The organism is Gordonia sp. SID5947, from assembly GCF_009862785.1.
Classification (GTDB): Bacteria; Actinomycetota; Actinomycetes; order Mycobacteriales; family Mycobacteriaceae; genus Gordonia.
This window is the reverse complement of sequence record NZ_WWHU01000001.1, coordinates 2,300,355-2,356,968: the sequence shown is the minus strand read 5'-3', so window position 1 is coordinate 2,356,968 and position 56,614 is coordinate 2,300,355. Positions and strand designations below refer to the sequence as shown.

56 protein-coding genes and 5 pseudogenes (2 of these 61 only partly in view) are annotated in these 56,614 nt (G+C 65.4%); 32 read left to right on the top strand and 29 right to left on the bottom strand.

The features are described from left to right. Both GTV32_RS10950 and GTV32_RS10945 read left to right on the top strand, forming a co-directional pair. Positions 1-28, top strand: the 3' end of a protein-coding gene (locus tag GTV32_RS10950) for a TauD/TfdA family dioxygenase (protein ID WP_161060349.1). Its footprint begins 818 nt before the window's first position; only the last 28 of its 846 coding nucleotides appear in the window; its start codon lies off the left edge, out of view; its stop codon occupies positions 26-28. Between the two features lie 119 nt (positions 29-147). Continuing rightward, positions 148-669 carry a carboxymuconolactone decarboxylase family protein gene (locus GTV32_RS10945; protein ID WP_161060348.1) on the top strand — a complete coding sequence of 174 codons (522 nt, stop codon included), beginning with the start codon at positions 148-150 and terminating at the stop codon, positions 667-669. Positions 670-700: 31 nt separating this feature from the next. Here the strand turns inward: GTV32_RS10945 and GTV32_RS10940 are convergent, their stop codons facing one another. Beyond that, positions 701-1,015 (bottom strand): DUF4286 family protein, encoded by a 315-nt coding sequence (locus tag GTV32_RS10940; protein ID WP_161060347.1) that lies wholly within the window; start codon positions 1,013-1,015, stop codon positions 701-703. A 36-nt stretch (positions 1,016-1,051) separates the two neighbouring features. Next, positions 1,052-2,134: a ferredoxin--NADP reductase gene (locus GTV32_RS10935; RefSeq protein WP_161060346.1), complete on the bottom strand. Its 1,083-nt coding sequence runs from the start codon at positions 2,132-2,134 to the stop codon at positions 1,052-1,054. A gap of 129 nt (positions 2,135-2,263) precedes the next feature. Between GTV32_RS10935 and GTV32_RS10930 the strand changes: the two genes are divergently transcribed. From GTV32_RS10930 to GTV32_RS10915, 4 genes are read left to right on the top strand one after another with little or no spacing between them, the layout of a single operon-like run. Then, complete coding sequence (locus tag GTV32_RS10930) at positions 2,264-3,661, top strand: AMP-binding protein (protein WP_161060345.1); 1,398 nt, start codon at positions 2,264-2,266, stop codon at positions 3,659-3,661. A 9-nt stretch (positions 3,662-3,670) separates the two neighbouring features. Continuing rightward, the gene (locus tag GTV32_RS10925) at positions 3,671-4,579 is read left to right on the top strand and encodes an acyl-CoA dehydrogenase family protein (protein WP_161060344.1); all 909 of its coding nucleotides are present in this window, start codon (positions 3,671-3,673) and stop codon (positions 4,577-4,579) included. Continuing rightward, positions 4,566-5,651: an acyl-CoA dehydrogenase family protein gene (locus GTV32_RS10920; RefSeq protein WP_161060343.1), complete on the top strand. Its 1,086-nt coding sequence runs from the start codon at positions 4,566-4,568 to the stop codon at positions 5,649-5,651. The genes GTV32_RS10925 and GTV32_RS10920 overlap by 14 nt, the downstream gene beginning before the upstream one ends. 1 nt (position 5,652) lies before the next feature. After that, complete coding sequence (locus GTV32_RS10915; RefSeq protein ID WP_161060342.1) at positions 5,653-6,420, top strand: enoyl-CoA hydratase/isomerase family protein; 768 nt, start codon at positions 5,653-5,655, stop codon at positions 6,418-6,420. Between the two features lie 85 nt (positions 6,421-6,505). Here the strand turns inward: GTV32_RS10915 and GTV32_RS10910 are convergent, their stop codons facing one another. After that, entirely contained in the window at positions 6,506-7,258 is a 753-nt protein-coding gene (locus tag GTV32_RS10910; RefSeq protein ID WP_202422907.1) for an SDR family NAD(P)-dependent oxidoreductase, read from the bottom strand. Next, complete coding sequence (locus GTV32_RS10905) at positions 7,255-8,016, bottom strand: SDR family NAD(P)-dependent oxidoreductase (RefSeq protein WP_161060340.1); 762 nt, start codon at positions 8,014-8,016, stop codon at positions 7,255-7,257. Before GTV32_RS10905 ends, GTV32_RS10910 begins: the two co-directional genes overlap by 4 nt. Before the next feature lie 53 nt (positions 8,017-8,069). Here GTV32_RS10905 and GTV32_RS10900 point away from each other — a divergent pair, with 53 nt between their 5' ends. From GTV32_RS10900 to meaB, 3 genes are read left to right on the top strand one after another with little or no spacing between them, the layout of a single operon-like run. Further along, positions 8,070-9,542: a fatty acid--CoA ligase family protein gene (locus GTV32_RS10900; protein WP_161060339.1), complete on the top strand. Its 1,473-nt coding sequence runs from the start codon at positions 8,070-8,072 to the stop codon at positions 9,540-9,542. Next, positions 9,535-10,674 carry a thiolase family protein gene (locus GTV32_RS10895; protein ID WP_161060338.1) on the top strand — a complete coding sequence of 380 codons (1,140 nt, stop codon included), beginning with the start codon at positions 9,535-9,537 and terminating at the stop codon, positions 10,672-10,674. Before GTV32_RS10900 ends, GTV32_RS10895 begins: the two co-directional genes overlap by 8 nt. Continuing rightward, on the top strand, positions 10,667-11,560 hold the full coding sequence (gene meaB, locus GTV32_RS10890; RefSeq protein WP_161060337.1) for a methylmalonyl Co-A mutase-associated GTPase MeaB: 894 nt from the start codon (positions 10,667-10,669) through the stop codon (positions 11,558-11,560). The genes GTV32_RS10895 and meaB overlap by 8 nt, the downstream gene beginning before the upstream one ends. Positions 11,561-11,817: 257 nt before the next feature. On the opposite strand, the gene GTV32_RS10885 is transcribed toward meaB, so the two are convergent. From GTV32_RS10885 to GTV32_RS10875, 3 genes are read right to left on the bottom strand one after another with little or no spacing between them, the layout of a single operon-like run. Next, the gene (locus tag GTV32_RS10885) at positions 11,818-12,891 is read right to left on the bottom strand and encodes a dihydrodipicolinate reductase (protein WP_161060336.1); all 1,074 of its coding nucleotides are present in this window, start codon (positions 12,889-12,891) and stop codon (positions 11,818-11,820) included. Beyond that, entirely contained in the window at positions 12,888-13,748 is an 861-nt protein-coding gene (locus GTV32_RS10880) for an acyl-CoA thioesterase domain-containing protein (protein WP_161060335.1), read from the bottom strand. Before GTV32_RS10880 ends, GTV32_RS10885 begins: the two co-directional genes overlap by 4 nt. Before the next feature lie 51 nt (positions 13,749-13,799). Then, positions 13,800-14,456 carry a TetR/AcrR family transcriptional regulator gene (locus GTV32_RS10875; protein ID WP_161060334.1) on the bottom strand — a complete coding sequence of 219 codons (657 nt, stop codon included), beginning with the start codon at positions 14,454-14,456 and terminating at the stop codon, positions 13,800-13,802. A gap of 200 nt (positions 14,457-14,656) precedes the next feature. On the opposite strand from GTV32_RS10875, the gene GTV32_RS10870 reads away from it, so the two are divergent. The 4 genes from GTV32_RS10870 to GTV32_RS10855 all read left to right on the top strand — a co-directional run bounded on the left by GTV32_RS10870 (position 14,657) and on the right by GTV32_RS10855 (position 18,353). Further along, the gene (locus GTV32_RS10870) at positions 14,657-15,658 is read left to right on the top strand and encodes an acyl-CoA dehydrogenase (RefSeq protein ID WP_161060333.1); all 1,002 of its coding nucleotides are present in this window, start codon (positions 14,657-14,659) and stop codon (positions 15,656-15,658) included. Beyond that, the gene (locus GTV32_RS10865) at positions 15,642-16,817 is read left to right on the top strand and encodes an acyl-CoA dehydrogenase family protein (protein WP_161060332.1); all 1,176 of its coding nucleotides are present in this window, start codon (positions 15,642-15,644) and stop codon (positions 16,815-16,817) included. Before GTV32_RS10870 ends, GTV32_RS10865 begins: the two co-directional genes overlap by 17 nt. Before the next feature lie 23 nt (positions 16,818-16,840). Beyond that, positions 16,841-17,623 carry an enoyl-CoA hydratase gene (locus GTV32_RS10860; RefSeq protein WP_161060331.1) on the top strand — a complete coding sequence of 261 codons (783 nt, stop codon included), beginning with the start codon at positions 16,841-16,843 and terminating at the stop codon, positions 17,621-17,623. Between the two features lie 208 nt (positions 17,624-17,831). Continuing rightward, the gene (locus GTV32_RS10855) at positions 17,832-18,353 is read left to right on the top strand and encodes a hypothetical protein (RefSeq protein ID WP_161060330.1); all 522 of its coding nucleotides are present in this window, start codon (positions 17,832-17,834) and stop codon (positions 18,351-18,353) included. A 104-nt stretch (positions 18,354-18,457) separates the two neighbouring features. Here GTV32_RS10855 and GTV32_RS10850 read toward each other — a convergent pair whose 3' ends face one another. The 7 genes and pseudogenes from GTV32_RS10850 to GTV32_RS10820 all read right to left on the bottom strand — a co-directional run bounded on the left by GTV32_RS10850 (position 18,458) and on the right by GTV32_RS10820 (position 24,107). Beyond that, on the bottom strand, positions 18,458-19,195 hold the full coding sequence (locus tag GTV32_RS10850; protein WP_237421798.1) for an acyl-CoA dehydrogenase family protein: 738 nt from the start codon (positions 19,193-19,195) through the stop codon (positions 18,458-18,460). A gap of 40 nt (positions 19,196-19,235) precedes the next feature. Beyond that, entirely contained in the window at positions 19,236-20,339 is a 1,104-nt protein-coding gene (locus tag GTV32_RS10845) for an acyl-CoA dehydrogenase family protein (RefSeq protein ID WP_161060328.1), read from the bottom strand. Beyond that, positions 20,336-20,779: a nuclear transport factor 2 family protein gene (locus GTV32_RS10840; protein WP_161060327.1), complete on the bottom strand. Its 444-nt coding sequence runs from the start codon at positions 20,777-20,779 to the stop codon at positions 20,336-20,338. The genes GTV32_RS10845 and GTV32_RS10840 overlap by 4 nt, the downstream gene beginning before the upstream one ends. Next, entirely contained in the window at positions 20,766-21,977 is a 1,212-nt protein-coding gene (locus GTV32_RS10835) for an amidohydrolase family protein (RefSeq protein WP_161060326.1), read from the bottom strand. The genes GTV32_RS10840 and GTV32_RS10835 overlap by 14 nt, the downstream gene beginning before the upstream one ends. Continuing rightward, complete coding sequence (locus GTV32_RS10830; protein ID WP_161060325.1) at positions 21,977-22,303, bottom strand: hypothetical protein; 327 nt, start codon at positions 22,301-22,303, stop codon at positions 21,977-21,979. Before GTV32_RS10830 ends, GTV32_RS10835 begins: the two co-directional genes overlap by 1 nt. Further along, a pseudogene (locus tag GTV32_RS10825) lies at positions 22,284-23,554 on the bottom strand (aromatic ring-hydroxylating dioxygenase subunit alpha). Before GTV32_RS10825 ends, GTV32_RS10830 begins: the two are co-directional and overlap by 20 nt. A gap of 4 nt (positions 23,555-23,558) precedes the next feature. After that, positions 23,559-24,107: a carboxymuconolactone decarboxylase family protein gene (locus GTV32_RS10820; RefSeq protein WP_161060324.1), complete on the bottom strand. Its 549-nt coding sequence runs from the start codon at positions 24,105-24,107 to the stop codon at positions 23,559-23,561. Between the two features lie 378 nt (positions 24,108-24,485). Between GTV32_RS10820 and GTV32_RS10815 the strand changes: the two genes are divergently transcribed. From GTV32_RS10815 to GTV32_RS10760, 12 genes and pseudogenes are all read left to right on the top strand, one after another. Continuing rightward, positions 24,486-25,838 carry an ABC transporter substrate-binding protein gene (locus tag GTV32_RS10815; RefSeq protein ID WP_161062455.1) on the top strand — a complete coding sequence of 451 codons (1,353 nt, stop codon included), beginning with the start codon at positions 24,486-24,488 and terminating at the stop codon, positions 25,836-25,838. Further along, positions 25,838-27,985 carry an ABC transporter permease gene (locus GTV32_RS10810; RefSeq protein WP_161060323.1) on the top strand — a complete coding sequence of 716 codons (2,148 nt, stop codon included), beginning with the start codon at positions 25,838-25,840 and terminating at the stop codon, positions 27,983-27,985. The genes GTV32_RS10815 and GTV32_RS10810 overlap by 1 nt, the downstream gene beginning before the upstream one ends. After that, positions 27,963-28,676, top strand: a complete 714-nt coding sequence (locus GTV32_RS10805) for an ABC transporter ATP-binding protein (RefSeq protein WP_343287290.1) — start codon at positions 27,963-27,965, stop codon at positions 28,674-28,676. The genes GTV32_RS10810 and GTV32_RS10805 overlap by 23 nt, the downstream gene beginning before the upstream one ends. Then, positions 28,673-29,383, top strand: a complete 711-nt coding sequence (locus tag GTV32_RS10800) for an ABC transporter ATP-binding protein (protein WP_202421741.1) — start codon at positions 28,673-28,675, stop codon at positions 29,381-29,383. The genes GTV32_RS10805 and GTV32_RS10800 overlap by 4 nt, the downstream gene beginning before the upstream one ends. Continuing rightward, positions 29,380-29,802 carry a hypothetical protein gene (locus GTV32_RS10795; protein WP_237421515.1) on the top strand — a complete coding sequence of 141 codons (423 nt, stop codon included), beginning with the start codon at positions 29,380-29,382 and terminating at the stop codon, positions 29,800-29,802. The genes GTV32_RS10800 and GTV32_RS10795 overlap by 4 nt, the downstream gene beginning before the upstream one ends. Beyond that, positions 29,768-30,085, top strand: a complete 318-nt coding sequence (locus tag GTV32_RS10790) for a hypothetical protein (RefSeq protein ID WP_161060321.1) — start codon at positions 29,768-29,770, stop codon at positions 30,083-30,085. Before GTV32_RS10795 ends, GTV32_RS10790 begins: the two co-directional genes overlap by 35 nt. 83 nt (positions 30,086-30,168) lie before the next feature. Continuing rightward, positions 30,169-31,347 carry an acyl-CoA dehydrogenase family protein gene (locus GTV32_RS10785; RefSeq protein ID WP_202421739.1) on the top strand — a complete coding sequence of 393 codons (1,179 nt, stop codon included), beginning with the start codon at positions 30,169-30,171 and terminating at the stop codon, positions 31,345-31,347. After that, a complete protein-coding gene (locus GTV32_RS10780; RefSeq protein WP_161060320.1) occupies positions 31,347-32,111 on the top strand; it encodes an SDR family NAD(P)-dependent oxidoreductase in 765 nt (254 codons plus the stop codon). The genes GTV32_RS10785 and GTV32_RS10780 overlap by 1 nt, the downstream gene beginning before the upstream one ends. Then, a pseudogene (locus GTV32_RS10775) lies at positions 32,111-33,363 on the top strand (CaiB/BaiF CoA-transferase family protein). Before GTV32_RS10780 ends, GTV32_RS10775 begins: the two are co-directional and overlap by 1 nt. Further along, positions 33,360-34,196, top strand: a complete 837-nt coding sequence (locus GTV32_RS10770) for an enoyl-CoA hydratase-related protein (RefSeq protein ID WP_161060319.1) — start codon at positions 33,360-33,362, stop codon at positions 34,194-34,196. The pseudogene GTV32_RS10775 and the gene GTV32_RS10770 overlap by 4 nt, the downstream one beginning before the upstream one ends. 2 nt (positions 34,197-34,198) lie before the next feature. Further along, positions 34,199-35,344, top strand: a complete 1,146-nt coding sequence (locus tag GTV32_RS10765) for a thiolase family protein (protein ID WP_161060318.1) — start codon at positions 34,199-34,201, stop codon at positions 35,342-35,344. A gap of 12 nt (positions 35,345-35,356) precedes the next feature. Then, positions 35,357-36,504: pseudogene (locus tag GTV32_RS10760) on the top strand (acyl-CoA dehydrogenase family protein). A gap of 8 nt (positions 36,505-36,512) precedes the next feature. On the opposite strand, the gene GTV32_RS10755 reads toward GTV32_RS10760, so the two are convergent. Beyond that, positions 36,513-37,355 (bottom strand): SDR family oxidoreductase, encoded by an 843-nt coding sequence (locus GTV32_RS10755; RefSeq protein ID WP_161060317.1) that lies wholly within the window; start codon positions 37,353-37,355, stop codon positions 36,513-36,515. A 7-nt stretch (positions 37,356-37,362) separates the two neighbouring features. Next, positions 37,363-38,273: pseudogene (locus tag GTV32_RS10750) on the bottom strand (LLM class F420-dependent oxidoreductase). Between the two features lie 291 nt (positions 38,274-38,564). Between GTV32_RS10750 and GTV32_RS10745 the strand changes: the two are divergent. After that, positions 38,565-39,197, top strand: a complete 633-nt coding sequence (locus tag GTV32_RS10745) for a TetR/AcrR family transcriptional regulator (RefSeq protein WP_161060316.1) — start codon at positions 38,565-38,567, stop codon at positions 39,195-39,197. Then, a complete protein-coding gene (locus GTV32_RS10740) occupies positions 39,194-39,703 on the top strand; it encodes a hypothetical protein (RefSeq protein ID WP_343287289.1) in 510 nt (169 codons plus the stop codon). Before GTV32_RS10745 ends, GTV32_RS10740 begins: the two co-directional genes overlap by 4 nt. An 87-nt stretch (positions 39,704-39,790) precedes the next feature. Here GTV32_RS10740 and GTV32_RS10735 read toward each other — a convergent pair whose 3' ends face one another. From GTV32_RS10735 to GTV32_RS10720, 5 genes and pseudogenes are all read right to left on the bottom strand, one after another. After that, positions 39,791-40,762, bottom strand: a complete 972-nt coding sequence (locus GTV32_RS10735) for an NADPH:quinone oxidoreductase family protein (RefSeq protein WP_161062451.1) — start codon at positions 40,760-40,762, stop codon at positions 39,791-39,793. A gap of 7 nt (positions 40,763-40,769) precedes the next feature. Continuing rightward, positions 40,770-41,063 carry an enoyl-CoA hydratase-related protein gene (locus GTV32_RS23845; protein WP_272918233.1) on the bottom strand — a complete coding sequence of 98 codons (294 nt, stop codon included), beginning with the start codon at positions 41,061-41,063 and terminating at the stop codon, positions 40,770-40,772. Between the two features lie 2 nt (positions 41,064-41,065). Further along, positions 41,066-41,551 (bottom strand): enoyl-CoA hydratase/isomerase family protein, encoded by a 486-nt coding sequence (locus GTV32_RS23840; protein ID WP_272918232.1) that lies wholly within the window; start codon positions 41,549-41,551, stop codon positions 41,066-41,068. Next, complete coding sequence (locus GTV32_RS10725) at positions 41,548-42,567, bottom strand: phosphotransferase family protein (protein WP_161060315.1); 1,020 nt, start codon at positions 42,565-42,567, stop codon at positions 41,548-41,550. Before GTV32_RS10725 ends, GTV32_RS23840 begins: the two co-directional genes overlap by 4 nt. Further along, positions 42,564-43,864 (bottom strand): annotated as a pseudogene (locus GTV32_RS10720) (acyl-CoA dehydrogenase family protein). Before GTV32_RS10720 ends, GTV32_RS10725 begins: the two are co-directional and overlap by 4 nt. A gap of 84 nt (positions 43,865-43,948) precedes the next feature. Between GTV32_RS10720 and GTV32_RS10715 the strand changes: the two are divergent. The 5 genes from GTV32_RS10715 to GTV32_RS10695 all read left to right on the top strand — a co-directional run bounded on the left by GTV32_RS10715 (position 43,949) and on the right by GTV32_RS10695 (position 49,817). After that, a complete protein-coding gene (locus GTV32_RS10715; RefSeq protein ID WP_237421514.1) occupies positions 43,949-44,572 on the top strand; it encodes a TetR/AcrR family transcriptional regulator in 624 nt (207 codons plus the stop codon). A gap of 240 nt (positions 44,573-44,812) precedes the next feature. Next, a complete protein-coding gene (locus GTV32_RS10710) occupies positions 44,813-46,351 on the top strand; it encodes an acyl-CoA synthetase (protein ID WP_161062450.1) in 1,539 nt (512 codons plus the stop codon). Between the two features lie 38 nt (positions 46,352-46,389). Next, positions 46,390-47,844, top strand: coding sequence for an aldehyde dehydrogenase family protein (locus GTV32_RS10705; protein ID WP_161060313.1), 1,455 nt, complete (start codon positions 46,390-46,392; stop codon positions 47,842-47,844). Positions 47,845-47,868: 24 nt separating this feature from the next. After that, positions 47,869-48,939, top strand: a complete 1,071-nt coding sequence (locus tag GTV32_RS10700) for a dihydrodipicolinate reductase (protein WP_161060312.1) — start codon at positions 47,869-47,871, stop codon at positions 48,937-48,939. Between the two features lie 38 nt (positions 48,940-48,977). Further along, positions 48,978-49,817 (top strand): mycofactocin-coupled SDR family oxidoreductase, encoded by an 840-nt coding sequence (locus tag GTV32_RS10695; RefSeq protein ID WP_161060311.1) that lies wholly within the window; start codon positions 48,978-48,980, stop codon positions 49,815-49,817. Between the two features lie 18 nt (positions 49,818-49,835). On the opposite strand, the gene GTV32_RS10690 is transcribed toward GTV32_RS10695, so the two are convergent. The 8 genes in view from GTV32_RS10690 to GTV32_RS10655 are tightly spaced (at most 57 nt apart) and all read right to left on the bottom strand, a layout consistent with a single transcriptional unit that may run on beyond the window. Further along, positions 49,836-50,438 (bottom strand): helix-turn-helix domain-containing protein, encoded by a 603-nt coding sequence (locus GTV32_RS10690; protein WP_343287288.1) that lies wholly within the window; start codon positions 50,436-50,438, stop codon positions 49,836-49,838. A gap of 16 nt (positions 50,439-50,454) precedes the next feature. Continuing rightward, a complete protein-coding gene (locus GTV32_RS10685; RefSeq protein WP_161060309.1) occupies positions 50,455-51,261 on the bottom strand; it encodes an NAD(P)-dependent oxidoreductase in 807 nt (268 codons plus the stop codon). Beyond that, entirely contained in the window at positions 51,258-52,079 is an 822-nt protein-coding gene (locus GTV32_RS10680; protein ID WP_161060308.1) for an NAD(P)-dependent oxidoreductase, read from the bottom strand. The genes GTV32_RS10685 and GTV32_RS10680 overlap by 4 nt, the downstream gene beginning before the upstream one ends. Positions 52,080-52,105: 26 nt before the next feature. Beyond that, positions 52,106-53,011 carry an alpha/beta fold hydrolase gene (locus GTV32_RS10675; RefSeq protein ID WP_343287287.1) on the bottom strand — a complete coding sequence of 302 codons (906 nt, stop codon included), beginning with the start codon at positions 53,009-53,011 and terminating at the stop codon, positions 52,106-52,108. Continuing rightward, positions 53,008-54,669 (bottom strand): OB-fold domain-containing protein, encoded by a 1,662-nt coding sequence (locus GTV32_RS10670; protein ID WP_161060307.1) that lies wholly within the window; start codon positions 54,667-54,669, stop codon positions 53,008-53,010. Before GTV32_RS10670 ends, GTV32_RS10675 begins: the two co-directional genes overlap by 4 nt. A gap of 5 nt (positions 54,670-54,674) precedes the next feature. Then, positions 54,675-56,039 carry a cytochrome P450 gene (locus tag GTV32_RS10665; protein ID WP_161060306.1) on the bottom strand — a complete coding sequence of 455 codons (1,365 nt, stop codon included), beginning with the start codon at positions 56,037-56,039 and terminating at the stop codon, positions 54,675-54,677. Between the two features lie 25 nt (positions 56,040-56,064). Further along, complete coding sequence (locus GTV32_RS10660) at positions 56,065-56,280, bottom strand: ferredoxin (protein ID WP_161060305.1); 216 nt, start codon at positions 56,278-56,280, stop codon at positions 56,065-56,067. Positions 56,281-56,337: 57 nt separating this feature from the next. Beyond that, positions 56,338-56,614, bottom strand: the end of a protein-coding gene (locus GTV32_RS10655; protein WP_161060304.1) for a mycofactocin-coupled SDR family oxidoreductase. It continues 584 nt past the right edge of the window; 277 of the gene's 861 nt are visible here — the last part of the coding sequence; its start codon lies beyond the right edge, outside the window — the gene reads right to left on this strand; it ends in the stop codon at positions 56,338-56,340.

Here is a 56,614-nt window from a genome sequence, read left to right as displayed (position 1 = left end):
CGTGCTCGGCGATGAACCCATCCAGTGACCGGCGTTCCACCGACCGTCGATGCGCATGTGAGAAGGAGTTATCGATGTCCAAGACGGTTCTCCTCGTCGAAACGGCGAGGCGCGTCGATCTGATCCCCGAAGCTTCGTGCTGACGCGATGCGGCTGACACCTTTGCCGGCCGAGGAATGGGATGATCCGGTCCGCGGTGCTCTGTCGGTGATGCTGACCGCGGACCGGATCAACCCGGCCTCGGCCGGAAACATGTTGGGCACCATGGTGCGCAATCCCGCACTGACGCGCGCATATCTGGAGTTCAATGCGCACGTCCTGCGTACCTCGGCATTGTCGGACCGGATACGTGAGATCGCCGTGTTGCGGATCGTCCACTTGCGCCGATGCTCGTATCTCTGGGACCACCACGTGCCGATCGCCGAACGCGGCGGTCTCTCTCGAAGAGAGATCGGTGACCTGGCGCGCGGGGTGACGAGCAACGCGTCTGATGACTGCGTGGTGGCCGCGGTGGACGAGCTCCACGCCGACGCCGAGGTGACCGACGAGACCTGGGAGCGTCTGGCAGACTTCCTCGACGAGCGGCAGCGGATGGACCTCGTCTTCACCGTGGGGTGTTACGACCTCCTGGCCATGGCGGTCAAGACATTCGGGATCGAGAACGAATGATCTCGGCGACCGACGTGGCCAGGGACGCCGGTCAGTGCTCCGCGGTCACCTCCAGGAACCTCATCGCCGGCGGTGGGTCCATCTGCATGGAGTCCGACATCGTGATCGACCCGTCGCGCGCTGCTGCGGACAGCCGCTTGGCGACGTCGGTGAGATCGTCTGCCTCGATCTCGTAGTACGAGATGAACGAGCCGTCGCCGTCGAGCTGCTTCATGAGGCGTCCCGACACGAATCCCTCGAGCGCGAGCACTTCCGGGATGTGTACTTCTGCGTACCATTTGCCGAACTCTTCGGCCCGCTCGGGGGAACTCGCTCGACTCTCGACCAGCAGGGCGCCTTTTGCCATCTGTTTCTCCTTCTCGTGTAACTGTTTACCGATTGATCACGCGTCGTAATCGACGACGGTCGTCTCCGTGTCGGGGACGGCCTGGCAGGTCAGCACGTACCCGTCCTCGATCTCGTCGTCCTCGAGTGCGTCGTTGACACGCATGGTGGCGGTTCCTTCATCGAGGTGGGCCATACAGGTCGCACAGTTTCCTGCCTCGCACGAGAACGGTGGGGTCAGCCCGGCGCGGCGTCCGGTCTCCAGCAAGGTCTCATTCGGCTTTCGGTCGACGGTGACCTTCTTGCGCCCGAGCTTTATGGTGATCGTGCCGGTGACGGTGCCCGCATCCACGGATGTCGTTGCCCCTGTACCGGATTCCGCCCGGTTAGCATCCGCGTCGGAGCTCGCATCGTCGGATCCCGCATCATCGGAGCCCGCGACCGGCAGAGCCGCAACGGCACCGAAGCGTTCGATGTGGATGGATCCTCCTGCGGGCAGAACCGTTTCGACCAGATCCATGAACGGCTCGGGGCCGCATACGTAGAAGTCGGCGTCGAGGTCGTCGCCGATGAAGTCGCGGACGGCCGATCCGGTGAGAAAGCCGTTCTGCTCGTCGAGGCTACGGACCACCGAAAGCCTGCCCGCATACTGCGTCTCCAGTTCGGCCATCGCCGAATCGAAGATGACGGACTCCTGATCACGGTCGGCGCAGAGCAACCGCACCGGGCGGTCGGTGGTCGCGAGGGCGGACTTGACGATCGAATAGATCGGGGTGACGCCACTACCGCCGCTGAAGCCGACGATCGGCGTGGTGTTCTCGGTGAGGCAGAAGAGACCGGCGGGGCGGGACATGTCGATGACGTCACCCTCCCCGAGGTTGTCCAGGAGCCAGTTCGACACCCGGCCACCCGCTACCCGTTTGACGGTGGTCGCCAGTTCGCTGTCGGTCTCGGGCGAGCTGGACATCGAGTAGGAGCGGTAGAGCTCCTCGCCGTCGACGGTCACGCGGAAGGTGCAGAACTGTCCCGCCCTGTAGGTCACCGGCCCGCTCTCCGGAGCGAGCACGTACGTACGTGCGTCGTCGGTCTCCTTGACCACCCGCGTCACGGTCGCTTGCTGGAACAGTGGAGGTCTCGCCACGGTCCGTCCTCTCGATATTGAGATTCTGCCTCTGTGAGAACTATATTCTCTCATTGAGGTACGATCTTCTCAAGGTGCTCGCGGAGATCGCTCTGATCCGACCGGGACCTGTCCGAAAGGGGTGATGGCGTGACGGAGGCAGTGGCCCTCGCCTTCGACGACGCGACCTATACCCTGCGGCAACTCGATGAGCTCGCCGGTGGCCTCGCGGCGGAACTCTCGGCAACCGGGGTGGGACGCGGCGCGCGGGTGGCGCTGATGTCGTCCAATCGGCCCGAATTCGTGGTCGCGGTGCGGGCCATCTGGCGGCTCCGAGCGGCCGTGGTGCTGATCAGTCCCGCGTGGCGAACCGCCGAGGTCTCCCACGCTCTCGCGGTCTCGGAAGCAACGCACGCGGTCGGGGACAACGGCGTCCTCGCCGGCCTGATGACGATGCGCGACCTCGACGAGGCGATCGTGCCGCGGGCCGCCGACCTCGCCGAACCGCATCCCGACGACGACGCCGTTCTCGTGTTCAGTTCGGGAACGACCGGGATGCCCAAGGCCGTCCGGCACACCCACGCGTCCTTCGGTGCCGCGGTACGGCATTGGCGTGGTGCGCTGGGGCTGACCGCCGAGGACCGCATCCAGGTGCTCACCCCGCCGTCGCACATCCTCGGTCTCCTCAACATCGTCACCGCACTCGACACCGGGGCGTGGGTCCGCCTGCACCGTCGTTTCGACCTCGACACCATGCTCGGACACATCGTGACCGACCGGATCACCGTGGAGATGGCGGTTGCACCGATCGCGCTGGCGATCGCATCACATCCGGATCTGGAGAGTTTCGATCTCTCCTCTCTCCGCTACATCATGTGGGGCGCAACGCCGGTGACGTCGAGCGTCGCACAGGAGGTCACCCGGCGCACCGGTGTCGGGTGGCTGCCGGCCTATGGCGCCAGCGAGGTTCCGGTGATCGCGTGTAACCCGCTCGATGACGTCCGGCTCGACACCGTGGGCCGCGTGGTCCCGGGGGTGGAGGTGCGGGTCGTCGACCTCGAGACGCACGTGCCGACACCACCCGGGGTGCCCGGCGAGATCGTGGTGCGGTCACCGTCGCTGATGGCCGGGTACCTGCCCGACTCCGAGAACGACGACGCCTTCGTCGAGGGCTGGTATCGCACCGGTGACGTCGGTGTGTTGGACGACGGCTGGATCACCCTCGTCGACCGCTCGAAGGAGATGATCAAGGTCCGGGGGTTCCAGGTGGCGCCGGCGGAGATCGAGGCCGTGCTGCATGGACATCCCGCGGTTGCCGATTGCGCGGTGTTCGGTGTCGACGACGGGGTCGGCGGCGAGCGCATCGTCGCGGCGGTACGGACCGTGACACCCATCGAGCCCGATGCGCTCATCGACCTGGTCGGCACATCGCTGGCCACCTACAAACGACCGAGCGAGATCACTTTCGTCGACGACATCCCTCGGCTGCCGTCCGGCAAGGTGCTGCGCCGGGTGCTGAGAGACACGGCAGTGAAGTCGGATCGTTGAAGGAGAGCAATGGATGTACGCCTGACAAGTGAGCAGTCGCAATTGCGTGATGCGGCAGCCAAACTGGCCGACGACCTGGGTCCGGGGTCGGTGGCCGATCTCGACGATTCCGCGCGCCGGGACCGGCTGGCGGCCGCGATCGATCGGACGGGCTGGTGCAGTCTTCGCTCCGACGGGGCCTCCGGTGTCGAGGTCGCGATCGTCGCCGAGGAGTTCGGCAGGGGACTGGTTGACGCGGCCTTCTTCGGACCGGTTCTCGCCGACGACCTGCTCCGGTACACCGGCGACGCCGAGGCGGCCGCAACCCTGGCGATCGACGGCGTCGCCCCCGATGCCGGGGGGCGCGATCGGGTGGTGACCCTCGACGGAGTGACCGTTCGGCAGGGCCAGGCAGACGGCCTCGTGCCGTCGGAGGACCTCACTCGGGTGGCAAAGACCGTGGGCGCGATGAGTGACCCGCCGATCGCGATGCTGTCCGACGACGACGCACAACGCTTCCGCGCGCTCGCGCTGGTGGTCACCGCCGCCGACATCCTCGGTGCGGCCCGCGGCGCTCAGGCGCTGGCCTGTGATTACGCCAAGATCCGGGAGCAGTACGGAAAGACGATCGGTTCGTATCAGGCTGTGGGACACATGCTTGCCGAGAGCCTCGCGCTCCTCGAGGGATCGGCTAGCATCCTCCGCCATGCCGCGTGGGCGGTGGACGAACTGGAACCCGGCGCGGCCGTCGGAGCCGCCCAGATGGCCAAACTGTACTGCGCGCGATCCGCCCGAACCGTGTGCGAGAACTCGATTCAAGTGCACGGTGGCATCGGGAACACGTGGGAATGCCTCGCACACGTACACCTGCGGCGAGTTCTGGTCTCGGCCGAGAACTTTCCGGTGAGCCTGAAGGAGATCGACCTTGGACTATCGTGATTCCACCGACGAAGGCGCGTTCCGCGACCGGCTGCGGGCCTGGCTCGCCGAGCACGCAACCGACTTCCCGACCTCCGGTGACGAATACTGGGCCCGCCAGGGTGAATGGCATCAAGCGCTGTACGAGGCGGGCTTCTTCGGCCTCTCCTGGCCGGCGAGGTTCGGCGGCCACGACCTGCCGCCGGTCTATGACGTGATCCTCGACGAGGAGATCGCTCGGGCCGGGGCGCCACCGCGACCGAGCCTTGGTTACCTCTTGCACGGGCTGGGGCGACACGCGAGTCCCGAACTGCAGGAACGGTTTCTACCAGGGATGATCAACGGCACCGAACGCTGGTGCCAGGGATTCTCGGAACCCGGTGCGGGATCGGACCTGGCGTCGCTGCGTACCACTGCGACTCGTGAGGGCGACGACTACGTCATCCACGGGCACAAGATCTGGACGAGCTATTCCGATGTCGCCGACTGGTGTCTGTTGCTGGCCCGCACCGATCCCGACGCACCTCGGCACCGGGGCATCTCGGCGTTCATCATCTCGATGAAGCAAAAGGGGATCGAACAGCGGCCACTCACGATGATGTCCGGCATCACCACGGAATTCGGTCAGGTCCTGTTCGACGGCGCGCGCGTGCCCGCAGACCAGATGATCGGGGCGCCGGGCGAGGGTTGGGCACTCGCGATGACTGTGGTCGGGCACGAGCGGGAACCGTCGACGCTGGGTTACGTCGCGCGGTACGGCAAGCTCGTCCGGCACCTGGCCAAGAGATCCGAGGATTATTCCGAGGAGATCGCCTGGGCCGCAGTGCAGACCGAGATGCTTCGGCTGCATGTCCGCCGACGTCTGTCCGAGCAGCTCGACGGGGTGTCGCACACCTCGGAGGGCTCCCTGGACAAACTGTTGATGACCTGGGTCGATCAGTCCGTCGGTCATGCGGCCGTGTCGGTCGGCGGGACGAAGGACCCGGAGTTGTTGAGCGCGTACCTGTACAGCCGTGCGCAGAGTGTCATGGGTGGTACGTCGCAGATCCAGAAGAACATCATCTCATCGCGACTGCTCGGATTGGGAGTGTGACATGTACGGGATGCCCGAGGAGATCGAGGTCACCGCGCAGGGGCCGCTACGGATCATCACGCTGAACCGTCCGGATGCGCTCAATGCCGTCAACGACGCCCTACATTCGGGCCTGGCCGCACTGTGGACGCGACTGAGTGAGGATCCCGACGTCCGGGCCGCAGTCCTCACCGGCCGGGGAAAGGCGTTCTCGGCAGGTGGCGACTTCGGCTATCTCAAGGAACTCGGCGAGGATTCGACCTTGCGGGCCAAGACCATTCGTCACGGCCGCGAACTCGTGCTGGGCATGGCCAGGTGCCGGGTCCCGGTGATCAGCGCCGTCAACGGACCGGCGGTCGGTCTCGGATGCAGCCTCGTCGCCCTGAGTGACATGGTGTTCATGAATCCGACGGCCTACCTGGCAGACCCGCACGTCCAGGTCGGCCTGGTGGCGGCCGACGGCGGACCACTGACGTGGCCGCTGCAGATCAGTCTGTTGCAGGCCAAGGAGTTCGCGCTGACCGGCACACGGATCACCGCCGAGCGAGCGGTTGCGCTCGGACTGGCGAATCACGTGGTCGACGACCCGTTCGAGGCCGCGATCGGGTGTGCGAAAAAGATGATGGAGCTGCCGCAGCAGGCCGTCGAGTCCACCAAGCGGATGCTGAACATCCACCTGGAACGGTCGGTGCTGGCGAGCCTCGACTACGCGAACGCGGCAGAGGATCTCTCGTTCCAGACCGACGACTTCCGGGCCACCATCGAGCGGCTGACCGCACCCAAGAGCTAGAACGTTCTGGCCGCACTTTCCGTGTCCGGCCGCAGCATCAGCTGCAAGCCGGAACACGCAAGTGCGGCCAGAATCCTGTGGATACTCACCGAAGGGTGGCGAGCAGGTCCTCGGAACGTTGGATTGTGCCGGTGATGCCGTCGGCACGCTGTGCGGCAAGGATCGTCGCGGCTCGGCCCATCGTCTCCGGGGCCTCCACCATCTCCGGTGGCATCTCTTGTCCGCCGCCGGCCGCCTGCCATCCCTCGGTGAGGACCACACGGGCGGGGCTCAGGCAGTTGACCGCGACGTCGTCGTCGCGAAGGTCATGTGCCAGGCCGAGATAGAGCCGCTCGACGGCGGCCTTGGACACCCAGTACGCATTCGCGCCGCGATCGATCATCCCGACGCCGCTGGTGGTGACCGCGATGAGCGATCCGCCGCCCTGGGCGCGCAGATGCGGGATCGCGGCTTTGGTCACCAGAAACGTGCCGGTCAGGTTCACGTCGAGGCAGAGTTGCCATCGTTTGAGTGGCGTCGACTCCACCGGGCCGAGCCACAAGACGCCGGCGTTCGCGACCACGATGTCGACGCCGCCGAACTCGCCGATGGTGGCATCGAACGCGGATGCCACCGATTGTTCGTCGGTGATGTCGCACGCGACGGCGAGGGCGGCACCGCCGGACGCCGTGATCGACTCGGCGACATCGTGGATCGTGCCGGGCACACGCCCCGCCGTCTCGGTGCGGGCCGCCACCGCCACCGCGGCACCGGCCGAGGCCAGTGCCGCGGCGACGGCCGCCCCGATACCCCGGCTCGCGCCGGCGACAAGGGCGACCTTGCCGTCGAGGAGGGTCACTTCGGCGGGAACCGCAGCGCGCCGTCGAGACGGATCACCTCGCCGTTGAGGTAGTCGTTCGCGCAGATGTGCTCGACCAGTCCGGCGTACTCCGGTGACTGCCCCATGCGCTTTGGCCATGGCACCTGTTTGCCCCAGTGTTCCTCGAGCTGGTCGGCGTGCTTGCCGTAGGCCGGGGTGTTGAACGTTCCCGGCGCGATGGTGACCACCCGGATACCCAACGGGGAGAGGTCACGTGCGGCGACCAGCGTCATGCCGACGACACCTCCCTTGGCCGCCGAGTAGGGGAGCTGCCCGATCTGACCCTCGTACGCCGCGATCGACGCGGTGTTGACGATCACGCCGCGGCCCGTGTCGGTGGCCTCCTGACGAGCGATCGCGGCCGCCGACAAGCGCATGACGTTGAACACACCCGTGAGATAGACGTCGATCGTGGTCCGGAAGCCGTCGAGATCCAAAGGGCTACCGTCTTTTCCGACAAGACGTCCACCGGAGGCCGGGCCGCCGTGGGTGTCCACGGAAATCCGCAGCGGGGCGGCTTCCTCGGCCTCGGCGATCGCGGCGTTGACGTCCTCGGTCGATGTCGCGTCGGTCCGGACGTACCGGACGCCGAGTTCGGCCTCGAGTTCCTTGCCCTTCTCGTCGGCGAGGTCTGCCACCACCACACGCGCTCCCGCGGCGTGTAGCCGGCGGACCGTGGCCTCGCCCAGTCCGCCGGCGCCACCGACCACCAGTGCTGAAGTGCCCGCGATATCCATTCGCATTTCCCTTCTTGCGACTACGACTCTCTCTCTGAGAGAATAATGTTCTCATGAACATCATTATGATCCTCGAAATGACGTCAGAAGTCGATGACAGATTGGTCGTCACCTCCGGCGGGCGCTCCGTGACCGCGGTGGAACTCTCCGCCCTGGCGCGGCGGGCGGCGCATTCGTTCGCCGGGCATTCGGCCGTTCTCTATGAAGGCGTCAACGACCTCGCATACCCCGTTGCGTTGTTCGGGGCGGCATTCGCCGGTATCCCGTTCGTGCCGCTCAACTACCGGCTCAGCGACACGGCACTTGCGGGGCTTGAGGGCAAGCACCCCGACGCGGTGATTCTGCGTTCCGACGACCTCGACGGCTGGCTCGCGGAACTCGACGACCTCCCCGATCCGCGACCGGAGGATCTGGTCGCGGACCTGTCGGATCCGGACGCCGTCGCCGTTGTGATCTATACGAGCGGCACCACGTCGGAGCCCAAGGCCGCTGTCCTGCGTCAGCGGCACCTGCTCGCGTATGTGTTCAACACGCTCGAGTTCAACTCGGCAGCGGTCGAGGACGCGGCGCTCGTGGCGGTGCCGCCGTATCACATCGCCGGGCTGACGAACCTCATGTCGAATCTGTACACCGGGCGGCGCATCGTCTACGCCACGGGATTCGATGCCACGCAATGGATCGATACCGTCCGGTCGGAGTCGGTCACGCACGCGATGCTGGTGCCCACGATGCTCGCCCGGGTGATCGACGCGCTGCCTCCTGACGGCGTTGGCCTGCCGTCGTTGCGGAACCTGGCCTACGGCGGTGCGCGGACACCTCGATCCGTCATCGAGGGCGCGCTCAGAGCGCTGCCCGACACGGATTTCGTGAACGCCTACGGACTCACCGAGACGGCGTCGTCGATCGCGGTTCTCGCACCCGACGACCACCGGGTGGCCATCGATTCCGACGACGTCGCGATCCGCGGTCGTCTCGGATCCGTGGGGCGGCCGCTTCCGGGCATCGAGGTCGCCATCCGTGACGAGAACGGTGAGACGCTGCCTGTGGGTACCGAGGGACTCGTCTTCGTCCGGGGCGACCAGATCTCGGGTGAGTACGGCACGCGCAGCGTGCTCGACGCCGAGGGGTGGTTCCCGACAAGGGATCTCGGCCGACTCGACGCCGATGGCTATCTCTACATCGAGGGCCGTGCCGACGACACCATCATCCGCGGCGGTGAGAACATCGCACCCGCCGAGATCGAGGACGTGTTGATGGAGCATCCCGGTGTGGCCGAGGCCGCCGTCGTCGGTGTCGCCGACCCGGAATGGGGACAACGGCTCGTCGCCGTCGTCGTAGGCGAGGGTGACGTCGAGGAGATCAGGTCGTGGGTCCGTGCGCGGCTGCGCTCGTCGAAGACGCCGGATTCGATCGTCTTCACACCCGTGCTACCACGCACAGAGACCGGAAAGCTGTTGCGCCGGAACCTGATGAATGACCTGGCAATAGCTGATCAGAACCCCGAACTGGAGAAGAATCATGCCTGAAGCCGTCATCGTGTCCGCCCGGCGGACGCCGATCGGAACCGCATTCAAAGGATCGCTCCGAGACACCGATGCCTTCGATCTCGCCGAGCACGCCGTTGCCGCCGTGGTCGAGGATCTGGGTTCGGCGCCCGTCGACGACGTCATCCTGGGCGAAGGTCTGTACGGCGGTGGCGTGATCGCCCGGCACGCCGCGATCACCGCCGGTCTGGTCGACGTGCCGGGGCTCGCGGTCAACCGCCACTGTGCGGCAGGTCTGGCTGCGGTGCAGACCGCTGCGGGCAGTATCCGGGCGGGCATGGACACCTTGATCCTGGCCGGGGGTGTCAATTCCGCGTCCACGTCGCCGAAGTCGAAGTTCCGCGTGGGCGAGGATTGGATCGAGCCGTGGATGTCGCCGACGCATCCCAACCAGCCGGATGCGCCGAACAAGGACATGTCGATCACTGTTGGATGGAATTCGGCTGTCGCAGCCGGAATCTCGCGAACCGAGATGGACGAGTGGGCGCTGCGGTCGCACCGCAATGCGATCGCAGCGATCGACGCGGGGCGGTTCGACGACGAGGTCGTGCCGATCAAGACCGTGCACGGCCTGTTCTCCGTCGACGAACACCCGCGGCGCGAGACGAGCATGGAGAAGCTGGCATCGCTCAAGCCCCTGCACCCCGAGATCGACGGCTTCTCGATCACCGCGGGTAATGCGAGCGGGGCGAACGACGCTGCCGCGGTGCTGGCGATCGCCAGCGACGGACTGGGCCTGCCGGCGCTGGCCACGATACGTTCGTGGTCGTCGGTGGGTGTCGATCCGGCCCAGACCGGGCTGTCGCCGGTGACGGCGATCCCGAAGGCGCTCGACCGCGCCGGACTCTCGTTGTCCGACGTCGACCTCTTCGAGATCAACGAGGCCTTCGCCGCGAACTGTCTGGCGTGTGTCAAGCTGCTCGACATCGATCCGGAGATCGTCAACGTTAGTGGTAGCGGCTGTTCGCTGGGACACCCGGTGGCGGCGAGCGGCGCTCGCATGCTGACCACCCTGGTCTACGAATTGCGAAGGCGCGGAGGGGGTATCGGCGTCGCGTCGATGTGCGCCGGTGGCGGCATCGGATCGGCGACGGTCGTCGAGGTCCATGGCTGAGAAGAGTGTGTTGCGTGCGTCCGTCGACGAGCAGTTGGCGGCCGCGCGCGGCGGCTCGGCCAGAGCAGCGGGAAGGCTCCTCTCCCTGGTAGAGGGCACCGAGCGGGATGTCGTGCTGGAAGCGATAGGGCCCGCGACAGGCGCTGTCTCGACCATCGGGATAACCGGACCGCCGGGCGCCGGCAAATCGACCACGATCACGGCGCTCGTCGCCACCTATCGTTCAGACGGCAAGCGCGTCGCGGTCCTGGCGGTCGATCCCACCTCGCCGTACAGCGGTGGTGCGTTGCTGGGCGATCGGATCCGGATGACCCAGCACATCGACGACCGAGACGTGCTCATCCGGTCGATGGCGACACGCGGTCACCTCGGAGGTCTCGCCTCCGCGGTACCGGCCGCCATCCGGCTCCTGGAAGCGCTCCATTACGACGTCGTCCTCGTCGAGACCGTGGGAGTGGGCCAGTCGGAGGTGGAGGTCTCCGCCGTCGCGGACCCCACTGTCGTCATCCTCAATCCCGGTGCGGGAGATGCGGTTCAGGCGGCCAAGGCTGGCCTGCTCGAGGTCGCCGATCTGCTGGTCGTCAACAAGGCCGATCGCGAGGGCGCCGATCAGACCGTGCGTGATCTGCGTATGGAGTCGTCGGTGCCGGTGATGACACTGATCGCCTCGCGCGGCGAGGGGGTGGACGCACTCGTCGAGGCGGTCGAGAACCATCGGCGCGACGACGATCCGGTTCGGAGGGCGGCCCGACTGCGTGGCCAGATCCTGTCTCTCGCCATGACCCGGCTGCGCACGCACCCGGCATTGGCCGAACTCGTCGACGCCGTGGTGGCCGGCGGAATGGATCCGTACACGGCGGCCGAGAAGCTCATCGCACCCGTCTAGGGTTCACCCCGTCCTAGCCCCGCCGACAGCAACCACCATCTCGCCGACAGCAACCGAAAATGCGTCGACAGCAACCGAAAACGCGCCGACAGCAACGACCGATGGCGGGGCGAGACGGCCCCGTCGACGTGCCTAGCGCACGCGCGACGACAGGCAGGTTGCTCTCGGCGACTTTCCGGTTGCTGTCGGCGGCATGCAGGTTGCTGTGGGTGACTTTCCGGTTGCTGTCGGCGGAGAATCGGTTGCTGTCGGCGAGATCAGGAGAGGTCGGCGACGATCTGCGGCAGATCGATCGACGTGCGGATGCCTGGGGCGGCGGCGCAGACATGGCGCACCGCGTTCACCGCACGGTTGGCGGTGTACCCGGGGGTGGTCTCCGCCATGTGCTCCAGATCGATCGGCATGTTGATGTCGACCGACAGCGGCGCGTCACCGTCGACCACGACGCGCCAGCCGGTCGCCAGCAGGTCCCAGTGTGGCTCGATGTCCGGCGTGCAGTACCAGTTGGCGCGGAATCGAATGATCTCGACGCCGTCTCGCATCCCGGCGACCGTGATCCGCTGGGCGCCCACCGACCCTGCGCGTAGTGTGCCGGCGGCGATGGACACCTCCCGTGTCGTCAGGCCGACCTCACCGTGGACCTCGACCGAGTCCAGGGCCAGTCCGATCGCCTCGGCGACGAGTTGCAGCGACGGGCCGAAGCTGCCGCGGAGATGCTCGAGACGAAAGTCCTCGAAATCCCGCGCCTGGCCACCGAAGCCCATGATGCCGAACAGCAGGTCCGGCGAATCCCGTCGGGAGAGATCGGCGAACTCGTCGATGGCGATCAGGTCGACTCGACGCTGTATCGAGCTGAGCACCAGCGGAATTGCCTCGGTGATGAATCCCGGGCTGCTGCCGGTCGAGTGAATCGACGTGCCACCGGCAGCACAGGCCCGCTCGATGCGGCCGCGCAACTCGGTGTCCATGCTCGCCGGTCGGTGGAACTCGCCGCGAGTGGTGACGATGTTGATCCCGGCCTCGAGAAGCCGGACCACCTCGTCGGGGTCGAGGGCCGCGGGCATGTAGACGACGCAATCGGGTGCCAGGGCGATCACGTCGTCGACGCTGTCGGTCGCCGTCAGCCCGATCAGGGGCAGGCCGCAGAGGTCGCCCACATCAGCGCCGGCTTTCGCCGGTGATGTCACGTACACACCGACGAGGTCGAGGTGCGGATGCTCGATGATCGCGCGTAGCGACCGGGCGCCGATGTTGCCGGTCGCCCACTGAACACACCGAGGTTCTCGTGGGACTGTCGCGGTCGCCGCCGGTGACGGGGCGGTCGCGGTCACGAGGGCATCCTGACAACCGCCTCCTGCGCGAAAGAGGCTATCAGAGAGCCACTTTCGGTGATGATGTCTCCACGTCCGTAGCATCTACCGCCGGCGATGATCGGGCTGTCCTGCCGTATCAGGAGCCAGTCGTCGGTGCGCACCGGGCGATGGAACCACATCGTGTGGGAGGTCACCGCCGAATGAAAGGCGGTTCCGTTGCCGCCCTGGCTGTAGCCGTCCAACGGACGCAGGGCCGTCCCGATCACGGTGAGATCCGTTGCGTACGCCGCAACAGAGGGGTAGGCACTGTCGTCCTCGGCGGCCGGTGTGCGCATCCACATCTCGTGATGCGGGGTGGCGGCGGCGGGGTCGTCGAGATCATCGAACGAACGGATCTCCCAGGGCAACAGCCCGACGGTGATCTGACGATCGGAGCCGGGTAGTTCGGGTATCGGATCGATCGTCTGGACGTCCGGCCCGTGATCGGGGACATGCATCGCGATCGTCGCCACGGCGATGAGGCGGTCCGGCTGGGTCGCACTGATCTGAAGTGTGTCGAAAGATCGTCCGCGGTGCCGGTGGTCCACCTCGTAGGTGACGTCCTCGTCGACCAGGCCCTCTCGCAAGAAGTTGGCATGGATCGACCGGATGGACTTGTCCGGACTCGCGATTCCTGCTGCCGCCACGAACTGTGCGAGTAGTTGCCCACCGAACAGTCGTCGGTAGGGCAGCGAGAGATTGTGCCCTCGATAGCAACTCGTGGCGGCCGTGGAAGCGGCGCCGGTGACCGGCGAGCGGTCGACCGCACGGGCACCCACCGGAGTGCAGTCGCGCAGTTCGAGAACGGAGATCAGCTCACGCCAGTCATTTGCCATGACGGCAGTGTAATCAAAGATTCCGAAAATGAGAATATGATTCTCACGGCGTTACGCCGGGCGGCTGAAGCCTCGTGCGCAGAACTCCCAGACCTCATCGGCACTGATGGGGTGGTTGTCCGGGTCGTCGGTGGGCGCGCTGGACTGTGCGATGAACATGACCGTCTGCATCACCATCGCGGCCATCCGCCGGGGATTGAGTCCCTCGCGCAATTCGTCTGCGGCAGAGGCCTCCTCGAGGAACTCCGACAGCAGTGCGACGAGTGGGGCGTGCGCGACCCGCACCTCGGTCGGGTGCGTGAGGAGTAGCTGTGGCGCAAAGTCGCTGAACAACGGCCGCTTGGCATTCGGGTCCGGACGTGACAGCTCGAACAGCAGGGTCACCGCTACCCGGACCCGTTCGATGGGATCGGTCTCGGTGGCCGCGGCTGCCCGGATCTGGTCGGCGGACTTGCTGAGTGCATCTTCGAACAACGCGAGGAGCAACTCGTGCTTGCCGTCGAACTGCAGGTAGAAACTGCGCAGCGACTGCTTCGACCGTTCGACGACCTCCTGCACCGTGAACTCGGTGGTGCCCTTCTCGGTGATGATCGCCTGCGCGGCGTCGAGAAAGCGTTGCACACGCTGTTCGGCGCGCAGTTTCGCGGTCTTGATGGACCGTTCCACGGCACGCTGCTTCCATGCGGGCTCTTCGTTCGCGCTTGTCATAGCGCCCGTTTTCCGCCGAGTTGCCTATGCATAGGGCGAGTTTAGCTGAGTGAACACTGCATCGCGGCGAAGGGGACTCTACAAGATGAAAGTGTTCCATTCTCAAATGGAGAACGCTATTCTCAGTTTGTGGATAGATCAGTCTCTCCGTCGTCGTCATCGGCCGTCGGGGCACAAGGGAAGCCGAGAGGAGAGTGTCCGTGCTCGTAGAGTTCGATTCCGACCAGCGGCTCTGGGGTAAGACCGTGCGGGAATTGCTGGCCAAGGAGTGCTCGCCCGCATGGGTCCGGCGGGTGGTCGACGACGATGTCGACCCTGCACCGCTCTGGGCGACCTACGTGGACCAGGGCTGGACGGAGTTGGTCGAGCCCGCCGAATCGGTCGAACTGGCCATCGCACTGGAAGCGATGGGATCGGCGACCGATCCCACACCGTTCCTGGCGACCGTGACACAGTTCGCGCCGCTGGCCGGGGAACTCGCGGAACCCGGCCACACGGGAGCGGCGGTCCCCACGGGGGTGATCGCGCACCTCGACGACGAGGGCTGGCTGCTGTCGGGTACCTGTCGGACCGTTCTGGACGGTGACCGTGCCGAGCAGTTCGCCGTGGTGACTGCCGCCGGTGTGTTCGTGATCCCGGCCGATGCCGCCATCGTGACCCGGGTACCGTGCTTCGACCCGTTGATGCACATCGCGGACGTGACGTTCCCGTCTGTCCGGGTGTCGGATTCCCGCCGCAATCCGGTGCCCGACGTCGCCCGTGCGCGAGCCGTCGCATTGATGGGGATGGCCATCACGATGGTCGGTGCATGCCAGCGCATCCTCGACCTCGCCCTCGAACACGTCACCAACCGGCAGCAATTCGGCGTCGCGATCGGCAGCTTCCAGGCCGTGAAACACAAGGCCGCCGACATGCACGTAGCGATCGAACGGGCCCGCGCGCTCGCCTATTACAGCGCACTGACGATCTCGACCGGCAGCACCGACATGAGACTGGCGGCGTCGATGGCGAAAGCCTCGGCAGGGGAGTGCCAATCAGTGGTGTTCCGCAACGGCTATCAGCTGTTCGGCGCGATGGGCTACACGTGGGAGAACGATCTGCAGTTCCCACTCAAGCGCGCAAAGGCAGGAGAGCTGATGCTCGGGGGTTCGGACGAACACCGGGCATTGATCACCGAGGAGTATCGTGCAACTCAACTTTGACACCGACGTCGAGGAGTTCCGAGCGGAGTTCATCGCGTTTCTCGACGAGCATCTGCCCACCGAGGCGGACGCCGGCCGGCGGGCGAAATCCAGTTCGGACATCCCGGATTGGGCGCGCACCTGGCAGCGCCTGCAGTTCGACAACGGGTGGTTGCAGCCGGGGAACCCGCCGGAGTTCGGCGGTCGCAACGCGAGCATCCTGCAGCAGTACGTCCATCTGGTCGAATTGTCGCGACGACGTATCTACCACAGTTACAACCCACAGGGCCTTGGCATCATCGCCGCATCGTTGCTCACTTTCGGAACGCCGGAGCAGAAGAACAAATGGGCGGTACGTATCCTGCGGGCCGAGATCACCGCGTCACTGGGCATGAGCGAGCCCGGAGCCGGGTCGGATCTGGCGTCTCTGCGCACCAAGGCCCGGCTCGAGGGTGACGAGTTCGTGGTGAACGGTCAGAAGGTGTGGACGTCGGGCGCGCACGACGCCGACGTGCTGCTGACGTTCGTGCGGACCGATCCCGACGCGCCAAAACACAAGGGCATCAGCGCGATCCTCATCCCGACGGACCTGCCAGGCGTCACGCGGCGCCCGTTCGGGGCGATCTCGTCCCCGACGGATCTGGATTTCAACGAGGTCTTCTTCGAGGACGTACGGGTTCCCGCCGAGAATCTGATAGGCGAGCTCAACGGGGGCTGGCATGTGGCGAACGGTTCGTTGGGCCATGAGCGAACTCTGTTGTGGCTGAGCTTTGCCGAGCGTCTGGAGGATCTGCTCCGTGATTACCGTCCGGAGACCGTCCTCGACCGCGACCGGTACGCGACTCTCGTGATGGACTCCCATGCACTCCGGTTGCTGGGGTCGCAGGCATTGGGCAGGGCGGCCAGAGGCGAGCAGGATGTGCCGGCGCTGTCGGTGCTCAAGCTGATGGGTTCGGAAGCGGTTCAGAACGCGACAGAGCGTGCGCTCACGGCCGCCGGTGAGAACGGACTGTCACATCCCGGTCTCACCGCGCCGTATGACCACATGGACCTCGAGATGCTCTACACCAGTTGGTTCGAACGTTATGCCCGCAGTTTCGGTTACACCATCGCCGGCGGCACGTCAGAGATCCAACGGAACGTCATCGCCGAGCGCGTGCTCGGATTGCCCAGGCGCTGAGGCGGAATCGATGAAGGACACAGATGAACATCCTGTATGACGTGAAGGACAAGATCGCTACCATCACGCTGAATCGCCCCGAGGTGGCCAACGCTCAGAACGCGGAGCTTCTCGACGAACTCGACGCAGCCTGGACACGGGCCGCCGACGATCCAGACGTGAGCGTGATCGTCCTGCGTGGCGAGGGCAAGCACTTCTCGTCCGGTCACGATCTGACCGGTGGCGGACCGAGGCCCGACAAGATCACCCTGGAGATGGTGTACGGGACCGAAGCCCGGCGATACCTCGACTACAGCCTGCGCTGGCGCAACATCCCGAAACCCAGTATCGCCGCGGTGCAGGGGCGTTGCATTGCCGGCGGGTTGCTGCTCTGCTGGCCGTGCGATCTCATCATCGCCTCGGAGGATGCCAAGTTCTCCGATCCGGTCGTCATGATGGGCATCGGCGGCGTCGAGTATCACGGGCACACCTGGGAACTGGGACCGCGCAAGGCCAAGGAGATCCTGTTCACCGGGCGACCGGTCACGGCCGCCGAAGCGGAGCAGACCGGGATGGTGAACCTCGTGGTGCCCCGGGAAGAGCTCGATGCGCGAACGATCGAGATGGCGGCCCGGATCGCCACGATGCCATCGTTCGCGGTGCGCCAGGCCAAGCGTGCGGTCAACCAGACCCTCGACATCCAGGGCTTCTATGCGGCAATCCAGTCCGTGTTCGACATTCATCAGACCGGTCATGGTAACGCATTGAGCGTCAATGGGTTCCCTGTCCTCGTCGATCTCGAAGAGATGAAGGGCCGGATGAACTGAGGGGGACCGGACGGTTCAGATCATCCACACAGCAACAAGATTGGCGATGAGAAATTCTCAGAATCGCCGGAAACGAGCAGGTGATTGGCTTATTCTCATACATGAGAATGGAATTATCAGACTCGGTCGTCGGCTCCGGTGTCGTCGATCTTCATGAAATCAGTTGGGCGTCTCGGGATATCGGGCGTCCACGAGAAAGGACACCACCATGCGCAAGACATTCACCGCGCGGGCCCTGGCCATGTGTGCGGGGGCGGTCATGATCGTCGGCGTCGCGGCGGGCTGCAGCGACTCGGACTCGAGTGACTCCGATTCGAGCGCAACCAGTTCGATGGCGGCGACGTCGGCTTCGGTGGCCGAGGCTGCTGCCTCGGACCCGGCCACCACCAAGGAGATCACCGACGCCTACGTGGTGTTCTTCAACGGTCAGACCCCACCCCCTGAGCGCGCTGCGTTGATCGAGAACGGTGCCGCATTCCAGCCGGTGTTGCAGGGACTCACGCAGAATCCGCAGTCCATGCAGACGACGGTGGCCGTGAAGGACGTGAAGGTCACGGACGCCAACAATGCGGAAGTGACGTATGACCTTCTGATGCAGGGTAATCCGGTGATGCCCGGCCAGACCGGTCAGGCGATCAAGGAGGATGGCAAGTGGAAGGTGTCCGCTGACACCTTCTGCGCGCTGATGGCGGTCCAGGGCGACGGAGGGCAGATACCCGCCTGCGCGTGACACCCACTTCGGGCCGGCCTCGGATTCGAGGCCGGCCCGAAGCATGTGTGGACCGTTTGTGTGATAACTGTTGTGGGACAACCGATGTGAGGTTTCGGCGGTGCTCAGAGATCGATCAACCGCGGCGCGTTCTGCGAGGCGCGGATGTGAGCGCCCGCCTCGCGTGTCAGCTCTCGGCTACTGCCCAGCATCGAGTCGAGCATGATGACCCGGCGGGCATGCCGATGAAAGGGGTGCTCCGCGGTGAATCCGATGCCGCCGAGTACCTGCTGCGCATGACGTGACGTGACCGTGGCCGCCCGGCCGGCCGCCGCTTTCGCCAGCAATGCACCGAAGTCGTCCCGGGCGACACGGAGGGTGGCCTCAGCGCCCTCGATCGCCACCAAGGTCTCGGCGAGGCGGTGACGCACTGCCTGGAACGAGGCGATCGGCCGTCCGAACTGTGTGCGGTCCAGTGCATGGGTGCGCGCGAGATCGAGCATGGCGCGGCTGGATCCGACCAGCCACCAGCCGAGCGCCAGACGTGCCTGGGCAATCGGCAGGTCGATGCCCCTGTCAACCTCGCGCAACGGCAGCTCGGGATCGATCGAGTCCTGGCCGTCCATGCTGTCGCGCGACCACTCAACCCAACGGCGTCCCACGAACGCCAGGGGCACCACGGAGCCGGGCTCGCCGCGGTGGTCGAGGAGTAGCACGTCGTTGAGAATCGAACTGTGTGAGCCGGATTCGCCGAGTAGTCGGAACACGAGCGGAATCGCGACGTCCGGGATGTCGGCGAGCATCTCCGACCACCCGAGTTCGGCCAGCGCCTTGTCGAGGGCCGGCCCGGAATTCGCGGACATGACCTTGCGGAGGGTGTCGGCGAAGAGGTCCTGTTCGGCGCTATCCACTGTCGCCCTTTCCCAGATCGAGTAGTCGGCGTGCGATGATGTTGCGCTGTATCTCGGCGGTCCCGCCATAGATCGTGGCCGCACGTGAATAGAGGTACTCCGATCGCAGCACCGGATCGGTCCATTCCACGGCGCCGGGTACGAGATCGCGACAGGTGTCGAAGAGCTGTTGCTCGGCGGTCGCAAGCAGGACCTTGTCGATCGACGTCTCCGGGCCGAGGCGCCCGCCCGCGCCGAGTCGTTGCTGCGTCGCATATGACCGGGAACGCACGGTGTGCGCGGCGAGGTAGGCGGCACCGAGGTCGAGGTCGTCGGTGGGATCCGACTGCTGCACCAGGTTGTCCAGGATGGAGTACAGGTAGGCGATGCGATGCCAGAAGCATGTCGACCGCTCGTGTGGCAGCAGGTCCATGGCGACCCGCCAGCCGTCGCCGGGGCGGCCCAGCATCCGATCGGCCGGCACCACGACGTCGTCGAACCAGACCTCGGCGAACTCGTCGACACCGTGCATCGTCCGCAGCGGACGCACCGTGATGCCGGGCGTGTCCATGTCGACGAAGAACGCCGTGATTCCCTCGTGTCCGGGCCCCGTCCGTGTCAGCAGTACACAGCGGGCCGCGAACTGGGCGAGACTGGTCCACACCTTCTGCCCGTTGATGATCCACGTGTCATTGCCGTGGTCGGGCGCGGCTCGGGTGCTCAACGACGCCAGGTCGCTGCCCGACCCGGGTTCGGAAAACCCCTGACACCACTGTTCGTCGCCGTTGAGCAGGCGCGGCACCATCTCGGCCGCCAGTTCGGGACGGGCGTAGGAGATCACGGTCGGCGCGAGCACCTCGATCATCGAGTAGATGCCGGGTTCGGCGAGATTGCGCGTCGCGACCTCTTCACCGAGTACGGCTCGCAGGACCGCCGGGCCTCCGAGGCCGCCGACCTCGGTAGGCCAGCCGTAGCGCATCCAGTCCGCTTCGTAGAGGGCCCGCCGGACACGCGACAGTTGCGCGACCTGGGCGTCGAACGAATGGTCGTCGCCAGGTGACAGGTCATGACTGTCGAGCCACCCGCGCACCGCGGCCCGGAACTCCTGGGTGTTCATTCTCCCGTGAAGGAGATCGCGTGCGGGCGGCCCGAATTGTGCTCACCGTTACGGCGGATGAACGTCATCGCCCTGGTGCGCAGGCGCCAGCCGTCCTCGGTTCGGACGTAGGTGTCGTTGTAGTAGCCGATCCGCATGTCCTGCTGGGTGTGATCGATGAAGCAGAGGGGCTGGGTGCCCGTCGCCGTGTTCCTGTCGTCGTCTCCGTCGAGGTCGATGAGCGCGGTGCCGGTCAGGAAGAGACCCTTGGGGGCGGCCTGCACCAACCGGGGAAACTGATCAAGCGAATAGACCTCACCGAAGGCGCTGTAGTTGCCGTCGGGCGTGAACACCGAGACCACCCCGTCGGTGTCGGCCTGGGTCATCGTGACCGCGTACTTCGCCAACAGCTGTTGGATCTCGAGGAGGTCGTCGTTTCTGGATGCATCACTTCTGGACAAAGACCTTGCCACCTTTCATCACAAAGCGGACATCCTGCGTCACAGTGATGTCGTCCAAAGGATTTCCGGGCACCGCGATGATGTCGGCGAGCAGTCCTTCGGCAATGCGCCCGCGGTCGTCGACCCGGATCAACTCGGCGGCGGTGACGGTGGCTGCGCGCAAGACCGCGGATGCCGGCATACCGCGCTCGACGAGTGCGACGAGTTCGTCGGCATTCTTGCCGTGCGGGATTGCCGGAGCGTCGGTACCCACGGCGATCTTGACACCGGCGTCGTATGCCTTCTTCACCGAGATGCGGGCCTTCGGGAACATCTCGGCCGCTTTGGCCTGCAGCTCCGGAGGAGAGTGCGAGACATCCATGGCGTCGGCCAAACGGGTCGTCGGAACCAGGAAGGTGTCGTTGGCGACGAGCATCTCGATGGCTTCGTCGTCCATCAGGAAACCGTGCTCGATGCAGTCGATGCCGGCCTTCACGGCCTGTTTGACGGCTTCGGCACCGTGCGTGTGCGAGGCCACCCGCAGGCCGCGACGATGAGCCTCGTCGACGATCGCGCACAACTCGTCGAACGAGTAGTGCTGCGCTCCAGGCTCTCCGGTGAGCGACATGACGCCACCGGAGACGCACACCTTGATCAGCTGCGCACCGTGCTTGATCTGATAGCGAACGGCTTTACGGACCTCGTCGACACCGTTGGCGATGCCCTCTTCGAGGGTGAGATCCAAGACGTTCGGTGCGAACGCGGCGAACATCGTGGGGTCGAGATGGCCACCGGTAGGGGTGATCGCGTGGCCGGCCGGCACGATGCGCGGACCGTCGATCCAGCCCTTGTCGATGGCTTTGCCGAGTGCGACGTCGAGCAGGTAACCGCCGGTCTTGACGAACAATCCGAGATTTCGCACTGTGGTGAAGCCGGCCCGCAGCGTGCGGCGGGAGTTGCCGACCGCACGCAGCATCCGGGTCGGGGGGTCATCCTGCACAGTGGAGTAGACGGGACGTTCGCCCCGGCCGCCCATCAGGAGGTTGACCTCCATGTCCATCAGGCCGGGAAGAAGGATGTTGTCCCCGAGGTCGATGACCTCGCCTTCCGGTTCACCACCGACACCGACGATCCGATCGCCGTCGACACGGATGATGCCCGGGGTGATCAGCTCACCCGTGTCGACGTCGACCAGACCGGCCGCCTTGAGAGTGACCATCAGACCACGGGTTCGACGACGAGCTCGGCCCAGGCCGCGCCGCTGTCCGGGACACGCGGTTGCTTCCAGACCTCCACTGGGAAGGACACCATCACAAGCGATTGCATGAGATGGATCAGCGAACGCACGTCCTCGGGCAGATCGTCGAGAGGGAACTTGTCCCCGAACGCGCAGGCGTCCTCGAGGCGCGGCATGGCCGCATCATAGAGTTCCTGCATCTCGTCCATTGTCGAGTCGAGGCGCTTCGCGTAACGCTCCGCCTCGGTGGCGAGGCACCAGTCGGAGAACTTCTCCAGATCAGCGAATTCAGCTGGCAGCTTTGGCATTTTCGTACTCCTTGACGTGATCGACGGCCATCTTGTGCAGGTGACGCAGGAGGATCTCCTGGTCGCAGAGCGGGAATTCGGTGACGGTGCGGGTCTCGATCATCTTCTGGGTGGCCTCGAGCGTGTTCGCATCCTGGAGCGCGTACTCCTTGAACGTGACCGCGGCGAGTTCCTGCGCGAGGCGCTCACGGACGGTCTTCGGGGCACGAAGTAGAGATTGGCCTCGAAGATGTGCTTGTCCACCGCGGTCGGCCAGTACTGGTAGGTGATGACCCAGCCCGGAGCCCAGAAGAGCAGGGACATGTTGGGGAAGAACTCGAACTCGTCGACGCCCCACGGGACCGCGCCCGCCGGGTTGATGGCAGGCGGCAACGGGTCGAGGCCCTCGATGTCGGGGCGATCCCACGGACCGAACAGACCGGAACGCAGGATGCGCTCGATCGGCTTGACCATTCCGAGATCCTTGGGTGGGGCCATCCCGCCCCATGAGGAGATCATCGAATGCGGACTCTGCAGGTCGTAGTGCAGCGCTTCGAATCCCACCTTCATCAGCTTGTCGGCTTCGTCCTTCACCGCCTGCTTCTGGTGCAGAACCGGCGCGTGATAGAACTCCGCGAAGGCGTCGATGAACAGCTTCCAGTTGCTTCCGACCTCCGCACGGTAGCTGTAGACCTCGGTCATCTCGTGGAACGGGTATCCCTTGATGCCTTCGCCATAGGCACCCAGGTAATCGGCGAGGGATTCGGCGTCCGGGTCGAGGTTGATGAAGATGAAACCTTCCCAGATCTCGCACCGGACCGACTTGAGGCCGAACTCGTTCTTGTCGAGATCGAAGAACTCGCCCTCCTGCTGGACGTAGCTCAGATCGCCGGTGAGGTCATAACGCCAGGCGTGGTACTTGCAGGTGAACTGCCGGCAGGTGCCGGAGGTCTCCTCGTTGGGGAAGTCGTCCCATACCAGCTTGTTGCCGCGGTGGCGGCAGACGTTGTGGAATGCGCGCACCACGTCGTCCTTGCCCTTGACGATGATCAACGAAGTGTTGACCACCGGCAGTTCGCGGGTGAAGTAACTGCCCTTCTTGGGAAGGCGCTCGACCCGGCCGACGTGTAGCCACGTCTTCTTGAAGATGGCCTCGCGCTCCGCCTCGTAGAACTCGGGGTCGATCGAGTCCGTGTAGTCGACGGGCTCGGTGCCGAGGAAGGAGAAGTGCTCGGTCCAACTACCGGCTTCTGGTTTCTTGAAGTGTGCCAACGGTTTACCTTTCGTATTCAGGCTGGAGTTCGCGATCCGGCTCGATGCCGAACGTGTTGAATGCCATGGACAGAGTGGAGTAGGCGCCGACCGTGAAGACCAGGTCCATCACCTGTCGGTCGGTGAGCTGTTCGGCGAGCAAGGCCCAGGTCTCGTCGAGGATCGCGTGGTGACGGTGCAACTCACCGACCGCATCGAGGACGAGTTGTTCGACGGGTTCGAGCGCGGCCCCTCGGCGGGCGTCCTCGATTTCCTCGAGCGTCATCCCGGCGGCCTGGCCCATGCCTGTGTGGTGCTCGAGTTCGTAGGGCGATTCGCTGAGTTCGGCCACCCGGAGGATCGCGACCTCCCGGATCCGGTCCGACAGCGTGGACCCGAACAGAAGGTGCACGTTGAACGGCATGAACGCCTTCGTGAGATCGGGGTGACGTACGAGAGTTGCCAGCGCATTGCCGGCGCCCTCGGGATTCCGGCGTCTCTTCGGCAGCATGCCTGCCAGTGCGGCATCGACGTCGTCGTCCCACTGGTCGCCCGGCAAGGGTGTCAGCCGCATCCGGCCCTCCTTCGGAGAATCATATTCTCATTGACGGATACTACGTTTTCATGAGTTGCCTCGTGAGTCAATCCATCGGCGCATCTTTCGTGGTTGTGCCCCGTGCCGTTCCGAGGCGGATTCCGTGGAGGTGCATGCCGTTCTACGACGTCGCGCGCTCGCAGGTGCCGAGAATCTGTGACCTGGATCTCCCAATCTGTTGATTCTTCGTTTAGGAGAAGCTAGTTTCTCATTAGCGAGAGCAGGGATGCCACGGCTGCGCTTCGGTACTGGTCCGACAGCCTTCGCCAGACGCTCTCGAATCCCGGTGGGATTCGCCGGCCCGGAGACGTCATTGAGGAGAATCAGGTGAGAGCACAGCGAATATTCGCGACGGCCATGGTGGTGGTCGCGTTTGCGGCCGCAGGTTGTGGTGGCCGTGACGGCAGCGGGACCGAGGAGACCGGGGCGGAGGGGACAGGGTCCTCGTCGAGCGTCTCGAGTTCGTTCGGCGATCTGACAGATGTGTGCCAGGACGGGTCCGCGAAGGGGGCAACTGCGCAGGGGGTCACCGACGACCAGATCCAGGTCGGCGTGCTCTCCGACGTCGGCTTCACCAAGAACTCGGAGTTCGGTGACGCGGCAAAGGTGTTCACGTCGTGGTGCAACGACAACGGTGGGATCAACGGTCGCAAACTCGTGGCGACGACGCGTGACACGAAGCTCATGGCGGTTCGGCAACAGATGTCCGAGGCGTGCAAGCAGGACTTCGCACTGGTCGGCGGTGGAGCGGCCCTCGATGCGCTCGGTACCAAGGAACGGCTGACCTGTCTGCTCCCGAACTTCCCGGCGCAGGTCGCGCAATTGACCGAACTCGGTGCGGATCTGAGCGTGCAGGCCTCACCGTCGCAGTCCATCGGCTATCTGCCCTACTACCAGTTCCGCACGTGGTTGTTGAAGGACGCGTACCCGCAGTCCGCGAACGCGGTCGGCATCATCAACGGTGACTCGCCGGTCACGAAGGTCCTCGGCGACATCCAGGTCGAGTCGACCGAGGCGGCCGGAGGCAAGTTCGTCTACAACGACCTCTACCCGGCATCGGGGGTGTCCGATTGGACGCCCTACGCGCAGTCGATCAAGAACAAGGGCGTGAAAGGCCTGATCTTCTTCGGGGACTACAAGCAGCTCGCCAAGCTCGAGAGCACGCTGAGCGGGATGAACTACAAGCCCGACTGGATCGACGCGAACAACAACGCCTACAGTCAGTCGTTCCTCGACCTGCTCGGTTCATCGGCCGAGAAGCAGAACAACCTCGTCGACCTCGGCGGTGTCCTGCCGATCGAGAGCACGGACCCGGTGATGAACCAGCTCAAGGATCTGTACAAGAAGTACGCTCCGGATGCGACCATCACCCTCCCTGCGCTTCGGGCCTTCTCGGCGTGGCTGGTGTTCGCGAAATCGGCTGCGAGCTGCGGCGACAATGTGACCCGGGCATGCGTGATGTCGGCCGCGACCAAGGAGGCGGCCTGGACCGCAGGCGGGTTGCAGGCGCCGCAGAATCTCACCCCGGGGGCCGCGCCCTCACCGTGCTTCAACGTGGAGAAGGCAACTCGGAGCGGTTGGGAAGCAGCCGATTTCGGTCCTGATCAGGGTGCGTACCGCTGCAACATCCCGGTGAAGCGCTGGACCGGTCAATACGGGAACGGGATGAAGCTGTCGGACGTCGGCAAGAGCATGAGTGACGTGCAGTAATGGACCAATTCCTCGCCTTCGGCGTGGTCGGACTCAGCACCGCCGCGATCTACGCAGTGATCAGCGGCGGGCTGGTCGTCACCTACACCACCACCGGCGTGTTCAACTTCGCACACGGGGCCGCCGGCATGATGGCGGCATTCACCTACTGGCAGTTCAGCGTCGGATGGGGATGGCCGATCTGGTTGTCGCTCGTGGTGGTGCTCGGGGTGCTGACGCCACTGTTCGGACTGTTCGTCGAGGTGGCGCTGCGGCCGGTGCAGGCTCTCGGTGAGGCCGAGAAGCTGGTGATGACAGTCGCGCTGCTGAGTGGTCTCATCGCGCTGGCGCGGTGGATCTGGGATCCGAACGAACCCCGGAACCTGCCCACGTTCTTCGCCGACCAGCAGCCGTTCCACGTCTTCGGTGCCACGGTGACGTGGCATCAGGCGCTCACCATGGTCGTCGCCATCCTGGTGGCGGTGGGATTGCGTGTCCTGTTGTTCCGGACCAGGGCCGGTACCGAGATGCGCGCAACCGTCGACGACCGGTCACTGGTCGGTCTCACCGGTGCAGATCCGGTGCGCGCCAACCGGATCGCATGGATTCTCGGGATCGAGCTGGCTGCGATCGGTGGTGTCCTGATCGCCCCGGTGGTCGCCCTCGACGCGATGTCACTCTCGTTGGTGATCGTCAGTGCGTACGCGGCAGCGATCTTCGGACGGTTGAAGAGCTTGCCGCTGACGTTCCTCGGTGCTGTCGTGGTGGGCTGCATGGAGAGTTACCTGACCGGCTATCTGCCGCAGAATGCGTATCTGCCAGGTCTACGGCTGGCCGCCCCGGCCATCCTGCTGCTGCTCGCACTGCTCGCGTTCCCGCACGGACGGCTCCGAGGCCGCGATCGCCAGCTGAGCCCGGTGCCACTGCCGTCGCTTCGTGGGACGATCTTCTTCGCCCTCGTTGTCGTCTGGTCGGGGCTGATCCTGGCGACGGTGCTCAGCGACAGTGACCTGATCACCTACGGCCAGATCTTCGCGTTCGGTGTCCTGGCGCTCTCGTACGTCCCGCTGGCGGGCTACGCCGGCCAGATCTCGTTGTGCCAGATCACCCTTGCCGGTATCGGTGCGATCGTCTGCGGACATCTGGGTGCGGACGGGCAGTGGTGGGCGATCATCGCGGCCATGGTGATCGCCGGGATCGTGGGAGCCGCGATCGCGTTGCCCGCGCTTCGGCTCTCCGGGGTCTACCTGGCGTTGGGCACCGCGGCGATCGCGGTGATCTTCGATCGGTGGATCTTCACCCTGCCGGCCTTCGACCTGTTCGGCTTGCGGATCTCGTTCTTCGACCAGGGATCGGTCGAGGTGCCGGGGCCGACGCTGTTCGGCTACGCCATCGACACCCCGCAGCGCACCACCGTGTTCGCCGCCGTCGTCCTCGCCGCGGCGACCGTTGCCGTCGCGCTGTTGCGGCGAGGTCGGCTGGGCCGCAAGCTGATCGCGCTGCGCGACAGCGAAGCCGCATACGCGACTCTCGGCGGAAATCTCCTCACCTCGAAGATGCTGGTCTTCGGGCTCAGCTCCGCGCTCGCCGGCCTCGGGGGTGCGTTGTACGGCATGCAACTCCAGTCGGTCACCGGTGACCAGTTCAACTTCATCTCAGGTCTGCCGATCTTCCTGGTGGTGGTGCTGGCAGGCCTCGGCACAGTGGGTAGCGGGATGTTCACCGGTGCCGCACTCGCAGGACCGCTCAACGCGATCGGAGTTCTGTGGCCTGGCCTTCGTGAGGTCTCGCAGGCGATCCCGGCGCTGCTGGGTATCGCTTTCGGTGCGCGAGCGGTCAAGGAGGGCGGGATCGCGGCGCTGCGCAAGCAGTGGAACACGGCATTCGCCGATCGACTCGTCATGGCGGCGTTGCTGGGGTGGACGCTGGTCTTCTGGCTGCTGCGGCTCGCCGATGTGATCAATGGATACGTCTTCTTCGTCGCGATGCTCGCGGCCGGGTTGCTGACCCCGATGATCGCCATCTGGCGTGACCGCCGCGCGCATCCTGCAGGCGATGGTCCGGGCGGACCCGAGGCCGAGATCCCCGTCGAATGGTGGGGAATCAACCGTCCGTGGACGGATGACGATGAGGAGGTGTTGGATCGTGCCGTCGCTGCTCAGAGTTGACGATGTGTCGGTGTCGTTCGGCGCGCATCGCGCGCTCTCCGGCGTCGAGCTGACCGCCGAGCGCGGACACATCACCGGGCTGATCGGCCCGAACGGTGCCGGGAAGAGCACGCTGTTCGACGTCATCGGCGGGTTGCGGCGGCCGAGTTCTGGGTCTGTGTTCCTCGACGGCGAAGACATCACCCGTCTCGGACCGGCCCAGCGCGCCAAGCGTGGGATGGCACGGACATTCCAGGGCCTCGAGTTGTTCGGTCGGCTCAGCGTCCGCGACAACCTGCTCGTCGCAGCCGAACTCCGACGCAACGGCCGGGCCGCGGCCGAACTCGTCGACGGCGTGATAGACCGGGCTCAGCTCGGGGCGTATGCGGACCGGCTCGCCGATTCCCTGCCGACCGGTGTCGGCCGTCAGGTGGAGGTGGCACGGGCTCTCACCACGCGACCGGATCTGATCCTGCTGGACGAGCCTGCGGCCGGACAGGACGCCGAGGAGACCGAGCGGTTCGCCCAGATCCTGCGGACCGTCGCGCAGGACGGTGTCGCGATCCTGCTGGTCGAGCACGACATGGAACTGGTCATGAGCGTCTGTGACAAGGTCCATGTCCTCGACCTGGGTGCGATCATCACCTCTGGTCCACCGGAATCGGTGCGACAAAACGCCGCCGTACTCGACGCCTATCTGGGGACAGCATGATTCCACCGTTACTCGAACTCCGCGACGTCCGTGCCGGCTACGGAGGCATCACCGCGCTGCACGGTGTCGACATCAGTGTCGGTGCGGGCCAGGTGGTTGCGCTGCTGGGGCCCAACGGCGCAGGCAAGACCACGACCCAGAAAGTGGCTGCGGGAGTGCATCCGGCCGACTCGGGCCGGATTCTGTACGGCGGTCGTGACGTGACCGGTATCGCCTCCAGGGATGCCGCGCTGGCCGGTGTGTGTCTGATTCCCGAGGGCCGCGGGGTGTTCCCGAATCTGACGGTCCGCGAGAACCTCTGGATGATGACCTTCACCGGGAAGTCGCGGGAGGAGGTCGAAGATCTCGCGTTCTCCAGGTTCCAGATCCTCAAGGAACGCGCCTCGCAGACCGCGGGCACCTTGTCGGGCGGCGAGCAGCAGATGCTCGCCCTCACCCGGGGGCTGGTGACGGACCCCGCGGTTCTGCTCCTCGACGAGCTCTCCATGGGATTGGCCCCGCTGGTGGTGGAGAGACTCTACGAACATGTCGCGCAGATCGCGCGCGAGGGAGTCGCCGTGCTGGTGGTCGAGCAGTTCGCGTCGGCGGTGCTCGACATGGCCGACCACGCGTCGGTGCTGGTTCGTGGTCAGGTCGAATACCAGGGTCCACCAGGAGAATCACTCAGAAAAGAACTCGCCAACCTCTACCTAGGGAGTGCCACATGACGGCCACATCTGATGACAGGACGCAACGCTTCACGCAGGAACTCGAGAAGCTGAAGATCCCGGATCCGGCCGCGGCCAGGTCGCAGCTCTGGATCCGGCTCGGTGTGGTCGGGATGGTGCTCGGCGTCGCACTCGGGGTGATCGCCTACCTGATGTCGCACAACACCTCCGACCCGTTGGTGCAGCGGGATGCGTTGACGATCGCGCTCACCGGCATCGCGGTGGCGGTGGTCGGATCGGCCGTGTTCCTGCGGTACTCCCTGACCAACTTCCTCCGGTTCTGGTTGGCGCGGCAGGCCTTCGATCTCAACACCTTCGGTGAACGTCTCGCCCCGGCGCCGGCAACCGGCAAACACACCACCACAGTGGAGGATCAGATTCAGCATGACCACGAAAGTGCCGCAGTTGCGCGCGGGTGAACAGCTGGCGTGTGAGACCTGTTCCACCAAGGTGGTGGTGGTCACGGCTCCTGCCGACGGTGCAGCCGAGATCACCTGTGGCGGGACCACACTGCAGCCGGCCAAGTCGGTCACCCAGCCGGGCAGGGACGGATCGGAACCCGGTGTCCTGATCGGCAAGCGATACGTCAACGCCGAGGAGACGGTGGAACTTCTGTGCACCGCGGCAGGCTCGGGACCACTGACGTGTGACGGTACGACGATGACCATCAAGACCGCCAAAGCGCTTCCGGCATCGGATTGACCGGCGACTGATCGCACCGGCCACCGCAGAGGAGGCCGGTGCGAGCACATGTCGCCCACCAGCAGAACAGGAAGGTTCGACGTATGTCTCAAGGGATGAGTTTCGAGCTGTCGGAGGATCAGGAACTGATCCGCAAGGCAGTGGCCGAACTCGCGGGACGCTTCGACGACCAGTATTGGATGGAAAAGGATCTCGCGCACGAGTTCCCGACCGAGTTCTATCAGGCCATTGCCGACGGCGGCTGGCTCGGCATGACGATCCCGGAGGAGTACGGCGGACACGGCCTGGGCATCACCGAGGCCACCATCCTTCTCGAGCAGGTCTCGCGCTCTGGTGGTGCGATGAACGCCGCGACCGCCATCCACCTCTCGATCTTCGGTATGCAGCCGGTCGTCGTACACGGTTCCGACGAGCTCAAGCAGCGAACGCTGCCCCGGGTGGTGAACGGTGACCTGCACGTGTGTTTCGGGGTGACCGAACCCGGAGCGGGCCTGGACACCTCACGCATCACCACCTCGGCTCGCCGCAAAGGCGACGGCTATGTGATCAACGGGCGCAAGGTGTGGATCTCCAAGGCGATGGAGTCGGAGAAGATTCTTCTGCTCACCCGCACGACCCCGTATGACCAGGTCGAGAAGAAGACCGACGGGATGACGCTGTTCCTCACCGACCTCGATCCTGCGCACGTCGAGATCCGGCCGATCAAGAAGATGGGCCGCAATGCGGTCACCTCGAACGAGCTGTTCATCGACGACCTCTACGTACCCGAGGAGGACCGGGTAGGAGAGGAGGGCAAGGGCTTCAAGTACCTGCTCGACGGCCTGAACCCGGAGCGCATGCTCATCGCTGCAGAGGCGCTCGGCATCGGCCGGGTGGCGCTCGACCGGGCGGTGACCTACGCGAAGCAGCGCGAGGTGTTCGACCGGCCGATCGGCATGAACCAGGGCATCCAGTTCCCGCTGGCCGACTCCCTCGCGCAGCTGGACGCGGCGGAGTTGGTGTTGCGCAAGGCGACCTGGCTCTACGACAACGGGAAGCCGTGTGGCCGCGAGGCGAACACTGCCAAATATCTTTGTGCGGAAGCAGGTTTCACGGCGGCCGACCGTGCGCTGCAGACCCACGGCGGCATGGGATACTCGGAGGAGTACAACGTCGCGCGCTACTTCCGCGAGGCTCGGGTCATGCGGATCGCGCCGATCAGTCAGGAAATGATCCTCAACTATCTGGGATCGCACACATTGGGCATGCCGAGGAGCTACTGATGAGCCACAACACGATGTTCGACCTGACCGGCCGTGCGGCTGTGGTCACCGGTGCCGCCGGTGGCATCGGGTCGGCGGTCGCCGCCGCATTGGCGACGGCGGGCGCGGCGGTCATGGTGACCGACGTGAACGAATCCGCGGCCGCCGAGGTGGCCGAGCAGATCTCGGTTGCAGGTGGCAAAGCCGACAGCATGGCGCTCGACGTCAGTGACCGGGACGCCGCCGACGGCGTGATGAGTCGAGCCGCCGCGTTGGGAGACGGGCATGTCCACATCGTGGTCAACAATGCCGGGGTCACGGCTCCGGCCATGTTCGCCGACACCAGCCAGGACAGCATCCGCCGGATGCTCGACATCCATCTCATGGGTGCGTTCAATTGCGCGCAGGCGGCGTTGCCTCATCTCGCCACCGACGGTACGGGACGCATCATCAACGTGACGTCGTCGGCCGGGATCACCGGAACGCTCGGGCAGGTGAACTACTCGGCTGCGAAAGCCGGGATCATCGGACTCACCAAGTCCCTCGCGCGTGAGTTGGCGCGCAAGAACATCCTGGTCAATGCGCTGGCGCCGTTGGCGGCGACGCCGATGACCGAGACCATCCGTACCGACGAGCGCTTTGCACCGACCATGCTCAATCGAATTCCACTGCGCCGCTGGGCCGAACCGTCCGAGGTTGCCGGCGCATTCGTCTTCCTGGCCTCCGATGCCGCGTCGTTCATCACGGGACAGGTGCTGCCGGTCGACGGTGGCATGGTGATGTGATGTCGACACCGATCGAGCAGATCGACAGCGGGGGACAGGAGCAGGCCGGGCCGTTGAGCGGTGTCACCGTCGTCGCGCTCGAGCAAGCTGTCTCCGCGCCGATGTGCACGCGGACGCTGGCCGACCTCGGTGCGCGGGTGATCAAGGTGGAGAACCCCAAGGGCGGAGACTTCGCGCGCCATTACGACGACGTCGTCAATGGCATGGCGGCACACTTCGTTTGGGTGAACCGTGGCAAGGAGTCGGTCACCATCGATCTCAAGTCGGCGGCCGGGATGGCGGTGCTCCATCGGTTGCTCGACGACGCCGACGTGTTGGTCTCCAACCTGGCGCCCGGTTCCACGGCGAAGATGGGCCTCGCGCCCAATGATCTCGCCGATCGTCACCCGGATCTGATCGTGGTGGAGATCGACGGGTACGGGCCAGGTGGTCCGCTGTCACACAAACGTGCCTACGACCTTCTCGCCCAAGCGGAATCGGGGGCGTGCGCGATCACCGGCCACCCCGATGCGCCGGCCAAGCCGGGGCCACCGATGGCCGACGTCTGCTCAGGACTGTATTCGGCGATCTCCATCCTGTCGTTGATGGTCGGGCACAGCCGCAATGGTGAAGGCCGTGACCGTGGTGGTGCAGTGGCCGTCAGCTTGTTCGACACGATGGCCGAACTGATGGGGTACGCGCTCAACTACACCCGGCACACGGGCATCGATCAGCAACCACGTGGCATGGGATCGCCCGCGGTCGCGCCGTACGGCGCCTATCGGACCGGTGACGGACAGACGGTTGTGTTGGGCACCACCAACGATCGCGAATGGCAGCGACTCTCGACCGAGATACTGCAGCGGAACGATCTCGCCGATGACGCACGGTTCACCACCAACGCAGGGCGTGTCGCGCATCGGGACGTCCTCGATGCGGCCATCGCCGACTGGTGCGCGCAGCATGATCTCGTCGACATCCAGAAGGCGGCGGACGCGGCCGGGATCGGCAACGCACGCTTCAATCGACCGAGCGACGTGATAGCCCATCCGCATCTCGCCGAGCGTGACCGGTGGCGGGAGGTCGATACACCGAACGGACCGATCCCCGCAGTGCTGCCCCCGCCGGTGATCACCGGTTTCGATCCGGTGATGGGTCCGGTCCCCGGGCTCGGGAGCACACCGACACCGTGCTCGCCGGACTCGGGTTGGGTGCGGCTGAGATCGCCGGGCTGCGCGCACAGGGGGCCGTCGGCCCGGCGTTCGACCGATGAGCGCAGGCCCCACCGACGATTCGGCGGTGCTGGTCACCGACGATGCGACCGGTGTTCGCACCGTGACACTGAACCGGCCGGACCGCAAGAATGCGCTCGACTGGGCGGCGTGGTGCGTGCTCCGCGACGTCCTGGAAGACTCTGCACGGTCGCAGGGCCCTCGAGCACTGGTCCTGACCGGAGCCGGCGGCGCGTTCTGTTCGGGTGCGGATATCTCGAAACCCGATGCGCGCCATCCTGTCGACAAGATGCGCATCCTCACCGACGTCACGATGGCGCTGCACGACCTCACGATCCCGACGATCGCGAAGGTGTGCGGTGTCGCAGTCGGCGCGGGATGGAATCTGGCTCTCGGTTGCGACCTGGTTGCCGCCACCCCCGAGGCGCGTTTCTCGCAGATCTTTGCGCGACGTGGTCTGTCCATGGATCTCGGAGGGTCGTGGCACCTTCCGAGGCTGGTCGGGCTACAGCAGGCGAAACGTCTTGCGCTGCTGGCCGAGATGATCGACGCCGAGCAGGCACACACGATGGGTCTGGTGACCTGGGTGGTCGACGCCGACGAGATCCATGATCTCGTCGACGCGATCGCCCGACAACTGGCCACCGGTCCGCCCGTCGCACTCGCGCAGATCAAGTCGCTGCTGAACGAGGGGGTCGACGGTTCGCTGCGAGAGGCCGTCGCCCGTGAGTCGCGCGCACAGGTGATCAACTTCGGCACCTCGGACGTGGCGACCGCCTACACCGCGTTCGCGCAGAAGACGGAACCGGCGTTCACGGGACGGTGGGCTGTGCCGCCGCCGGGAAGCGCCACGCAACGAGATCGGAGAGAGTGAAAATGCGTGAAGTCGTCATCGTCGAGGCCGTTCGTACCGCGGTCGGCAAGCGCAACGGTGGGCTGTCGGAGATGCATGCCGCGGATCTCTCGGCGCTGGTGTTGCAGGAGTTGGCCCATCGCACCGGCATCGATCCGTCGATCGTCGATGATGTGGTGTGGGGATGTGTCTCGCAGGTCGGTGACCAGTCGAGCAACATCGGGCGGTACTCGGTGCTTGCAGCGGGATGGCCGGAATCGATTCCGGGTACGACGATCAACCGCGCGTGCGGCTCCAGCCAACAGGCTCTCGATTTCGCCGCGCAGGGCGTGATGTCGGGACAGCAGGACGTGGTGGTCGCGGGCGGCGTGGAGGTGATGAGCCGGGTTCCGCTGGGAGCGGCGCGCTCCACCGGAGTGCCGTATGGGCCGAAAGTCTTTGCCCGTTACGATGACTTCTCCTTCAATCAGGGGATCTCGGCGGAGCTGATCGCCGAGAAGTGGGGTTTGTCCCGCGCCCTCCTCGACGAGTACGCGGTTCGATCACACGAACTTGCGGCTGCGGCGATCGATCGGGGTGCGTTCGTCGATCAGATCGTGCCGGTCGACACGGGTACCGGGACGGTCACCGTCGATGAAGGGGTCCGGCGCGGTTCCACCGTCGAGAAGCTGGCCGGGCTGAAACCGGCGTTCCGCGACGACGGCGTGATCCACGCCGGGAATTCGTCCCAGATCTCCGACGGTGCGGCCGCCCTACTCGTCACCACACCCGAACGTGCTCGCGACCTCGGCCTCACGCCGATCGCGCGCTACCGGGGCGGCGCGGTGGCCGGCGCGGATCCGATACTCATGCTGACCGGACCCATCCCGGCAACCGCGAAGGTTCTCGCGAAAGCCGGTGTGTCGGTCGACGATGTGGGAACTTTCGAGGTCAACGAGGCCTTCGCGCCGGTGCCGTTGGCCTGGCTCGCGGAGACAGGAGCGCGGGGCGACCGACTGAACCCGTTGGGCGGTGCCATCGCTCTCGGACATCCACTCGGCGGATCCGGTGCGATCTTGATGACCCGGATGTTGCACCACATGCGCGACAACGACATCCGATACGGATTGCAGACGATGTGCGAGGGCGGCGGCACCGCCAACGCAACACTCGTCGAGCTGACGGCCTGAGAGGACTGCGACATGCGACGTGGCATCTACCACGAGGATCACGAAGCGTTCCGGGCGCTCGTCCGGGACTTCGTCGACAAGGAGGTCGTCGGCGAGTACCCGAAGTGGGAGAAGGCAGGGCAGATGCCCCGGGACGTGTTCACCCGGCTCGGTGAGTTGGGAGTCCTGGGCATGGCGATCCCAGAAGAGTATGGCGGGGCGGGCCAGGAGGACTTCCGCTACAACGTGATCCTCCAAGAGGAGGCCTCGCGTGCGATGGTCACCTTGTCCACCGTGCGCACCCAGCTGGACGTGATCCTGCCGTATTTCCTGCGCTATGCGAACACCGAGCAACGTGGCCGCTGGTTCCCGGGGTTGGCGAGTGGAGAGTCGCTCACCGCGATCGCGATGACGGAGCCGGGAACCGGTTCCGATCTCGCGGGTGTGAGTACCACCGCCGTCCGCGACGGTGAGCATTTCGTCGTCAACGGTGCCAAGACGTTCATCACCGGGGGTCTGCTGGCCGACCTGGTGATCGTGGTGGCACGGACGTCGACCGATCCGGACAACCGCAGGGCCGGGTTGAGTCTCCTCGTGGTCGAGGACGGCATGGACGGATTCGAGCGGGGCCGGGTGCTCGACAAGATGGGTTGCAAGGTGCAGGACACCGTCGAATTGTCCTTCACCGATGTGCGGGTGCCGGTGGCCAACATCCTGGGGAGGAGGGTGCGGCATTCGGCTACCTGGGCCACAATCTGCCCCAGGAGAGAATGACGGTGGCCGCCGGTTCGGTCGCGCAGGCGCGGGCCGCATTGACGGCGACGATCGAATATGTTTCGGAGCGTAAGGCATTCGGGAAACCGGTCGCCGGATTCCAGAACACCAAGTTCGAACTGGCGTCGGTCTCGACGGAGGTGGAGGCCGCACAGGCGATGCTCGATCAGGCAGTGCTCGCCCTGGTCGACGGCGAACTCTCGGGTGCCGATGCCGCTCGCGTCAAGCTGTTCTGTACCGAGATGCAGGCGCGGGCCGTCGACCGGTGTCTACAACTGTTCGGCGGGTACGGGTACATGACCGAATACCCGATCGCCCGCCTGTACACCGACGCACGCGTGGCCCGGATCTATGCGGGCACCAGTGAGGTCATGCGGACGATCGTCGCGAAATCACTGGGGCTGTGACAGTTCGGTCAGTACTGCGCCGGAGCGTAGTTCGCCCAGCCGTGGTCGGGCCAGTTGAACCATCCCGATGACGCGAGAGTGCCACCGTCGGGGTGCAGGGTGGTGCCGGTGATATAGCTCGACAGACCCGATGCCAGGAAGACGACGGCGTTGGAGACGTCTGACACGTCGCCGACGCGTCCCATCGGGATCGCGATCCGGGCGCCGCCCGGTGTGGCCATCGGCGGGATCGCTCCCTGGCCGAACTTCGCGAGATTCGGGGTCGGCACGAAGTCGGGTGCCACGTTGTTGACGCGGATCCCCTCGGGTGCGACCTCGACCGCAAGGGTTCGGGAGAATTGCTCGACGGCAGCTTTTGCGGCCGCGTATACCGCGAACCCCGGTGCCGCGCGGTGGGCCTCGATGGTGGTGATGTTGATGATGCTGCCACCCCGACCGCCCGCCCGCATACGTGGAACCGCCAGCGAGCAGGCATGGAGGACGTGGTGGAAGTTCGTGCGCAGGAGTGCGTCCCATCCCTTGGGGGTGCTGTCGACGAACTCGGCACGAAAGGTGCCGCCCACTATGTTCACCACGATGTCGATCCGGCCCCAACGGTCGGTTGCCGCGTCGAACAGTTCCTCGAGTAGCGCCGGGTCGCGAGCGTCTCCCGGATGTACGATCGCGTCGTGTCCCGCTTCGGTGAGGGTGCCGTACAGGGTTTCCGCGGCTGCACCGTCGATGTCGATCACGGCTGGTCGAACCCCGTTCGCGGCGAGATCCAGGACAATGGCCTCCCCGAGTCCACCTGCGCCGCCGGTGATGACGGCAACGGCACCGTCGAGTCCACTTCGTTCTTCGAACCACCTCACCGGACGGTCACCGCCCGGTGCCGAGATACGTGGCGCCGAAGGCATCCAGGAAATCGGTGGTGGCGGAGAAGTCGGTGGTCCCGCTCGACACCAGGATCCAGGTGACGCCGGCCTTCTCGAGCTGCGCGAATGCTTCCCGGTGCCGGTCGGCATCAGCCGCGGGATCGGCGATACCTTCTGCCTGGTAGGAGTACAGCACGTCGATCGGCTCGGTTCGCCCGGCGGCGTCGGCGGCACCACGCAATTCGGTGATGATGTCGTCGAGTTCCGAATCCGGGTCGAGCATGGGGGTCCGGGCCGTCGAACTCAGCTGCGCGCCACCGGTCATCGGCATCCACCCCTGGGCCGCACGGGCGACGCGTCGACGGCTGAGCCGAGAGTTCCCGCCGATCCAGATCGGTATCGGCGACTGCACGGGCCGCGGGCGACACATCACGTCCCTCGCGTTGAAGTGCTCACCGGCAAAGCTGAACGTCTCGCCACGCCAATGCAGCGGGAGAACCTCGAGGGCCTCGTCGAGCAGCGCGTTGCGTTCGGTGATGTCGACGCCGAGTGCGTGGAACTCACTCTTCTGGTAGCCGGCGCCGAGACCGAGGATCAGCCGACCCCCGAGAGGATGTCGAGGGTGGCTGCCGACTTCGCCAACAACAGGGGGTTCCGGTACGGCGCCACGGCGAGGTAGGTGAGCAGTCGCAACCGTTCGGTGGCGGCGGCCACGTATCCGAGCGTGACGAAGGGATCGAGCGTCTGATGACCGCCGGCGGCCAACCAACGTGCTCCCGGAGCGGGGTGCTCGCTGAGTGAGAACGCGTCGAACCCCGCACCCTCGGCTCGCTGGGCCACGTCTTTGATCCCGCCGGCGGCAAACAGGTCACCGTCCGGGCCGCTGGTCTCCGGGTAGTGAAAGATGAAGCGCATGATCTCCTCGTAGTAGGCGTTTGACGTGCAGCGTTTCGATTCGTCCTCGCTGTGCGTCGTCGACGCCGATGCGACCTGATGACGAGAACAATGATATCTCTGAAGGAGAGGAATGTTCTCGAAGGTGTGATATTCGTTCTCGTGCCACGACCGACGATAGATGTGACCGTGACAGCGATCGATGTTAAGTGAGACGCTTGTCACATCGTCGGAACCTACCTACTATGTGTTCACTAGGTTGGATTCGGGCAGCCCCCCGAACATGTTCACTGGTGAGTCAGGAACGAAATTGTGAGTCAGGCGTCTGGTACACGTCCGTATGATGCGCTCCTCGCCAAAGGGGAGGAGCGCAAGCGGCGCATTCTGGAAGTGGCGCAGCAGTTGCTGGGCCGCAATGGATGGCGCAATACGACGCTGGCCCAGATCGCGGCGGAGGCGGGTGTGACGCCTGCAGGTCTCCTGCATCATTTCGAGTCGAAGGCGCAGTTGCTCCATGCGGTGTTGGAGCTGCGCGACGCCGACGACGACGAGCACGCGGACCGCACAGGCGACATCATCGAGCAACTCGGGAACGTCGCATCGCGGTTCGAACGGTCACCCGAGCAGGTCCGGATGTTCACCGTGCTACAGGCGGAGAACCTCGACCCGGACACCCCGCTCCACGACCGGCTGTTGTTCCGCTATCACGCAGCGGTGGAGACCGTGGCCGAGGGTATTCGGCGCGGTCAGCGTGAGGGGCGCTTCCGTTCGGACCTGGACGTGGCCGCCAAGGCCGTGGAAGTCATCGCCTTCATCAACGGAATGGAAACATCATGGTTGCTCGATCCGTCAATTCCACTGGTGCCCGTGTTCCGGGAGTACACGAGGTCTCTCGAGTGCGAACTGTCGCGCGGCGTCGGCCCTTGCGTTACCGGCTCGCCGTGATCGCTGCGGATCCACTGGAGGCGATCGAACACGCGGGTGGCTGGTTGTTCGACCAATCGATGGCCGGATGGGACGTCTCGGTCCACGTACTCGAAGACGGGGACACGAGGCCGATGGCGATTCTCGGCGCACCACTTTTCGATCTCCGGGATTCGCTGGGGAACCGGAAGGCCTTCGATCAGCCGGGCGCCGGTCCATGGCCACAGGCCCTGGCGGTGTCGGCGAAGGCCTTCGCGGCCGACGAGCGAATCAGGGACGGGGCAACGTCGGTGATCGACCGGGGCCTCGCCGACATCCGGTTGTGGGGTGAGGGCCTGTCTTCGGACCTGGACAGCCGCTGTCTCACCACGTCACACCGACTGAGCTGCGCAGCACGGGCATTCAAACGTCAGGCGCTGACAGCGGCCGGCGTCGACCCGGAATCGCTCGCCGCGGTCGAGTCGTTCCGGGTCGCGGCCGACCACGCGATGACACCGCCGCCCGTCAGTCTGGTGCCGGCGAGCTGATCTTCGTATCGCGCGCGGGCGGCGTGGCCGCGCCATCAAGGGAGTGGTGCGGCGACGTACGGTGTCGCACCATGGGCCCAGCGGTGGTCAGTCGCCGGATATGCGGATGAGGACCTTTCCGATCGCATGGCCGTCGGCGACCAAGCGCAGTGCCTCGCCGGTTTGGTCGAGGGAGAACTCCGCTCCCACGTGGGGGACCACCCGTCCCGAGCGGAGGAGTTCTCGCAACTCCTCCTCGTTCCGGGTGAACTCGTCAGGTGCGATGTCGCCGAATTGGAATCCGAGGATCCGAACGCCCTTGACCAGGACAAGATTCAGTGGGATCCGCGGTATCTCGCCAGAAGCGAAGCCCACGGTCACGAAGCGACCACCACGACGAAGCGAGCGCAGGGCAGGCTCCGACAGGCTGCCGCCCACCGGATCGATGACCGCCGCGGCCCCGTCGGTGAGGACCTCCCGGAGGGCCGTTCGCAACTGCACCGCACGGTGATTGATGACGTGTCGTGCGCCGTGTTCCCTTGCAGCGTCGAGCTTTTCCTGAGAGGAGGCGACGGCGTATACGTCGGTGCCGAGCGCGGTACCGAGGGTGACGGCCGCGAGCCCCACGCCGCCGCCGGCCCCTAGCACCACGACGGGGTCATCCGGCGCAACGCGGGCGACCGACCGCAGGGAGTGGTAGGCCGTGCGATACGCGACGCCCGCCGCGGCGGCCTGCCGCATCGACACACCCACGGGTAAGTGACGCAATGACCGCGCCGGCATCATCACCTCCTCGGCAAAAGCGCCGAACAATCCCGTTCCCATCACCCGGTCGCCCACTGCGATCCCGCTGTCCTCGTCTGCCACCTCGGTGACGGTGCCGGCGAATTCGCTACCCGGGACGAACGGCGTCGGGACGCTGATCTGGTAGTCATCGGCCATCAAGAGGACGTCGGGGAAGTTCACCGCTGCATAGTGCACGGCGATCCGTACGGAGCCCGAGTCGAGGGGCCGTGCCGGGATCTCGGTGACCGTCAACGATTCCGGTGTCCCGTACCGTTCGCAGACGACGGCGCGGATGCCCACGTCACCGCCCCTTCCAACGCGGTTCGCGTTTTTCGACGAACGCCGTCGCACCTTCGATCGCGTCGTCGCTGGTGAAGACAACCGACTGCCAATGCGCCATGCGGTCGGAGACACTGGCCGGATCGGTGACGGCGAGACGGACGAGTTCTTTGCAGGCGGCGAGGCCGAGCGGTGCGCATGCGCCGATCTTGTGGGCGTAGTCGAGTGCGGTGGGGACCAGGTCGTCGGTGTCCACCAGGGCGTTCACCAGCCCTAGATCGAAACCCCTTTGTGCACTGATGAATTCACCGGTCAAGGTCATCTCCAGTGCGGCGCCGAGTGGGATGCGGGTGCCGATGTTCGTCCCCCTCCACCCGGAAACAGTCCGCGTCTGGCCTCGGGGAGTCCGAACCGGGCCTCGGGGCAGGCGACGATGAGGTCGCACCCGAGTAGCAACTCGAGTCCTCCGCCGATTGCGGCACCGTTCACCGCGGCAACCACCGGGACCGTCGTCTCACCCCGGGTGAGCCGGTAGTAGGCGGTGGTGGCCGGGTCGTCGCCGAAACCGATGTCCCCGTCGCCGGTGAAACTGCGGAGGTCCATTCCTGCGCAGAAGGCCCGATCGCCGGTTGCGGTGAGGACCATGGCGCGGATTTCTGGATCTGATTCGGCGCTGAGCAAGGCCTCACCCAACGCTCGGATCAGGCTTCCGTGCAGGGCATTGCGCGCTTCCGGACGATTGAATCTCAGCATCACGATGTCACCGTGCCGCTCATGCACGAGGTCCTCGGTCGTGGCGGTCATGACCGGTAATCCGTGGATTCGGCGAGGTCGGCGGCCGACCGCATCAACTCGGGCACGATCGTCCCGAATGCCTGCAACTTGTGATCGTCGCCCGCGCGTTGAAAGCCCTGTTCGAGAACGATGGCGAGCTTCCACTTCGCGAGCACGAGGTAGTAGTCGAGGTCGTCGACCTGACGGCCGGAGACGTCGGCATAGTGCTGCACCATCTGGTCTCGTGATGGCATACCGCGTAGATCGACATAGCCTGCCTCCGAGGCTGATTCGGCTGATGTGTCATCCGGCCACCCCTGGACCATCCAGGCGAGGTCGAGCTTGGGATCGCCGACCGTCCCCATCTCCCAGTCCACGATGGCGGCAAGGCGCGCGGGCGCACCGTCACGGAACATGACATTCGCGAACTGGTAGTCGCCGTGCATCAGCCCGGGGATGTAGTCGATCGGGCGGTTGTTCTCGAGCCATCGGGTGGCGACATCCATCCCGTCGAGTTCGCGTCCCTTGATGCGCTGGAAGAATCCCGTCCAGCGGCTGACCTGGCGTTCATGGAATCCGTCGGGCCGACCGAGGTCGTCGAGGCCACGGGCACGCCAATCAACCTCGGAGAGAAGGGCGATGCCCTCGGCAAGCTGGTATCCGAGTTGTGGCCGCACGGTGAGATCGGTGGTGAAGGGCTCGGTCCAATGCTTGTGCTCCATGGGCGACCAACCGTCCACGAATCCCATGAGGTAGAACGCTCTGCCGAGGACGGAGGCGTCTTCACACGCTGCTATCGCGGTGGTATGTGGGACGTCGGAACCCTCGAGCGCCTCGATGATGCGCCATTCACGCATGATGCCCTTGTCCCGGTCCGGTGGCGCGGCGGCCGGTGGGATGCGGATCACGCAGCGTTCTTCACCACGTCGGATCTCGTAGATCTCGTTCTGCGTCCCACCGGAAAGGTACCGGGCCTCGATGGGCTCGCCTCTGCCGGGCAGCTCGGCCTTGTCCATCCAGTCCGCGAGTCGGTTGGTGTCGATCATCGGTTGCCCACTTCGTGTTCGAGGAACTCGGCGTACTTCTCGCGTGCGGCCGCTTGCTTCTTGGGGATCCACTCCGTCGGCCAGACGTCGTCGGTCGGTGTGTGATCGCGGAGTACCTGGCGCGCGACCGTCGTCTTGTGGACCTCGGTGGGACCATCCGCGAGACCCATGACCCCCGCGCCGTGGATCATCCCGAAGAACGGCATCTCGTTGGTGACGCCGAGTGCGCCGTGCACCTGCATGGCCCGCCAGGCGATGTCGTGCAGCACGGTGGGCATCACGACCTTGACCGCGGCAATGTCTTTGCGCACCTTCTTGTAGTCCTGGTACTTGTCGATCTCCCATGCCGTGTACAGCACCAACAACCGGAACTGCTTCAGCTGTGCGTACGAGTCGGCGATATACCCCTGGACGAACTGCTTGTCCGACAGCGAGCTTCCGGCGGTGACCCGACTCAACGCGCGCTCGCACATCATGTCGAGTGCCTTCTGCGCAAGGCCGATCGTGCGCATCGCGTGATGGATCCGTCCGCCCCCAGGCGGGTCTGGGCTATCGCGAACGCTTGTCCGGCACCGCCGAGAAGGTCGGCGTCGGGAACGCGGACGTTGTCATAGTGGATGAGAGCATGTGACCCGCCGTTGATCGGTTCGCCGTACAAGCCGACATTGCGGACGATCTCGATGCCAGGTGTGTCCGACGGGACGAGGAACATGGACATGCCCTTGTACACGGTGACATCGGGATCGGTCACGGCCATCACGATGAGGAACGACGACGTGGCCGCGTTGGAGGAGAAGTACTTCCAGCCGTTGATGACCCACCCGTCGCCGTCCCGCGTGGCGCGCGTCTCGAATCTGGCCGGATCCGCGCCTGCCTGCGGTTCGGTCATCGAATACGACGAGAAGATCTCGCCCTCCAGCAACGGGCGCAGGTAGCGCTCCTTCTGCGCATCGGTGCCGAAGTGCGCGATGATCTCGGCGTTGCCGGTGTCGGGTGCCTGACAACCGAAGATCACCGGGGCCCATGACGATCGCCCGAGGATCTCGTTGAGAAGTGCCAGCTTGAGCTGTCCGTGCCCCTGGCCGCCGAGCTCGGATCCCAGGTGGGTGGCCCACAGCCCCTTCTGGCGCACGTGCGTTTTCAGTGGGTCGATCGCCTGTCGGCGTCTGCCGTCCAACGGGACGAACTGTTCGTGCGGCCAGACGAGGTCCAGAGGTTCGACCTCGGTACGGACGAACTCGTCCGCCCAGTCCAGTTGCTGCTGATAATCCGGATCGGTCTCGAAATCCCATGCCATGTTGTGCTCCTCTCTGTGGTGAGAATAGAGTTCTCTCAACACAGAATGCAATTCTTAATTCACAGAACCAGCGAAGGATCGACGATGGACATGGTGAACGGGTCACAGGTGGCTCGCCGGATCGCGGCGCGGTCCATCGCGAAGCGCGAGTCGGACTATGCCGACGAGGTCGGCAGGCTCATCGACGCCGGCCGTCAGGTGATGGCGCGGTCCGGATCTGCTTCGCGGCCCCGGGTGGCCGACATCGTGGGCGCGGCCGGCCTGTCGAACGACGCCTTCTATCGGCACTTTCGCTCGAAGGACGACCTGATCGCGGCCATCCTCGAGGACGGCACCGATCGCCTGTGCAGTTATCTCGGCCATCAGATGGGCAAGGCGCAGGAGCCGCGAGAGCGAGTGGTGCGGTGGGTGGAAGGTGTGTTGTCCCAGGCTCAGACCGATTCGGCGCAGACGACCCGCGCGGTGCTGTGGAACGTCGGCAGCGTGAACCAGGAAGTGATGTCGTCGCCCCCGTCTGTCAACGCGCGACTCGCCGAACTGCTGCATGAACCGCTGCGTGAACTCGGTAGCGGTGACCACGTTTTCGACGCACGGCTGATCTCCAACGCAACGGTCGGCGCGCTGTCGGATTACCTGTGGCGCAAGGAGTCGCCGACTGCGCGCGACATCTCGCGGATCGTCGCGGCCTGCCTGCGCCTCGTCGACTGAGCTGGTGACGCGGGTCGGTTCCGGTCCCGCGGGCAGTCGACGGCCCGCGTTCGCCCGGTGGGCCCGCGTGAGCTGCGTCGGCCACGCCAACAGCGCAGGTCGTCGACGGATCGCGGGCTGCTGAGCGATCGCTCAGGATTTTTCTCGGAAAGCCTTGTCGATCGCCGTGCGGAATGGCATTCTTTCGATAACAGAATGAAATTCTTTTCCGAGGGGGTGTCGAACGTGACCGCCGCGCCGATGACTCTCGCCTGGCATGCGCTACGAACACCCGCGAAGCCCGCGATCGTCATGGGGTCGGGCGAGTCGGCGACGTTCGGGGATCTCGAGTTGCGGTCGCGGCAACTCGCCAGGGCGTTGCGGCGCAGGGGGATCGGGACCGGCGAAGTCGTCGCGATCCTCATGGAGAACAACCGGTCCTATCTCGAGGTGACCTGGGCGGCCCAGCGCAGCGGCCTGTACTTCACCGCCGTCAACCGGCATCTGACGGCCGGCGAGATCCAGTACATCCTCGACGACAGCGGAGCTGTCGCCCTGGTCGCGAGTGCGCAGATGGCCGGGGTGGTCGGTGATCTCGATCTGAGCCGTGTTCCGGTACGGATCTCGGCGTGCGGAGAGGTCGACGGGTTCGAGTCCTATGAGGAACTCCTGCTGGAGACGCCGGGCACCCCGCTCGACGAGGAGTGCGAGGGTCGCGAGATGCTCTATTCCTCCGGCACCACCGGCAGGCCGAAAGGCGTCCAGAAGCCGCTACCGCTGACCCCTCTCGGGGACCCGACCGCGCCGACGGTGCAGATCGCAGCGGGCCTTGCCATGACCGGCGAGACAAGCGACGCCGTGTATCTGTGTCCTGCTCCGCTGTATCACGGTGCACCCCTGATCTTCTCGATGTCGTGGCACCGGCTGGGTGCGACCGTGGTCGTGATGGAACGCTTCGACCCCGCGAAGGCCCTGGAACTCATCGACCGCCACCGCGTCTCCACCGGGCAGTTCGTACCGACGATGTTCACTCGACTTCTTCGCCTTCCCGAGGACGAGCGGGAACGCCATGATCTGTCGAGCCTCCGCAGTGTGATCCACTCCGCCGCGCCGTGTCCGATCGGTGTGAAGGAACAGATGATCGCATGGTGGGGGCCGATCATCAGCGAGTACTACTCCGGCACCGAAGATGTGGGTACCACCTTCATCACCGCACAGGAATGGCTGTCGCATCGCGGATCGGTGGGACGGCCGATGGAGACGTGTCACATCGTCGGACCCGACGGTGATGAACTTCCTCCCGGCGAGACCGGTTTGGTCTACTTCGAGGGCGGACGAGGGTTCGAGTACCACAACGATCCCGACAAGACAGCGGCGGCAACCAACGACAAGGGCTGGCGAACGCTCGGTGACATCGGGCGGCTCGATGAGGACGGGTACCTCTACCTGACCGACCGGGCTGCGCACATGATCATCTCGGGCGGGGTGAACATCTATCCGCAGGAGGCAGAGAACATCTTGGCCACCCACCCGGAGGTGGCCGATGTCGCCGTGATCGGGGTGCCCGATGAGGAGATGGGGGAATCGGTCCTCGCGCTCGTCCAGCCTGCCGAAGGCGTCGTCGCGAGCGAGGAGTTCGTCGCGGAACTACTGGGGTACGCCCGTTCCGGGCTCGCCGGATACAAGTGTCCGCGCGCCATCGAATTCGTCGGTTCGCTCCCCAGGGATCCGAACGGAAAGCTCTACAAACGCTCGCTGCGCAAACAATATTGGTCCGATCGAGATTCACTCGTGCGGTAGTCCACGAGTGGTCATCCGAGTCAAGTGAGGTATCGAGAATGGTTGTCAAGGCAATAATCGACGAGCTCGCCGAACGCACCGGATACGGCGACGTCATCCCGGTCATCGACCCGGTCACCGAGGAGCAGATCGCCGAGTTCACCGACGGCGGAGCCAAGGCTGTCGACGAGGCCGTGGCCAAGGCCCGCGAAGCCTTTGAATCCGGTGTCTGGCAAGGAAAGCCGCCGAGTGAGCGCGCGAAGGTGTTGTGGCGTGTCGCGGATCTGATCGATGACCGTGCGGCGGATCTGGCCGAACTGGACTCGGCGAACACCGGTATGCCGTTCGAGCAGGCCCAGGCGATCATGGGTACGGCTGCCGAGATGTTCCGCTACTACGCGGGCTGGTGCACCAAGCTCAACGGCATCGCCCACGACATCCAGATGACAGGCGGTGTCGCCCAGCTCTTCTCGGACATGCACGGGTACACGCTGAAGGAACCCTACGGGGTGGTGGGACTGATCTTCCCGTGGAACGGCCCGGTCTTCAACTGGGCGGCCAAGTTGGCTCCTGCCCTGGCAGCAGGATGTAGTTGCGTGGTCAAACCAGCCGAGGAGACACCGTTGTCGGCGATGTTGCTGCACAAGCTCCTCGAGCAGGGTGGCGTCCCCGAGGGCGTGGTGAATCTCGTCCAGGGTTACGGACACACCGCAGGCAAGGCGCTGACCGAGCATCCGGATGTCGACAAGATCGCGTTCACCGGCTCCACGGAGGTCGGCAAGCAGATCGTGCGCGCCGCGTCGGGCGACCTCAAGCGGGTCACGCTCGAACTGGGCGGCAAGTCTCCCGTGCTCATCTACGACGACGCCGACGTCGACATGGCGGTCATGACCGCTGCGATGGGGATCTTCATCCATTCCGGCCAGGGATGTATCTGCGGTTCACGGATCTTCGTCCAACGAGGTGTCTACGACCAGGTGGTCGAGGGTCTTTCGGGGGTGGCCAATGGTCTCCAACTCGGCGGCCCCAAAGAAGAGGGCGTCCACATCGGACCGCTGATCAGTGAGAAGCAACTCAAGCGCGTCATGGGATTCATCGACGAGGGCCGCAAGGACGGGGTAGAGGTGGTCACCGGCGGACACCGGCTGGATCGACGCGGATACTTCGTGCACCCGACGGTGGTCACCGACGTCGATCCGGCGATGAACCTCTACCAGCGAGAGATCTTCGGTCCGGTGGTCGCGGTGTTGCCGTTCGACGAGGACGACGAGGTCCTGGCGATGGCCAACAATTCGGATTACGGGCTCGCCGCCACCGCGTGGACGAACGACGTGGGTCGTGCGCACCGCCTGGCCAAGCGACTGGAGGCGGGCACGGTCACCCTCAACTGCCAGATGGTCTACGACCACTCGATGCCGTTCGGCGGCTACAAGCAGTCCGGGTGGGGGCACGAGTTCGGACGTGCCGGGATCGAGGCCTACCTGCAGACCAAGACGGTCTACACCAAGATCTGATCCGACGAGAAGAGAGCAGACCCCATGTCCGACAATCCCGTTCACCGGGTGGTGCAGTGGACCACCGGCAACGTCGGCCGAAGCTCGGTCGCCGCGATCGCGGCGAATCCCAACTACGAGCTCGTCGGGTGCTACGCCTGGTCGAGCGACAAGGTCGGCAGGGATGTCGGCGAACTCGCCGGTGTCGGCCCCCTGGGGATCGTGGCGACCGACGATGTCGCTGCGCTCTTGCGGCTCAAACCCGATGTGGTGGTCTACAACCCGATGTGGCTCGATGTCGACGAGCTGGTTCGGATCCTCGAGGCCGGCATCAACGTCGTGGCCACGGCGTCGTTCATCACCGGACACAATCAGGGCGAGGGTCGCGAACGCATCGCGGCGGCATGCCGGCGCGGCGGCTCCAGCATGTTCGGTTCGGGGATCAGCCCGGGATACGTCAATCAGTTGTCGATCGTGGCCGCCGGCATCTGTGATCGGGTCGACCGGATCACTGTCAACGAGGCCGCCGATACCACCTTCTACGATTCTCCGGATACCGAGAAGCCGGTGGGATTCGGCCGGCCGATCGACGATCCGGAACTGCAGTCGATGACCGCGCAGGGCACCGGCGTCTTCGGTGAGGCCGTGCGAATGGTCGCGGACGCGCTCGGGATCGAACTCGACGAGGTGCGTTGTGAGGCCGAGTATGCGCAGACGACCGAGGATCTGGACCTGGGGTCCTGGACGATCCCGGCCGGGTGCGTGGCCGGCGTCCACGCCGGCTGGAAGGGCGTGGTCGGCGACCAGACGGTGGTGGAGATCAACGTGCGGTGGCGCAAAGGTCAGTCATTGCAGCCGGATTGGAAGATCGAACAGGATGGCTGGGTCATCGAGGTGGCCGGTAGACCGACGGTGACGATGACGGTGGGTTTTCTGCCACCGCCGGATTTCGAGGCGACGACCATGGAGGAGTTCATGGTGCTCGGTCACATCATGACCGCAACCCCACCGTTGAACGCAATCCCTGCCGTCGTCGCGGCGCCACCGGGGATCGTCACCTACAACGACCTTCCGTCGATCCTGCCGAGAGGTGTCGTTCGGCGCGACGGAACCTGAACAGACCGAGAGCAATTGATGACGAAAGGTTGGAGTACATGGGTGGTCGACTAGAGGGAAAGGTCGCCTTCATCAGCGGGGCGGCACGCGGGCAAGGACGCAGTCATGCGGTCCGGTTGGCGGCGGAAGGCGCGGACATCATCGCGGTCGATGTGTGCGGTCCGGTCACCGCCGACTCGGCGATCGCGGCCGCCACGTCGGCGGATCTCGCCGAGACGGTCGAACTGGTGAAGGGGCAGAACCGCCGTATCGTCGCGTCCGAGGTGGATGTCCGGGACTTCGATTCGTTGCAGGCCGCGGTCGACAACGGCGTGGAGCAACTGGGTCATCTCGACGTCGTGGTGGCCAACGCCGGCATCGGCAACGGTGGTGAGACGCTGGACAAGACCAGCGAGTCGGACTGGCAGGACATGATCGACGTCAACTTGGCCGGTGTCTGGAAGACCGTGAAATCAGCGGTGCCACACCTTCTCGCGTCGGGCAACGGTGGCTCGGTCGTGTTGACGAGCTCGGTGGGAGGCGCCAAGGCGTATCCGAACACCGGCCACTACATCGCTGCAAAGCACGGCGTGATCGGTCTGATGAAGGCCTTCGCCGTGGAACTCGGCGCCGAGTCGATCCGGGTCAACTCCGTTCTCCCCACGAACGTCAACACCCCGATGTTCATGAACGAGGGCACGATGAAGCTGTTCCGCCCCGATCTCGAGAACCCGGGTCCCGAGGATCTGAAGGTCGTCGCGCAGATGATGCACGTGCTGCCTATCGGGTGGGTCGAGCCCGAGGACATCAGCAACGCGGTGCTGTTCCTGGCATCCGACGAGTCGCGCTTCATCACCGGTGTCGCCCTGCCGGTCGACGGCGGAAGTCTGCTCAAGTAGTTCCCGAGTCGCCTCGGCCTATCGGTCCGAGGCCGAGGCGATCTCGAACTGGCGAAGACACCGTTCGATGAACTCCATCGTCTCCGCGCGGCTTGAGGTGACACCGAGCGCCGCCTCGGCGGTCATGGCCCGACCGATGCCGCTGAGGATCGTCGCCATGACGATCGGGGGATACCTCTCGATGTCGATGCCGCGCGCACGCAACACCTTGTCGAATGCGTCGGTCTCGATCTCGCGTACACGCTGTGCGTAGGTTCTCAGTTCGGCGGCCACCGCCTCACGATGCAGGGCGAGGGCGGTGAACTCGGTGTTCAGCCGAGTCGTTCGACTCTCGCTGTTGATCAGCCACAGAGCACCGAGGGGATCGTCGTCGATCAGCGCCCGCCGCCACCGACCCAGCCCCGCCTCGGCGTCGCGGCGCAGGACTGCGACAAAGAGCGCGTCCAACGTCGGGAAGTGACAATGTACGACGGTCTGTGCGACGCCAGATGTGACGGCGATCCTCCGGTGCGTCACAGCGGGATAGCCGTCGGACTGCAGTACCGCGAGTGTCGCATCCAGCAGCAGGTCTCGAACCGCTGGTGCGTCCTCGGCGTGGACAGGACGGAAGTCCGAACTCACGGTCACCCCCGGCATCTCACGTCGAGCGCACGTGTTCGGGCAGCAGGCCCTCGAGGAGCCCCAGGTCGCCGCCGAGTTCGGTCGCCACGTTCCGGACGATCTCCACGTCCTTGCCGACGAACTCGCCCACAGCGGCGGCGAACGCGTCGACCGAGCCGCGCCGCGCAATCCCGGCCAGAGCGCGGCTGTCGGAGCTTCCATGGGGCAGTGCAGAGAGCAGGACCGACTCCGGAATACCAAGTCGGGCGCCGAGAGTCACACCCGCGCGGACGAGTCCGATCTGGGCGGCGAACAACGCATTGTTGACGAGCTTGACGCGTTGTCCGTCACCGACCGGTCCGATGTGCAACACGGGGTCGGCGTAGGCGGCGAGCACGGCCCGCGCGTCGTCGACGGCGCTGGGATCGCCTCCGACGAAGAGGGTGAGCTCACCCGCGGCGATGTTGTGGGGCCCGCCGCTGACCGCGGCGTCGATCACGCGGATGTCGTGCGGCGCCATCGCCTCGGCTACCTCTTCGGCCGTGGTGGGGCTGCCGGTGGTGTGGATGATGATCGTGGACCCGGGCGACAGCCGAGAGGCGAGAGGGCCCGACAGGCACACCTCGCGGACCTGTGCGTCGGTGAGCACGGTGACGACGACGAACTCGGTGCTCGCCGTAACGACCCCGGACAGGTCGGCGAAGGCGTATGCGCCGGCAGCTGTCAGCCGGTCACGAGTCCCCGCGGTACGCCCCATCGCGGACACGCAATGGCCTGCTGCGACGAGACGGTCCACGATCGGCATACCCATCCGTCCGACGCCGATGCACCCGACCTCGGTCATGATGCCGGTCCCATCCGATCGAGTGCCGCGTGGGCCGCGGCGAGAACGGCGTCGCCGTGTTCTCGACCGCGGTCGCCGGCGATGCCCTCGAGTAGTCCGACATCCTTTCGCAGTAGTCCGCCCGCGTGTTTCGCCAACTGATCGAGAGTGCCACCGGCGGCGGCGACGCGGCCGAGAGCAAAACTGTTCGCGGACCCGCGGGTGATCACCTCGGCCAGGCGAGTGGTGTCCACCCCGAGGGCACTGCCGAGGGACAGTGTCTCGACGGCGGTGGCCAGGTTGGCGGTGAAGAGGAGGTTGTTCAACAGTTTGGTGGTCTGTCCGCTGCCCAGTTCTCCGAGGTGGACCACCGGATCCCCGTAGATCTCGAAGATCGGCATACACCGGGCCACGTCGTCGTCGGCGCCACCGACCATCACCAGGAGGTTGCCGGCGTCGGCGGCCCGACCACCACCGCTGACCGGCGCATCGACCACGGTGACGCCGACGTCGCCTGCCACCTCCGCGAGCCGGCGACATGTATCCGGGTGAACCGTGCTGTGCACCACGATGATCCCGCCCGCCGCCATCCCGGACAGAACACCGTCTGGCCCGGTGGCGACGTCGAGAACGTCCTGGTCGGCTACCACGCAGAGGCAGACGACGTCGCTCGCGGCGCCGACCTCGGCAGGACTGCCGACGATCTTTGCGCCGGTGTCGACGTACGGGGCCAGCGTCTCGGGCCGCCGACCCCAGATGGCCACGTCTTGTCCGGCGTCGATGATCCGCCGCGCCATGGGGCCGCCTTGACTGCCCAATCCGATGAATCCGGTTCGCATGTCTCTCATCCCTTTCCGGGTCGACGTCAGGAGAACGGTAGATCCGGGTGCGCGCGTCCGACGATGCAACTCTCGACGAACGAAAGCACGTGCAGGTGGTAAGCGCGGGCCAGGTGGCCGAGACTGAGGTTGTGGCCGCCGGCCACTTCGTCGATCACCACGCGCGGAGCGCCACTGAAGATGGCGGCGATATCGCGCAACGCCGGCGCATCCGTGCGCCAGACCCGCTCGTGCTCGGCAGCGGTGAAATGCACCGGTATCCGAACCGAGGGCGCCAGCGCGGGAAAGTCCTCCCGCGCCCAGGAACGGATCATCGCACCCTCGAACGGCGGGGTCCGAGACGCGAGCGCCGTGCCGCCAGGTATGTCCGGAGGGTACAGAGCGGCCGGTTCCCACAGCAACTTTCGTACCCCGGCCGGGGGAGCATTGCGGTCGTGATCACCGAGTATCTCGCGGGCCGGGGCGGGATGCTCCAGTCCGGTACCGGACAACTCGAGGCCCAACAACCCGACACCACGCGACTCGTCGGCGGCCAGCCGGACGGCGAGTTCGCACCCGACCGAGTGAGCCATCACGAAGATGCCTGCGCCGGTGGAGAGCCCCGACAGATGGCCGGTGATCGCACCGAAGGTCAGGTCCACCCGTCGGGCGGCGTCCATGTCGGCCGCGTGTGACCGCGACGTCCCGTAGCCGGGACGGTCGAGCGCCAGGACCGTGTATCCCGCGGCGCTCGCCAGGCGAAGGAGCGAGCTCTCCGGATGACCGGGACAGTCGAAATAGGCGGAGGTGGTGGCGCCTCCGTGGATGGCGACGATGACGGCGCGAGGGTCCGGCACCGCCGCGATGAGGCCGGACATCGGTACGCCGCCGACGTCGACGACGCCGGGGACCACGACGTCGCGTGTGTCATCGATCCACGGCTCGGCGCTCACGCCGCGCTCCGCAGCAGGATGACCCCGCTCGGCGTGAGTCCGCCGCTGCTGACCACCCCGACGCGTGCGTCGGTGACCTGTCTTTCACCGGCGTCTCCGCGCAACTGCACGATCGCCTCGTGCAGGAGTCCCATACCGTGGGTGCGGCCGTGCGAGAGCTGCCCGCCATGAGTGTTGAGCGGGATCTGTCCCTGGAGCGAGATGTTCTTCCCACCGTCGAGGAACTCCTTGGACTCCCCGATACCGCAGAAGCCGAGGCCCTCGATCCAGGACAGGCAATTCACCGTGAACCCGTCGTAGAGTTCGGCCACGTCGACATCTTCGGGACGCATCGTGGTGCGCGTCCAGAGATGTGCCGCCTGACCGAGCACCTGGGGCTCGTGGGTCAATGTGCTCTGGTCCCAATCCATCCGATCGATGATCTGGGTGCCGACGGCCTCCACGAGGATCGGGGGATGCGCCAGATCCGCCGCCGCGTCGCGGGCGGACACGATCACCGCGACGGCTCCGTCGCAGGGGACGTCACAGTCGTAGAGACCGAACGGAGTGGTGATCGGGCGCGCGCCGAGGTAGTCGTCCATCGTCATCGGTTCGCGGTACACCGCAGTCGGATTGAGCCCGGCGTTGGCACGCTGGTTGAGCGCGATCCAGCCCAATGTCTCCTTGGTGGTGCCGTATCGGTGGAAATGCCGCTGGGCGTTTTGCGCCAGGGTGTGTGCGGCAGACGTCGCACCGAAAGGGACCATCCAGCTGGCGGTGCGGCCGGAAGGTTGTACGATCGTGCCGTTCTTCAGCAGTTCACCGTAGGTGGATTCCCACACCGTGCGGTAGCACAGCACGTGCCGCGCAAGGCCGCCCGCGACGGCGAGCATGGCCGCGATGACCGAGCCACCCGGACCGAAGGTCTCGATGCCGCCGTTGTGCCAGGTCGGCCGGATGCCGAGCGCCGCCTCGACGGGGGTGACGCCACCCTCGCCGAAGCCGCCCATGTTACCGCCACCGGGATACGTGGCGATCCCGTCGATGTCGGCCATGGTGAGACCGGCATCGGCGACCGCCGCCTGCGCGGCCTCGATGGTCAGCGAAAGGGGTGGTCGCATCAGTCGCCGGCCGATCTGCGACATCCCCACGCCGGTGAGGGCGACCTTGTCCTCGAACTTGTCGCTGGTCACCATCGGGCGGACGTGCCGCGCGAAGTCGGCGGGGTCGATCTCGTCCTCGGGCAGCGCAGCGGGTTCGGGCGGCTGGTCGGCACAGGGCCGGAACAGTGGTAACCAGACGTCGTCGAGGTGGAGGAAGTCCACCTCGACACCCATCCCCAGGTAGATGTCGTCGGGATCGCAGCCGATGATGTTGGTGGTCAGCCGGATACGTGAATCCTCGGCCAACGCGACCTGGGCGACGACGTACGGCGGCGACAGGCCGGGCAGTGCGAACCGGTGATTGACGGTGAAGCCGGCCACGATCCCGTGACCGGACACCACCCGCTCGCCGAGCGCGGTCCCCTGACAGTACCGGCAGACCGGTTGCGGAGGGTGGAGGAGTTCATGACAGTCGGTGCACTCCTGGATCCGCAACCGATCGTCGGCGCCGGATTTCCAGTAGAACTCGTTGGCCGGGGTCAGCTGGGGAAGCGGCCGCGTGGGGGTCTCGGGCACGCGCCCTACCCCTTCTGCTGCATTCGGGACAGGGCGAGCGGCTCGGCGAGGTTCTCCTCGTCCACCATCCTCTGGACCTCGACGAGGGTGTCGGCGAGACTCGAATGTGTACGCGGACCGGGCGTGAACGTTGCGGGCAGGTGGCGCATACCCTGGATCACGCCGATCGAGTCATAGTGCACGGCACCCTCGGGATCGCAGCGATAGTCGGGCATCCGGTCGAGCACGGCGATCAGCATGCGCTTGAAGACGGTACGGGCCACATTGGACCCGATGCAGCGATGGATGCCGAGGCCGAAACTGAAGTGACGGTTGCCGGTCCGGTCGAGATGGACGTGATTCGGATCCTCGAAGAGCTCCGTGTCGCGATTGGCCATCGCCCACGACAGCCAGAGTCGGTCGCCTTCACGGAAATCGGTGCCGTCGGTCGCCGAGAAGTCCTCGGCGATGGTCCGGCCGTCGCCGGCAGCCGGGGTGAAGTAGCGCAGGAACTCCTCGGTTGCGCCGTCGAGCAGTTCGTCCCGGTGAGCGCTGAGACGTTCGCGTTCGTCAGGGTTCTCCGAGAGCCACTCCAGCGAGTGCGCGGTGAGGGCGGTCGTGGTGTCGAAACCGCCGCCGATCACGAGGCTCAGGATTCCCAGCAGTTCCATGTCGTCGGGCGCACCACCGTCAAAACTCGCGTTCGCGACGGCGTTGATCATCCCGGGACGGGGATTCTCCCGGATCTCGAAGAGGTTTGTGATCAGGTCGATGCCGAGTTGCCGATGCAGCTCGGCGACACGCGGCGCATCGGGGGAGTCGGGCGGTGTGTAGACCGCCGCGTGAACCGGCTCGTTGTATATCGTCCACTTCTCCACCGGGATACCGAGCATCGCCAAGGTGAGCACCGCCGGCACCACATTCGCGAGCTCATCGACGAAGTCGATGTGACCACTCTCGATCTTCTCGTCGATGCATGCGTGGATGACCTTGTCGATGAACGGAATCCATCGCTTGACGGCGGCGGGAGCGAGATACGGATTGAGGATCGAGCGGAAGAACTTGTGTTCGGGTTCGTCCATTTCCAGGATGCCACCACGAACTCCGGCCGCACGATCGGCGGTCGGGATGCTGATGCCCTTGTACCCACGTCGTTCATCCCGGACGTCGTGGTCGTTGGACACGTATGGGCACCGCGCCAGCTCGAACACGGCGTCACTGCTCGCCGCCACCCAATGCCCGCCGTAGGAGTCGCTCCACGCCACCGGGCACTTTTCGTGCATCTCCTGGGTGGTCTCGAGGAACTTCTCCCGATACTCGGTCGAATGGCGTTCGAAGAGATAGCGATTCCGCTTTCGCGCGTCGTCATCTGTGACGCTGTCAAGGCTCATCGTGTCGTCTCCTGTCGTCGTGTGGTCACTCGGTGCCCGATGAGATGCGCTCGGACACCGATATCGCTTGTTCCGGACAGGATCGCGAGGCCTCGCGGACCTTGTCCTCGAATCCGGCAGGCACGTCCTCGGAGACCGGCGAGGCGTGGCCGTCGATATCGCTGAGCTCGAAGATCTCGGGAGCGATCATGGCGCAGAGGGTGTGTCCCTGGCAGCGGTCGCCGTCGATGTGAACCTTCACGATCGTCCTCCTATCGGTGAGTGAAAGGTGTTGTCGGGCTGGTCATGGGGTATGCGCTCAGATCTTGAAGTCGTACCACTTGAGATAGCCGCCTGCGTCGACCCGCATCTGCATGCCGGTCACGTACCGCGCCTCCTCGGAGGCCAGGTAGAGCACCGTGTTGCTGATGTCGGAGGGCTCGATCCACGGAGTCTTCATCGCCTGCTGCACATAGAAGGCGGGTGTCGCGTCCTCGCGGGTGGGGTTCTCCAGGTCGGGCCGGAAGGACCGATACATCGGTTCGCTCTGCAGCATGTCGGTGTTGCAGTTGGTGGGATGGATGACGTTCGCACGG

Bases quoted from the DNA above. Each gene is read 5' to 3' on its own strand.
- GTV32_RS10945 (WP_161060348.1), top strand. From the start codon at position 148: ATGCGGCTGACACCTTTGCCGGCCGAGGAATGGGATGATCCGGTCCGC.
- GTV32_RS10940 (WP_161060347.1), bottom strand. From the start codon at position 1,015: ATGGCAAAAGGCGCCCTGCTGGTCGAGAGTCGAGCGAGTTCCCCCGAG.
- GTV32_RS10925 (WP_161060344.1), top strand. From the start codon at position 3,671: ATGGATGTACGCCTGACAAGTGAGCAGTCGCAATTGCGTGATGCGGCA.
- GTV32_RS10915 (WP_161060342.1), top strand. From the start codon at position 5,653: ATGTACGGGATGCCCGAGGAGATCGAGGTCACCGCGCAGGGGCCGCTA.
- GTV32_RS10905 (WP_161060340.1), bottom strand. From the start codon at position 8,016: ATGGATATCGCGGGCACTTCAGCACTGGTGGTCGGTGGCGCCGGCGGA.
- GTV32_RS10900 (WP_161060339.1), top strand. From the start codon at position 8,070: ATGAACATCATTATGATCCTCGAAATGACGTCAGAAGTCGATGACAGA.
- GTV32_RS10895 (WP_161060338.1), top strand. From the start codon at position 9,535: ATGCCTGAAGCCGTCATCGTGTCCGCCCGGCGGACGCCGATCGGAACC.
- meaB (WP_161060337.1), top strand. From the start codon at position 10,667: ATGGCTGAGAAGAGTGTGTTGCGTGCGTCCGTCGACGAGCAGTTGGCG.
- GTV32_RS10880 (WP_161060335.1), bottom strand. From the start codon at position 13,748: ATGGCAAATGACTGGCGTGAGCTGATCTCCGTTCTCGAACTGCGCGAC.
- GTV32_RS10875 (WP_161060334.1), bottom strand. From the start codon at position 14,456: ATGACAAGCGCGAACGAAGAGCCCGCATGGAAGCAGCGTGCCGTGGAA.
- GTV32_RS10860 (WP_161060331.1), top strand. From the start codon at position 16,841: ATGAACATCCTGTATGACGTGAAGGACAAGATCGCTACCATCACGCTG.
- GTV32_RS10855 (WP_161060330.1), top strand. From the start codon at position 17,832: ATGCGCAAGACATTCACCGCGCGGGCCCTGGCCATGTGTGCGGGGGCG.
- GTV32_RS10850 (WP_237421798.1), bottom strand. From the start codon at position 19,195: ATGTCCGCGAATTCCGGGCCGGCCCTCGACAAGGCGCTGGCCGAACTC.
- GTV32_RS10845 (WP_161060328.1), bottom strand. From the start codon at position 20,339: ATGAACACCCAGGAGTTCCGGGCCGCGGTGCGCGGGTGGCTCGACAGT.
- GTV32_RS10835 (WP_161060326.1), bottom strand. From the start codon at position 21,977: ATGGTCACTCTCAAGGCGGCCGGTCTGGTCGACGTCGACACGGGTGAG.
- GTV32_RS10830 (WP_161060325.1), bottom strand. From the start codon at position 22,303: ATGCCAAAGCTGCCAGCTGAATTCGCTGATCTGGAGAAGTTCTCCGAC.
- GTV32_RS10820 (WP_161060324.1), bottom strand. From the start codon at position 24,107: ATGCGGCTGACACCCTTGCCGGGCGACCAGTGGGACGACGACGTCGAT.
- GTV32_RS10815 (WP_161062455.1), top strand. From the start codon at position 24,486: ATGGTGGTGGTCGCGTTTGCGGCCGCAGGTTGTGGTGGCCGTGACGGC.
- GTV32_RS10810 (WP_161060323.1), top strand. From the start codon at position 25,838: ATGGACCAATTCCTCGCCTTCGGCGTGGTCGGACTCAGCACCGCCGCG.
- GTV32_RS10800 (WP_202421741.1), top strand. From the start codon at position 28,673: ATGATTCCACCGTTACTCGAACTCCGCGACGTCCGTGCCGGCTACGGA.
- GTV32_RS10795 (WP_237421515.1), top strand. From the start codon at position 29,380: ATGACGGCCACATCTGATGACAGGACGCAACGCTTCACGCAGGAACTC.
- GTV32_RS10790 (WP_161060321.1), top strand. From the start codon at position 29,768: ATGACCACGAAAGTGCCGCAGTTGCGCGCGGGTGAACAGCTGGCGTGT.
- GTV32_RS10785 (WP_202421739.1), top strand. From the start codon at position 30,169: ATGTCTCAAGGGATGAGTTTCGAGCTGTCGGAGGATCAGGAACTGATC.
- GTV32_RS10780 (WP_161060320.1), top strand. From the start codon at position 31,347: ATGAGCCACAACACGATGTTCGACCTGACCGGCCGTGCGGCTGTGGTC.
- GTV32_RS10770 (WP_161060319.1), top strand. From the start codon at position 33,360: ATGAGCGCAGGCCCCACCGACGATTCGGCGGTGCTGGTCACCGACGAT.
- GTV32_RS10765 (WP_161060318.1), top strand. From the start codon at position 34,199: ATGCGTGAAGTCGTCATCGTCGAGGCCGTTCGTACCGCGGTCGGCAAG.
- GTV32_RS23840 (WP_272918232.1), bottom strand. From the start codon at position 41,551: ATGACCGCCACGACCGAGGACCTCGTGCATGAGCGGCACGGTGACATC.
- GTV32_RS10725 (WP_161060315.1), bottom strand. From the start codon at position 42,567: ATGATCGACACCAACCGACTCGCGGACTGGATGGACAAGGCCGAGCTG.
- GTV32_RS10715 (WP_237421514.1), top strand. From the start codon at position 43,949: ATGGACATGGTGAACGGGTCACAGGTGGCTCGCCGGATCGCGGCGCGG.
- GTV32_RS10710 (WP_161062450.1), top strand. From the start codon at position 44,813: ATGACTCTCGCCTGGCATGCGCTACGAACACCCGCGAAGCCCGCGATC.
- GTV32_RS10705 (WP_161060313.1), top strand. From the start codon at position 46,390: ATGGTTGTCAAGGCAATAATCGACGAGCTCGCCGAACGCACCGGATAC.
- GTV32_RS10700 (WP_161060312.1), top strand. From the start codon at position 47,869: ATGTCCGACAATCCCGTTCACCGGGTGGTGCAGTGGACCACCGGCAAC.
- GTV32_RS10695 (WP_161060311.1), top strand. From the start codon at position 48,978: ATGGGTGGTCGACTAGAGGGAAAGGTCGCCTTCATCAGCGGGGCGGCA.
- GTV32_RS10685 (WP_161060309.1), bottom strand. From the start codon at position 51,261: ATGACCGAGGTCGGGTGCATCGGCGTCGGACGGATGGGTATGCCGATC.
- GTV32_RS10680 (WP_161060308.1), bottom strand. From the start codon at position 52,079: ATGCGAACCGGATTCATCGGATTGGGCAGTCAAGGCGGCCCCATGGCG.
- GTV32_RS10665 (WP_161060306.1), bottom strand. From the start codon at position 56,039: ATGAGCCTTGACAGCGTCACAGATGACGACGCGCGAAAGCGGAATCGC.